General features: G+C 70.3%; 51 protein-coding genes, 4 tRNA genes and 1 pseudogene (1 of these 56 running past the window's edge). 17 read left to right on the top strand and 39 right to left on the bottom strand.

The window, feature by feature from the left end; genetic code table 11:
* Nucleotides 1-1,873 carry the 3' portion of a PIG-L family deacetylase gene (locus ACF08N_RS06505; protein ID WP_392323900.1) on the top strand. Its footprint begins 275 nt before the window's first position, so the window shows 1,873 of its 2,148 coding nt (coding positions 276-2,148); the start codon falls outside the window, past its left edge; its stop codon occupies nt 1,871-1,873.
* A 109-nt stretch (nt 1,874-1,982) separates the two neighbouring features.
* On the opposite strand, the gene ACF08N_RS06500 is transcribed toward ACF08N_RS06505, so the two are convergent.
* The 6 genes from ACF08N_RS06500 to rpsL all read right to left on the bottom strand — a co-directional run bounded on the left by ACF08N_RS06500 (nt 1,983) and on the right by rpsL (nt 7,968).
* Complete coding sequence (locus tag ACF08N_RS06500; protein WP_392323478.1) at nt 1,983-2,897, bottom strand: GlxA family transcriptional regulator; 915 nt, start codon at nt 2,895-2,897, stop codon at nt 1,983-1,985.
* Nucleotides 2,894-3,445: a cysteine hydrolase family protein gene (locus ACF08N_RS06495; protein WP_392323477.1), complete on the bottom strand. Its 552-nt coding sequence runs from the start codon at nt 3,443-3,445 to the stop codon at nt 2,894-2,896. Before ACF08N_RS06495 ends, ACF08N_RS06500 begins: the two co-directional genes overlap by 4 nt.
* Nucleotides 3,446-3,613: 168 nt before the next feature.
* The gene (gene tuf, locus ACF08N_RS06490; RefSeq protein ID WP_392323476.1) at nt 3,614-4,807 is read right to left on the bottom strand and encodes an elongation factor Tu; all 1,194 of its coding nucleotides are present in this window, start codon (nt 4,805-4,807) and stop codon (nt 3,614-3,616) included.
* A 151-nt stretch (nt 4,808-4,958) separates the two neighbouring features.
* On the bottom strand, nt 4,959-7,085 hold the full coding sequence (gene fusA, locus ACF08N_RS06485) for an elongation factor G (protein ID WP_392323475.1): 2,127 nt from the start codon (nt 7,083-7,085) through the stop codon (nt 4,959-4,961).
* Nucleotides 7,086-7,123: 38 nt separating this feature from the next.
* Nucleotides 7,124-7,594, bottom strand: a complete 471-nt coding sequence (gene rpsG, locus ACF08N_RS06480; RefSeq protein WP_100108597.1) for a 30S ribosomal protein S7 — start codon at nt 7,592-7,594, stop codon at nt 7,124-7,126.
* Nucleotides 7,595-7,596: 2 nt separating this feature from the next.
* Entirely contained in the window at nt 7,597-7,968 is a 372-nt protein-coding gene (rpsL, locus tag ACF08N_RS06475) for a 30S ribosomal protein S12 (protein WP_003948652.1), read from the bottom strand.
* 312 nt (nt 7,969-8,280) lie between these two features.
* On the opposite strand from rpsL, the gene ACF08N_RS06470 reads away from it, so the two are divergent.
* Nucleotides 8,281-9,930 (top strand): glycosyltransferase, encoded by a 1,650-nt coding sequence (locus ACF08N_RS06470; protein ID WP_392323474.1) that lies wholly within the window; start codon nt 8,281-8,283, stop codon nt 9,928-9,930.
* Between the two features lie 132 nt (nt 9,931-10,062).
* Here the strand turns inward: ACF08N_RS06470 and ACF08N_RS06465 are convergent, their stop codons facing one another.
* The 9 genes from ACF08N_RS06465 to ACF08N_RS06425 form a co-directional block, all read right to left on the bottom strand.
* Entirely contained in the window at nt 10,063-13,962 is a 3,900-nt protein-coding gene (locus ACF08N_RS06465) for a DNA-directed RNA polymerase subunit beta' (RefSeq protein WP_392323473.1), read from the bottom strand.
* Between the two features lie 124 nt (nt 13,963-14,086).
* On the bottom strand, nt 14,087-17,572 hold the full coding sequence (gene rpoB, locus ACF08N_RS06460) for a DNA-directed RNA polymerase subunit beta (RefSeq protein ID WP_392323472.1): 3,486 nt from the start codon (nt 17,570-17,572) through the stop codon (nt 14,087-14,089).
* Between the two features lie 542 nt (nt 17,573-18,114).
* A complete protein-coding gene (gene rplL, locus ACF08N_RS06455) occupies nt 18,115-18,498 on the bottom strand; it encodes a 50S ribosomal protein L7/L12 (protein ID WP_392323471.1) in 384 nt (127 codons plus the stop codon).
* Nucleotides 18,499-18,609: 111 nt separating this feature from the next.
* Nucleotides 18,610-19,140 (bottom strand): 50S ribosomal protein L10, encoded by a 531-nt coding sequence (rplJ, locus tag ACF08N_RS06450; protein WP_392323470.1) that lies wholly within the window; start codon nt 19,138-19,140, stop codon nt 18,610-18,612.
* A 460-nt stretch (nt 19,141-19,600) separates the two neighbouring features.
* Nucleotides 19,601-20,329 (bottom strand): 50S ribosomal protein L1, encoded by a 729-nt coding sequence (rplA, locus tag ACF08N_RS06445; RefSeq protein WP_392323469.1) that lies wholly within the window; start codon nt 20,327-20,329, stop codon nt 19,601-19,603.
* Between the two features lie 168 nt (nt 20,330-20,497).
* Nucleotides 20,498-20,932 (bottom strand): 50S ribosomal protein L11, encoded by a 435-nt coding sequence (gene rplK / locus ACF08N_RS06440; protein ID WP_003956479.1) that lies wholly within the window; start codon nt 20,930-20,932, stop codon nt 20,498-20,500.
* Between the two features lie 168 nt (nt 20,933-21,100).
* The gene (nusG, locus tag ACF08N_RS06435) at nt 21,101-21,988 is read right to left on the bottom strand and encodes a transcription termination/antitermination protein NusG (protein ID WP_392323468.1); all 888 of its coding nucleotides are present in this window, start codon (nt 21,986-21,988) and stop codon (nt 21,101-21,103) included.
* A 76-nt stretch (nt 21,989-22,064) separates the two neighbouring features.
* Nucleotides 22,065-22,352: a preprotein translocase subunit SecE gene (gene secE, locus ACF08N_RS06430; protein WP_177148601.1), complete on the bottom strand. Its 288-nt coding sequence runs from the start codon at nt 22,350-22,352 to the stop codon at nt 22,065-22,067.
* A 107-nt stretch (nt 22,353-22,459) separates the two neighbouring features.
* Nucleotides 22,460-22,532, bottom strand: a tRNA-Trp gene (locus ACF08N_RS06425).
* Nucleotides 22,533-22,737: 205 nt separating this feature from the next.
* Here ACF08N_RS06425 and ACF08N_RS06420 point away from each other — a divergent pair.
* Nucleotides 22,738-23,964 carry a pyridoxal phosphate-dependent aminotransferase gene (locus tag ACF08N_RS06420; protein ID WP_392323467.1) on the top strand — a complete coding sequence of 409 codons (1,227 nt, stop codon included), beginning with the start codon at nt 22,738-22,740 and terminating at the stop codon, nt 23,962-23,964.
* A 119-nt stretch (nt 23,965-24,083) separates the two neighbouring features.
* Nucleotides 24,084-25,112 carry an adenosine deaminase gene (locus tag ACF08N_RS06415; protein WP_392323466.1) on the top strand — a complete coding sequence of 343 codons (1,029 nt, stop codon included), beginning with the start codon at nt 24,084-24,086 and terminating at the stop codon, nt 25,110-25,112.
* Here ACF08N_RS06415 and ACF08N_RS06410 read toward each other — a convergent pair.
* Both ACF08N_RS06410 and ACF08N_RS06405 read right to left on the bottom strand, forming a co-directional pair.
* Entirely contained in the window at nt 25,057-25,767 is a 711-nt protein-coding gene (locus ACF08N_RS06410) for a hypothetical protein (RefSeq protein ID WP_392323465.1), read from the bottom strand. The two genes, ACF08N_RS06415 and ACF08N_RS06410, sit on opposite strands and share 56 nt — an antisense overlap.
* Before the next feature lie 42 nt (nt 25,768-25,809).
* On the bottom strand, nt 25,810-26,424 hold the full coding sequence (locus tag ACF08N_RS06405) for a TetR/AcrR family transcriptional regulator (protein WP_392323464.1): 615 nt from the start codon (nt 26,422-26,424) through the stop codon (nt 25,810-25,812).
* A gap of 88 nt (nt 26,425-26,512) precedes the next feature.
* Here ACF08N_RS06405 and ACF08N_RS06400 point away from each other — a divergent pair, with 88 nt between their 5' ends.
* Nucleotides 26,513-27,145, top strand: coding sequence for an NAD(P)-dependent oxidoreductase (locus ACF08N_RS06400; protein WP_392323463.1), 633 nt, complete (start codon nt 26,513-26,515; stop codon nt 27,143-27,145).
* A 138-nt stretch (nt 27,146-27,283) separates the two neighbouring features.
* Here ACF08N_RS06400 and ACF08N_RS06395 read toward each other — a convergent pair whose 3' ends face one another.
* The 8 genes from ACF08N_RS06395 to ACF08N_RS06360 all read right to left on the bottom strand — a co-directional run bounded on the left by ACF08N_RS06395 (nt 27,284) and on the right by ACF08N_RS06360 (nt 32,109).
* On the bottom strand, nt 27,284-28,417 hold the full coding sequence (locus ACF08N_RS06395) for a UDP-N-acetylmuramate dehydrogenase (protein WP_392323899.1): 1,134 nt from the start codon (nt 28,415-28,417) through the stop codon (nt 27,284-27,286).
* On the bottom strand, nt 28,414-29,868 hold the full coding sequence (locus tag ACF08N_RS06390; protein ID WP_392323462.1) for an MFS transporter: 1,455 nt from the start codon (nt 29,866-29,868) through the stop codon (nt 28,414-28,416). The genes ACF08N_RS06395 and ACF08N_RS06390 overlap by 4 nt, the downstream gene beginning before the upstream one ends.
* 76 nt (nt 29,869-29,944) lie before the next feature.
* Nucleotides 29,945-30,505, bottom strand: coding sequence for a TetR/AcrR family transcriptional regulator (locus ACF08N_RS06385; RefSeq protein ID WP_392323461.1), 561 nt, complete (start codon nt 30,503-30,505; stop codon nt 29,945-29,947).
* A 131-nt stretch (nt 30,506-30,636) separates the two neighbouring features.
* Nucleotides 30,637-31,065 (bottom strand): MaoC family dehydratase, encoded by a 429-nt coding sequence (locus ACF08N_RS06380; RefSeq protein WP_392323460.1) that lies wholly within the window; start codon nt 31,063-31,065, stop codon nt 30,637-30,639.
* Nucleotides 31,065-31,517, bottom strand: a complete 453-nt coding sequence (locus ACF08N_RS06375) for a MaoC family dehydratase N-terminal domain-containing protein (protein ID WP_392323459.1) — start codon at nt 31,515-31,517, stop codon at nt 31,065-31,067. Before ACF08N_RS06375 ends, ACF08N_RS06380 begins: the two co-directional genes overlap by 1 nt.
* A gap of 148 nt (nt 31,518-31,665) precedes the next feature.
* Nucleotides 31,666-31,830 (bottom strand): 50S ribosomal protein L33, encoded by a 165-nt coding sequence (gene rpmG / locus ACF08N_RS06370; RefSeq protein ID WP_003956487.1) that lies wholly within the window; start codon nt 31,828-31,830, stop codon nt 31,666-31,668.
* Between the two features lie 88 nt (nt 31,831-31,918).
* Nucleotides 31,919-31,991 (bottom strand) — tRNA-Met (locus tag ACF08N_RS06365).
* Nucleotides 31,992-32,036: 45 nt separating this feature from the next.
* Nucleotides 32,037-32,109: transfer RNA gene (locus tag ACF08N_RS06360), tRNA-Thr, on the bottom strand.
* Nucleotides 32,110-32,504: 395 nt separating this feature from the next.
* Here ACF08N_RS06360 and ACF08N_RS06355 point away from each other — a divergent pair.
* The 4 genes from ACF08N_RS06355 to ACF08N_RS06340 all read left to right on the top strand — a co-directional run bounded on the left by ACF08N_RS06355 (nt 32,505) and on the right by ACF08N_RS06340 (nt 36,372).
* A complete protein-coding gene (locus tag ACF08N_RS06355) occupies nt 32,505-33,740 on the top strand; it encodes an amidohydrolase family protein (RefSeq protein WP_392323458.1) in 1,236 nt (411 codons plus the stop codon).
* A 34-nt stretch (nt 33,741-33,774) separates the two neighbouring features.
* Nucleotides 33,775-34,431: an SDR family oxidoreductase gene (locus ACF08N_RS06350; protein WP_392323457.1), complete on the top strand. Its 657-nt coding sequence runs from the start codon at nt 33,775-33,777 to the stop codon at nt 34,429-34,431.
* 62 nt (nt 34,432-34,493) lie between these two features.
* Nucleotides 34,494-35,003, top strand: coding sequence for a GyrI-like domain-containing protein (locus ACF08N_RS06345; protein ID WP_392323456.1), 510 nt, complete (start codon nt 34,494-34,496; stop codon nt 35,001-35,003).
* Between the two features lie 46 nt (nt 35,004-35,049).
* The gene (locus ACF08N_RS06340; RefSeq protein ID WP_392323455.1) at nt 35,050-36,372 is read left to right on the top strand and encodes a DUF4419 domain-containing protein; all 1,323 of its coding nucleotides are present in this window, start codon (nt 35,050-35,052) and stop codon (nt 36,370-36,372) included.
* Nucleotides 36,373-36,511: 139 nt separating this feature from the next.
* Here ACF08N_RS06340 and ACF08N_RS06335 read toward each other — a convergent pair.
* Nucleotides 36,512-36,593, bottom strand: a tRNA-Tyr gene (locus ACF08N_RS06335).
* A gap of 224 nt (nt 36,594-36,817) precedes the next feature.
* Between ACF08N_RS06335 and ACF08N_RS06330 the strand changes: the two genes are divergently transcribed.
* From ACF08N_RS06330 to ACF08N_RS06320, 3 genes are all read left to right on the top strand, one after another.
* The gene (locus tag ACF08N_RS06330) at nt 36,818-37,306 is read left to right on the top strand and encodes a YajQ family cyclic di-GMP-binding protein (protein ID WP_392323454.1); all 489 of its coding nucleotides are present in this window, start codon (nt 36,818-36,820) and stop codon (nt 37,304-37,306) included.
* A 212-nt stretch (nt 37,307-37,518) separates the two neighbouring features.
* Entirely contained in the window at nt 37,519-38,025 is a 507-nt protein-coding gene (locus ACF08N_RS06325) for a methylated-DNA--[protein]-cysteine S-methyltransferase (RefSeq protein WP_392323453.1), read from the top strand.
* The gene (locus ACF08N_RS06320) at nt 38,022-38,687 is read left to right on the top strand and encodes an alpha-ketoglutarate-dependent dioxygenase AlkB family protein (RefSeq protein WP_392323452.1); all 666 of its coding nucleotides are present in this window, start codon (nt 38,022-38,024) and stop codon (nt 38,685-38,687) included. Before ACF08N_RS06325 ends, ACF08N_RS06320 begins: the two co-directional genes overlap by 4 nt.
* Nucleotides 38,688-38,726: 39 nt before the next feature.
* Here ACF08N_RS06320 and ACF08N_RS06315 read toward each other — a convergent pair whose 3' ends face one another.
* Nucleotides 38,727-38,996: a GlsB/YeaQ/YmgE family stress response membrane protein gene (locus tag ACF08N_RS06315; RefSeq protein WP_392323451.1), complete on the bottom strand. Its 270-nt coding sequence runs from the start codon at nt 38,994-38,996 to the stop codon at nt 38,727-38,729.
* Between the two features lie 86 nt (nt 38,997-39,082).
* Here ACF08N_RS06315 and ACF08N_RS06310 point away from each other — a divergent pair, with 86 nt between their 5' ends.
* Nucleotides 39,083-40,327, top strand: coding sequence for an APC family permease (locus ACF08N_RS06310; protein ID WP_392323450.1), 1,245 nt, complete (start codon nt 39,083-39,085; stop codon nt 40,325-40,327).
* 105 nt (nt 40,328-40,432) lie between these two features.
* Here the strand turns inward: ACF08N_RS06310 and ACF08N_RS06305 are convergent, their stop codons facing one another.
* From ACF08N_RS06305 to ACF08N_RS06250, 12 genes are all read right to left on the bottom strand, one after another.
* Nucleotides 40,433-40,825, bottom strand: coding sequence for a YccF domain-containing protein (locus ACF08N_RS06305; RefSeq protein WP_392323449.1), 393 nt, complete (start codon nt 40,823-40,825; stop codon nt 40,433-40,435).
* Complete coding sequence (gene htpX / locus ACF08N_RS06300) at nt 40,822-41,685, bottom strand: zinc metalloprotease HtpX (protein WP_392323448.1); 864 nt, start codon at nt 41,683-41,685, stop codon at nt 40,822-40,824. Before htpX ends, ACF08N_RS06305 begins: the two co-directional genes overlap by 4 nt.
* A gap of 149 nt (nt 41,686-41,834) precedes the next feature.
* Nucleotides 41,835-43,361: an NADH-quinone oxidoreductase subunit N gene (locus tag ACF08N_RS06295; protein WP_392323447.1), complete on the bottom strand. Its 1,527-nt coding sequence runs from the start codon at nt 43,359-43,361 to the stop codon at nt 41,835-41,837.
* Complete coding sequence (locus tag ACF08N_RS06290; RefSeq protein ID WP_392323898.1) at nt 43,358-44,935, bottom strand: NuoM family protein; 1,578 nt, start codon at nt 44,933-44,935, stop codon at nt 43,358-43,360. The genes ACF08N_RS06295 and ACF08N_RS06290 overlap by 4 nt, the downstream gene beginning before the upstream one ends.
* 27 nt (nt 44,936-44,962) lie before the next feature.
* Nucleotides 44,963-46,963 carry an NADH-quinone oxidoreductase subunit L gene (locus tag ACF08N_RS06285; RefSeq protein ID WP_392323446.1) on the bottom strand — a complete coding sequence of 667 codons (2,001 nt, stop codon included), beginning with the start codon at nt 46,961-46,963 and terminating at the stop codon, nt 44,963-44,965.
* Nucleotides 46,960-47,346, bottom strand: coding sequence for an NADH-quinone oxidoreductase subunit NuoK (gene nuoK, locus ACF08N_RS06280; RefSeq protein WP_392323445.1), 387 nt, complete (start codon nt 47,344-47,346; stop codon nt 46,960-46,962). Before nuoK ends, ACF08N_RS06285 begins: the two co-directional genes overlap by 4 nt.
* Nucleotides 47,346-47,981, bottom strand: a complete 636-nt coding sequence (locus ACF08N_RS06275; protein WP_392323444.1) for an NADH-quinone oxidoreductase subunit J — start codon at nt 47,979-47,981, stop codon at nt 47,346-47,348. The genes nuoK and ACF08N_RS06275 overlap by 1 nt, the downstream gene beginning before the upstream one ends.
* On the bottom strand, nt 47,978-48,640 hold the full coding sequence (locus tag ACF08N_RS06270) for a NuoI/complex I 23 kDa subunit family protein (protein WP_392323443.1): 663 nt from the start codon (nt 48,638-48,640) through the stop codon (nt 47,978-47,980). Before ACF08N_RS06270 ends, ACF08N_RS06275 begins: the two co-directional genes overlap by 4 nt.
* On the bottom strand, nt 48,640-49,608 hold the full coding sequence (locus ACF08N_RS06265) for an NADH-quinone oxidoreductase subunit H (protein ID WP_392323442.1): 969 nt from the start codon (nt 49,606-49,608) through the stop codon (nt 48,640-48,642). Before ACF08N_RS06265 ends, ACF08N_RS06270 begins: the two co-directional genes overlap by 1 nt.
* Nucleotides 49,605-50,951 (bottom strand): NADH-quinone oxidoreductase subunit C, encoded by a 1,347-nt coding sequence (locus ACF08N_RS06260; RefSeq protein ID WP_392323441.1) that lies wholly within the window; start codon nt 50,949-50,951, stop codon nt 49,605-49,607. Before ACF08N_RS06260 ends, ACF08N_RS06265 begins: the two co-directional genes overlap by 4 nt.
* Entirely contained in the window at nt 50,948-51,565 is a 618-nt protein-coding gene (locus ACF08N_RS06255; protein ID WP_392323440.1) for an NADH-quinone oxidoreductase subunit B, read from the bottom strand. The genes ACF08N_RS06260 and ACF08N_RS06255 overlap by 4 nt, the downstream gene beginning before the upstream one ends.
* Entirely contained in the window at nt 51,556-51,954 is a 399-nt protein-coding gene (locus ACF08N_RS06250; RefSeq protein WP_392323439.1) for an NADH-quinone oxidoreductase subunit A, read from the bottom strand. Before ACF08N_RS06250 ends, ACF08N_RS06255 begins: the two co-directional genes overlap by 10 nt.
* Nucleotides 51,955-52,159: 205 nt before the next feature.
* Between ACF08N_RS06250 and ACF08N_RS06245 the strand changes: the two genes are divergently transcribed.
* From ACF08N_RS06245 to ACF08N_RS06230, 4 genes and pseudogenes are all read left to right on the top strand, one after another.
* Nucleotides 52,160-53,350 (top strand): sensor histidine kinase, encoded by a 1,191-nt coding sequence (locus tag ACF08N_RS06245; RefSeq protein ID WP_392323438.1) that lies wholly within the window; start codon nt 52,160-52,162, stop codon nt 53,348-53,350.
* Between the two features lie 297 nt (nt 53,351-53,647).
* The gene (locus tag ACF08N_RS06240; RefSeq protein WP_392323897.1) at nt 53,648-54,970 is read left to right on the top strand and encodes a sensor histidine kinase; all 1,323 of its coding nucleotides are present in this window, start codon (nt 53,648-53,650) and stop codon (nt 54,968-54,970) included.
* 290 nt (nt 54,971-55,260) lie between these two features.
* Nucleotides 55,261-55,920: a response regulator gene (locus tag ACF08N_RS06235; protein ID WP_392323896.1), complete on the top strand. Its 660-nt coding sequence runs from the start codon at nt 55,261-55,263 to the stop codon at nt 55,918-55,920.
* A gap of 252 nt (nt 55,921-56,172) precedes the next feature.
* A pseudogene (locus ACF08N_RS06230) lies at nt 56,173-56,381 on the top strand (2-oxoglutarate ferredoxin oxidoreductase subunit alpha); the annotation flags it as partial.

The following is a 56,381-nucleotide window of genomic DNA, read 5'->3' as shown; positions in this document are numbered from 1 at the left end:
GGCAGCGGGGGTGCCGCTGGTCTGCGTGTACGTCACCGCGGGCGAGGCGGACGGCAGGAACCGCAAACCCGGGGACCGTGACGTCCCGTCCGACAAGAGCGCGTACTCCTCCGCCCGCCAGCAGGGGCTGCGCCAGGCGTACGCCGAGCTGCTGGGCCTCGACCGGTTCACCGACTGGCAGAAGGGCGTCGCCACCCTGCGCCGCGACCTGCGCGCCGAGATCAACACCCTGGCGAACGGCGCCCGCCGGGTGGAGCTGATCTTCCTCAATCTCGCCATGCACACGGCTCGCGGCGGCCGGCTGGGCCTGCCGAGCCTGTGGCGGGACCGGGCGCTGGGGCTCGCGACCGTCGTCGCCGACGACTCCCCCGTCCGCAAGGCCGGCTCGTACGACTACGACCAGCTGGTCGACGTCCTCGTCGGGCTGATGGAGCGCTACCGGCCGACCGTCGTGCAGACCCTCGACCCGGACCCGGACATCCAGCACAGCGACGAGGCGACCCGCAGGAAGGACAGCGAGCAGCGCGGCTACTCCGACCACGCGGACCACACCGCGGTGGCGTCGTTCAGCTGGACGGCCATGGTCCGCTGGGTGGCCGAGGCGACGCAGGACGGCGGCGAGGTGCCGGCCTTCGTGGCGACCTCCTTCCGCGGCTACTACAACCGGCACTGGCCGAAGAACCTCCCCGCCGCCGTGCTGGGCCGCAAGGCGGCGGCACTCGTCCCCTACGGCGGTCACGCGGACTGGGACTGCGGCAACGCGGCCGGCTGCGGCGACTACAACGTCGGTGGCAGACGTCCGCTCACGAACAAGAAGGGCTGGGTCCGCTCCACGCACTACCGCTACCCCGGCCCCCGCACCGCGGTCGCGGCCGGACCGGACGGGCGGCTGTCCGCCTACGGGGTGCTGGGACTGCGGGCCGTCCGCTGGCGGGAGAGGGAGCCGGGCAGCGGCCGCTGGGGCGAGCCGGACGACCTGGGCGGCGGCCCGCTCGCGCCCGCGCTCGGCCACACCGCGCTGGCGGACGGCAGGCAATTGCTGTTCGGGCTGCGGTTCGCGGCGCTCGGCGGGCACGGCGGGGACAACGCGCGGGAGGTCGTGCTGCTGGAGCAGCGCTCCGCGGGCGGCCCGTTCCTCGCCTGGCGCGGGCTCGGCAATCCGGAGTACGACGACGACCGCGGCCGGCGCATCGGTGTGCCGGTGGCCGTCACGGCGCCGGACGGCCGGGTGCACCTGTTCGTGCGCAACGCGGACAAGGGCGTCAGCTGCCGGGTCAGGCAGACCGACGGGCGCTGGAGCGGCTGGCAGGACCTCGGGGGCGGCGCGATCCAGGACGGCCTGACCACGGCGGTCGACGGCGGGGGCCGCGTCCATCTCTTCGGCGCGGGCCACGACACGGTCCATCACTGGGCGCAGGACGCGCCCGGCGGGGCCGTGGCCCACCGCCCCGAGGGCGCGCTGCCGGTCGCGGTGGACGCTCCGGCCGCGCTCACGGCCGCCGACGGGTCCCTCCAGCTGCTGTACCGGCAGGAGCGCCCCTACCAGCGGGCCACGCCGACGGACTCCCGCGGCACGGCGGCCGCCGGTCTCACGCGCGTACGTCCCGACGGCGGGCGGCTGCCGACGGTCCCCTTCGAGGGGTACGGGCCCGTCCGCGCGGCCACCGGCGCCGGCGGCGCGGTGCTGCTCGGCAAGGACCTGCGCGGGCGGATCCAGCTGCGCTTCGGGGGCGGCCTGCTGACCCGTACGACGGGCGCACCGAGCATCGACACCCCCACGCTGCACCTGGGCGCCGAGGGCGCGACGGTCGTGGGCCTGGGTGCGGACGCCCACCCATGGACGTGGTCGCCGCGCCCCGGTACCGAGGGCTGAGCGACAGCTGAGGGAGTCTCAGAAGGAGGCCCGACCGGCGCAGCATCCCGGCGTCGCAGCTGAGCACGCCTCAGAAGGTTGCTCCACCTACGCGGCATCCGAGCCCGCCTCAGAAAGACGCCCGCGCCCGCAGCCGCCGCAGCATGCGCGCGTCCTCGAAGCCCACCTCGCGCGCCGCGCCCTCCACCGTCGCGCCGTGGCCGACCAGGTGCTCGGCCCGTTCGACCCGCAGCGTCTGCTGATAGCGCAGGGGCGTGAGGCCGCCGGTGGCACGGACGAACAGCCGGGTCAGCGTGCGTTCGCTGACTCCGGCGAAGGCCGCGAGGCGGGCCAGCGGCAGGGGTTCGGCGAAGCGCGCGTCGATGAGGTCCTGGACGCGGTGGACGGTGTCGTCCAGGTGGGAGCGGTGCCGCAGCATGGCACTGGCCTGCGGCTCGTGTCCGTTGCGGCGGGCGTAGACCACCATCTCCCGTGCGACCCGCGCGGCGAACGCCGGGCCGTGCCGGCCTGCGAGCAGGTGCAGCGCCAGGTCGATACCGCTGGCGATGCCGGCCGAGGTCACCACCCGGTCGTCGGTGGTGAACAGCACGTCTTTCACGACGACCGCCCTCGGGTGGCGTGCCGCGAGCTCGTCCTGGAGGCCGTGGTGCGTGGTGCACCGGCGCCCGTCGAGCAGCCCCGCCAGCCCCAGCGCCTCCGCCCCCGCGCACACGCTGGCGACGCTGCCCCTGGCGGCGTGGTGGGCCCGCAGCCGTTCCAGCAGGGACGGGCCGGGGAGCGGGCCGCCGCGCAGCGTGGGCGCGCGCCAGCCCGGCACCACGATCAGGTCCTCCGGTCCCAGCTCCGGCCAGCGGGTCCGGGCGGCCAGCGGCAGCCCCTGGGCGCTGGGCACCTGCTCCTGCTCGGCCACGTACGCGAGCCGGTAGGGCTGGCCGAAGTCCGCCGCCGTGCCGAAGGCCTGGGCGGGCCCGGCCAGGTCGAGCAGGTGGACACCGGGGACGAGGACGAAGACGACCTGGCTCACACCCCGGATGCTCCCAGGTCCGCCTCCAGCTCGGCCACCGTGGCGATCCGGGCGAACCGGTCGCGCAGGACCGCCTCCGTCCGCTCGATGATCGCTTCGGCACTGAGGCCGCCGATCGGGTTCGTCGTGGTGGCGTCGGTGACGAAGACCATCCGGTAGCCGAGGTCGCTGCCCACGCGGGTGGTCGTCTCCACGCACTGCTCCGTACGGATGCCGCACACCCACAGCTCTCCCACCCCGGCGGCGGTCAGCAGCTGCTGGAGGTTGGTCGTGGTGAAGGCGTTGTGCGAGGTCTTGTGCAGGACCGGTTCGCCGTCGGCGGGCGGCTCCAGCTCCTTCAGCAGCCGTACGTGTCCGAGGGCCGGGTCGAACACGTCGCCGCTGCCGGGCTCGTTGTGCAGCACCCAGACGACGAGGTCACCGGCCGAACGGGCCAGGCGGACCAGCCTGTTCACCGGTTCGGCGATCTCGGGGTCGGCGATCTGCTGCCACAGCGGGCGCGCCTGGAAGGACTCCTGGACATCGATGACTATCAGCGCTCGTCTCATGGAACCCATTCTGACCAGGTACGACAGCCCCACCGCAGGCCCGATCCGGGCCGGTGGCGGAACGATCCGGTCAGCGGCCGCCGCCGCCCGCACATGACGAAGGGCCCCGCACCCTGAGGGTGCGGGGCCCTTCTTGCAGCTCAGCGAGCTACCAGGTCAGACCGGCAATCACTTCGTGATCTTGGTGACCTGGCCGGCGCCGACGGTCCGGCCACCCTCACGGATGGCGAACTTGAGGCCCTCCTCCATGGCGACCGGCTGGATCAGCTGGACGGACATGGTGGTGTTGTCGCCCGGCATGACCATCTCGGTGCCCTCGGGGAGGGTCACGACGCCGGTCACGTCCGTGGTACGGAAGTAGAACTGCGGGCGGTAGTTGTTGAAGAACGGGGTGTGACGGCCACCCTCGTCCTTCGACAGGATGTAGGCCTGGGCCTCGAACTCGGTGTGCGGCGTGACCGAACCGGGCTTGATGATGACCTGGCCGCGCTCGACGTCCTCGCGCTTGATGCCACGGAGGAGCAGACCGACGTTCTCACCGGCCTGGCCCTCGTCGAGCAGCTTGCGGAACATCTCGATGCCGGTGACCGTGGTGGTGGTCTTCTCGGTCTTGATACCGACGATGTCGACGGTCTCGTTGACCTTGAGGACACCACGCTCGATACGGCCGGTGACGACGGTGCCACGACCGGTGATCGTGAAGACGTCCTCGATCGGCATCAGGAACGGCTTGTCGACGTCACGCTCGGGCTGCGGGATGTTCTCGTCGACGGCCTTCATCAGGTCGAGGACGGTCTGGCCCCACTCCTTGTCGCCCTCAAGGGCCTTGAGCGCCGAGACCTTGACGACCGGCAGGTCGTCGCCCGGGAACTCGTACTCGGAGAGAAGCTCACGCACCTCGAGCTCGACGAGCTCCAGGATCTCCTCGTCGTCCACCATGTCGGCCTTGTTCAGGGCGACGACGATGTACGGAACGCCGACCTGGCGGGCCAGGAGCACGTGCTCCTTGGTCTGCGGCATCGGGCCGTCGGTGGCGGCGACCACGAGGATGGCGCCGTCCATCTGGGCAGCACCGGTGATCATGTTCTTGATGTAGTCCGCGTGACCGGGGCAGTCGACGTGGGCGTAGTGACGCGACTCGGTCTGGTACTCGACGTGCGCGATGGAGATGGTGATACCGCGCTGGCGCTCCTCAGGAGCCTTGTCGATCTGGTCGAAGGCCGAGGCCTCGTTCAGGTCCGGGTACGCGTCGTGCAGCACCTTGGTAATGGCGGCCGTGAGGGTCGTCTTACCGTGGTCGATGTGACCGATGGTGCCGATGTTGACGTGCGGCTTAGTCCGCTCGAACTTCGCCTTCGCCACTGGGGTCCTCCTGTGGAGTGGTTCTGTACGCCTTACTCATCGGCGCCAGGTGATCTTTGCTGGGAAGCCGGCCGCCGGGGTTACGACCCGGAAGGTCTTGGGGCGAAGCCCCGGCGGACGGTGTCAAGCCTAAAGCGTGAACCCGGGTGAGTTACTCGCCCTTGGCCTTCGCGATGATCTCCTCGGCGACGTTCCGGGGAACCTCGGCGTAGGAGTCGAACTGCATCGAGTAGCTTGCGCGACCCGAGGTCTTGCTGCGGAGGTCTCCGACGTAGCCGAACATCTCCGAGAGAGGCACCAGACCCTTGACGATCCGGGCACCCATCCGCTCCTCCATGGCCTGAATCTGACCACGGCGGGAGTTGATGTCGCCGATGACCTCACCCATGTAGTCCTCGGGCGTGGTGACCTCGACGGCCATCATCGGCTCGAGCAGCACGGGGCTGGCCTTGCGCGCGGCCTCCTTGAAGGCCTGCGAACCGGCGATCTTGAACGCGAGTTCGGAGGAGTCGACCTCGTGGTAGGCACCGTCGATGAGCGTGACGCGAACGCCCGTCATCTCGTAGCCGGCCAGGATGCCGAACTGCATGGCCTCCTGCGCGCCCGCGTCCACCGAGGGGATGTACTCCTTGGGGATGCGGCCACCGGTGACCTTGTTCACGAACTCGTACGAGGCGTCGCCGCCCTCGATGGGCTCGATCGCGATCTGCACCTTGGCGAACTGACCGGTACCACCGGTCTGCTTCTTGTGGGTGTAGTCCACGCGCTCGACGGCCTTGCGGATCGTCTCGCGGTACGCGACCTGCGGCTTGCCGACGTTGGCCTCGACCTTGAACTCACGGCGCATACGGTCGACCAGCACCTCGAGGTGCAGCTCGCCCATACCACCGATGATGGTCTGGCCGGTCTCCTCGTCCGAGTGGACCTGGAAGGAGGGGTCCTCCTCCGCGAGACGCTGGATGGCGACACCCAGCTTCTCCTGGTCACCCTTGGACTTGGGCTCGATGGCGACCTGGATGACCGGCGCCGGGAAGTCCATGGACTCCAGGATCACCGGGTTCTTGTCGTCGCACAGCGTCTCACCGGTGGTGGTCTGCTTCAGGCCCATGACGGCGACGATGTCGCCGGCGCCCACCGACTCGATCTCCTCACGCTTGTTCGCGTGCATGCGGTAGATCTTGCCGATGCGCTCCTTCTTGCCCTTCACGGAGTTCAGCACCGCGGTGCCGGAGTCCAGGCGACCGGAGTAGATCCGGACGAAGGTGAGCTTGCCGAGGTGCGGGTCGCTCGCGATCTTGAACGCGAGGGCCGACAGCGGCTCGTCGTCGGACGGCTTGCGCTTGACGACGGCCTCCGGGTCCTTCACGTCGTGGCCCTCGATGGCCTCGACGTCCAGGGGGGAGGGGAGGTAGCGCACGACCGCGTCGAGCAGGGGCTGGACGCCCTTGTTCTTGAACGCGGTGCCGCAGAACACCGGGGTGACCGTGGTGTCCTTGGAGACGCCGGACGCGATGGTGATACGACGGATCGCGGTGTACAGCTGCTCCTCGGTGGGCTCCTTGCCCTCCAGGTACAGCTCCATGATCTCTTCGTCGTTCTCGGCGACGGTCTCCAGCAGCGTGCCGCGCCACTCCTCGGCGGCCTCGGCGTGCGTGGAGGGGATGTCGACGACGTCGTACATCTCGCCCTTGGTGGCCTCGGCGGACCACACGAGAGCCTTCATACGAACGAGGTCGATGACGCCCTTGAAGTCGGCCTCGGCACCGATCGGGAGCTGCATGACGATCGGGGTCGCGCCGAGGCGGTCCTTGATCATGTCAACACAGCGGTGGAACTCGGCACCGGTGCGGTCGAGCTTGTTGACGAAGCAGATACGCGGAACGCCGTAGCGGTCCGCCTGACGCCAGACGGTCTCGGACTGCGGCTCAACACCGGCGACACCGTCGAACACCGTGACGGCACCGTCGAGGACGCGGAGCGAACGCTCCACCTCGACGGTGAAGTCGACGTGACCCGGCGTGTCGATGATGTTGATCGTGTGATCGACGTCCTCGAGCGGCCAGTGACAGGTCGTCGCGGCGGACGTAATCGTGATGCCGCGCTCCTGCTCCTGCTCCATCCAGTCCATCGTGGCGGCGCCGTCGTGGACCTCACCGATCTTGTAGCTCACACCGGTGTAGAACAGGATGCGCTCGGTGGTCGTCGTCTTGCCCGCGTCGATGTGGGCCATGATCCCGATGTTGCGGACCTTGGCCAGGTCAAGCGAAGTGGTGGCCATATGGCTCAGTCTTCTCTCGGTCTCGATGTGGGTAGCGACTACCAGCGGTAGTGCGCGAAGGCCTTGTTGGACTCGGCCATCTTGTGCGTGTCCTCACGCTTCTTGACCGAAGCGCCGAGGCCGTTGGAGGCGTCGAGCAGTTCGTTCATGAGGCGCTCGGTCATGGTCTTCTCGCGACGGGCGCGGGAGTAACCGACCAGCCAGCGCAGCGCCAGCGTGGAGGCGCGGCCGGGCTTGACCTCGACCGGCACCTGGTAGGTGGCGCCACCGACACGACGGGACTTGACCTCGAGCGCCGGCTTGACGTTCTCGAGGGCGCGCTTCAGCGTGATGACCGGGTCGTTGCCGGTCTTCTCGCGGAGGCCTTCCATGGCGCCGTAGACGATGCGCTCAGCGGTGGAACGCTTGCCGTTGAGCAGGATCTTGTTGATCAGCGAGGTCACCAGAGGAGAACCGTAAACCGGGTCGATGATGACCGGGCGCTTCGGGGCGGGGCCCTTACGAGGCATTCTTACTTCTCCTTCTTGGCGCCGTAGCGGCTGCGGGCCTGCTTGCGGTTCTTGACACCCTGGGTGTCGAGGGAACCGCGGATGATCTTGTAACGAACACCCGGCAGGTCCTTCACACGGCCACCACGCACGAGCACGATGGAGTGCTCCTGCAGGTTGTGTCCCTCACCCGGGATGTAGGCCGTGACCTCGATGCCGGAGGTCAGACGCACACGCGCGACCTTACGCAGGGCCGAGTTCGGCTTCTTCGGGGTGGTCGTGAACACACGCGTGCAGACGCCGCGGCGCTGAGGAGAACCCTCGAGTGCGGGCGTCTTGTTCTTCTCGACCTTGTCCTGCCGGCCCTTGCGGACCAGCTGCTGGATCGTAGGCACTACTTCTCCGGTTTCTGTGTGCCGTCAGTGAAGCTAACCTGGAACGTCGCCGACCCACGCGGTCGGGTGTGTCGAATGCTGCGGACCTCCGCCGCGAGCGGAAAAGGCGCAGATTGCGGTGGCCGATATCTGACTCGCCATGCGGTTGAAGACACGCACACGAGCCCAGGCACACCCCAGGCACAAGGTCTGAGCGTACCTACCGCACGGACTCCGGTCAAAACAAATGCACGCGGCCCGGACACGCCGGACGTCCCCGTTCCGCCAGTCGCCGTCGCCGCCGCGCGCCAGCACCGTTCCGCTACCGTCCTGATGGGCATCGTGGTTCTGGCGCTCGCCGCCGCATGGGCCGCCCATCACGTCGTCTCCGCGTCGCAGCTCGACAGCCACACCACCAGCAGACTCTCCGTGGTCTGGATGGCCCTGTTCCTCGTGTTCATGGCCCAGACCCTGATGTACCACCTGGAGAGGCCGCGCAGGCTGACGCCGCGGCTGGCCCGCCAGCTCGACGACCTGCACGTGGCGATCCTCATCCCCGTGTACAACGAGGATCCCGGTTACCTGAAGCTGGGCCTGGAGTCGTTCCTGCAGCAGACCCGGCTGCCGGACAGCGTGCACGTGGTCGACGACGGTTCGACGAACAGCGACTATCCCGACATCCGCGCCTGGTGGGAGCGGGCAGCCGCGGAGGCGGGCGTCGTCACCACCTGGCAGCGGGTGCCCAACGGCGGAAAGCGGCACGCCCAGGCACACGGGGTACGGGTCAGTCCCGAGGCCGACATCTACATCACAGTGGACTCCGACTCCTGCCTGGCGCCCAACGCCGTTGCCGAGGCCCTCGTGCCGTTCACCCGGCCCCGGGTGCAGTCCGTGGCCGGCATCGTGATCGCCACCAACAACCGGGCCAACCTGCTGGCACGAGTCACCGACCTCTGGTTCACCACGACCCAGCTCGTCGACCGGTCCGGCCAGTCGGCCGTCGGCGCGGTCATGGTCAACTCCGGCCCGCTCGCCGCCTACCGGGCCGCGGTCATCCGTGACAACCTCGGCTCGTACCTCAACGAGACGTTCATGGGCCGCCCCGTGATGTTCTCGGACGACTCGCTGCTGACCCTGTACGCACAGGAGCGCGGGCTGACCGTGCAGCAGCCGAGCGCCATCGTCTTCACCGCGATGCCCGAGAAGTGGAGCCACTTCAACCGCATGTATCTGCGGTGGATGCGCGGCTCGACCATCCGCTCGGTATGGCGGATGCGCTACCTGTCCATGGCACGGCCGGCGTTCTGGCTCCATCTGCTGCGCTGGTTCCAGATGTTCCTGGTACAGATGGTGACCCTCTGGATCCTGCTGGTCGAGCCGATCGCCTTCCGCAATCTGCCGCCGCTGTCCATGCTCTGGATCCCGTTCCTGATCGGCTGGGCGCAGGGCCTGCGCTACCTGGGCATCATCCGCTCCGACGAGCGCATCAGGTCCCGGGCCCTGACGTGGCTGATGATGCCGCTCGCCATCCTGATGGCCTGGACGGTGCTCCGCTGGCTGCGCTGGTACGGCATCCTCACCTGTGCCCGGACGGGATGGGGCACCCGCCAGAACGGCGCCGAGGTGTCCCTCGGGCCGGCGACGACCTCTCCGGCCCCCCGTACGCCCGACCCCGTGCCGGAAGACCCGTGGCCCGAGCTGCCGACGCGGGCCCGGCCGGCGACGGCGCACGCGGGCGTGGCCTCCGATCCGTACGCCGGCACGGCGCAGCCGTACGACGGCTACGCGCCCACGCCGTATCCGGGCCCCGGCGTCCCCGTCCAGCGCGGACACCCGCACCAGGACGCGTACGTCTGGCAGAGCGCCCAGCCGCAGCACGACCAGTACGCCGACCCGCAGGACCCGCACGCCGTGGACACCCACGGGCCCGGCGGGCACCCGCAGGGCAGATACCCCGACTACCACGAGCCCAGGGCCTGGTAGCCGGAAACCGGAAGGGCGGTCACCCCCGTGAGGGGTGACCGCCCTTTCGCGTCCCCGCCGCAGCGGGAACGGACACGCCGGAGGGCGGCCACCCGCCAGGGTGACCGCCCTCCGGTCGTTCAAGCGACTCGCTTACTGGTTGTACGGACCGTAGTCGTAGTCCTCCAGCGGAACGGCCTGGCCGGAGCCCGTGCCGAACGGCGAGTAGTCGATGTCGTCGTAGCCGACGGCCGAGTACATCGCGGCCTTGGCCTCCTCGGTCGGCTCGACCCGGATGTTGCGGTAGCGGGACAGGCCCGTACCGGCCGGGATGAGCTTACCGATGATGACGTTCTCCTTGAGGCCGATCAGGGAGTCCGACTTGGCGTTGATCGCCGCGTCGGTCAGGACCCTGGTCGTCTCCTGGAAGGACGCCGCCGACAGCCACGACTCGGTCGCCAGCGAGGCCTTGGTGATACCCATCAGCTGCGGACGGCCGGAGGCGGGGTGACCGCCCTCGGTGACCACACGACGGTTCTCGGTCTCGAACTTCGAGCGCTCGACCAGCTCGCCCGGCAGCAGCTCCGCGTCGCCGGACTCGATGATCGTCACCCGGCGCAGCATCTGCCGGATGATGATCTCGATGTGCTTGTCGTGGATCGACACACCCTGCGAGTTGTACACCTTCTGGACCTCGCCGACCAGGTGGACCTGGACCGCGCGCTGGCCGAGGATGCGCAGCACGTCGTGCGGGTTGGTGGCACCCACGGTGAGCTTCTGGCCCACCTCGACGTGGTCGCCCTCACCGACCAGCAGACGGGCACGCTTCGAGATCGGGTACGCCGTCTCGTCGCTGCCGTCGTCCGGGGTGACGACGAGCTTCTTGGTCTTCTCGGTCTCCTCGATACGGACGCGGCCGGCCGCCTCCGAGATCGGGGCGACACCCTTGGGCGTACGAGCCTCGAAGAGCTCGACGACACGGGGCAGACCCTGGGTGATGTCGTCACCGGCCACACCACCGGTGTGGAAGGTACGCATCGTCAGCTGGGTACCGGGCTCACCGATGGACTGGGCGGCGATGATGCCGACCGCCTCACCGATGTCGACCAGCTTGCCGGTGGCCAGCGAACGGCCGTAGCAGTACGCACAGGTACCGACCGCGGACTCACAGGTCAGGACCGAGCGGGTCTTGACCTCCTCCACACCGGCCGCGACGAGCGCGTCGATGAGCACGTCACCGAGGTCGACGTTGGCAGGCGCGATGACCTTGCCGTCGACGACGACGTCCTCGGCGAGCATGCGCGCGTATACGGAGGTCTCGACGTCCTCCGCCTTGCGCAGCACGCCGTCGGCGCCCTTCTCGGCGATCCGCAGCTTGAGGCCGCGGTCGGTGCCGCAGTCCTCCTCGCGGATGATGACGTCCTGCGAGACGTCCACCAGACGACGGGTCAGGTAACCCGAGTCGGCGGTACGCAGGGCGGTGTCCGCCAGACCCTTACGGGCACCGTGCGTGGAGATGAAGTACTCCAGCACGGACAGGCCCTCACGGAAGGACGCCTTGATCGGACGCGGGATGGTCTCGTTCTTGGCGTTGGACACCAGACCACGCATACCGGCGATCTGACGCATCTGCATCATGTTTCCACGAGCACCCGAGTTGACCATCATGAAGATGGGGTTGGTCTTCGGGAAGTTCGCGTTCATCGCCTCGGCGACCTCGTTGGTCGCCTTGGTCCAGATCGCGATGAGCTCCTGGGTGCGCTCGTCCTTGGTGATCAGACCGCGCTCGTACTGCTTCTGGACCTTCTCGTCCTGCTCCTCGTAGCCCTTGACGATCGCCTTCTTCGCCTCGGGAACGACGACGTCGGAGATGGCCACGGTGACACCGGAACGGGTCGCCCAGTAGAAGCCGGCCGCCTTCAGGTTGTCGAGCGTCGCCGCCACGATGACCTTGGGGTAGCGCTCGGCGAGGTCGTTGACGATCTCGGAGAGCTGCTTCTTGCCCACCGAGTAGTCGACGAACGGGTAGTCCTCGGGCAGCAGCTCGTTGAAGAGCGCACGGCCGAGCGTGGTCTTCAGACGGAAGCTGTCACCCTGCTGCCACTCCGGCTCACCCTCCTCCGCGACCGGCGGAGTCCAGCCACGCGGCGGGATGGTGCCGACCGGGAAGCGGATGTCGACCTTCGCCTGGAGCGAGAGCTCCCGGGCGTCGAAGGCCATGATCGCCTCGGCGGTGGAGTTGAACGCACGGCCCTCGCCGCGCACCTCGCGCTCCTCCTCGTCCGTGGTGAGGAAGAAGAGGCCCAGCACCATGTCCTGGGTCGGCATGGTGACCGGACGGCCGTCGGCCGGCTTGAGGATGTTGTTCGAGGACAGCATCAGGATGCGGGCCTCGGCCTGCGCCTCCGCGGAGAGCGGCAGGTGGACGGCCATCTGGTCACCGTCGAAGTCCGCGTTGAACGCGGTGCAGACGAGCGGGTGGATCTGGATGGCCTTGCCCTCGACCAGCTGCGGCTCGAAGGCCTGGATGCCGAGGCGGTGCAGCGTGGGCGCACGGTTGAGCAGCACCGGGTGCTCGGCGATGACCTCTTCGAGGACGTCGTACACGACGGTGCGGCCGCGCTCGACCATGCGCTTGGCCGACTTGATGTTCTGCGCGTGGTTCAGGTCGACCAGGCGCTTCATCACGAACGGCTTGAAGAGCTCCAGCGCCATGGCCTTGGGCAGACCGCACTGGTGCAGCTTCAGCTGCGGGCCGACGACGATGACGGAACGCGCCGAGTAGTCGACACGCTTACCGAGCAGGTTCTGACGGAAACGACCCTGCTTGCCCTTGAGCATGTCGCTCAGGGACTTCAGCGGGCGGTTGCCGGGACCGGTGACCGGGCGACCACGACGACCGTTGTCGAAGAGGGCGTCCACGGCCTCCTGGAGCATGCGCTTCTCGTTGTTCACGATGATCTCGGGAGCACCGAGGTCGAGAAGCCGCTTCAGGCGGTTGTTGCGGTTGATCACGCGGCGGTACAGGTCGTTCAGGTCGGAGGTCGCGAAGCGGCCACCGTCCAGCTGCACCATCGGACGCAGGTCCGGCGGGATGACCGGCACGCAGTCGAGCACCATGCCCTTGGGGCTGTTGGACGTCTGCAGGAACGCGGAGACGACCTTGAGGCGCTTGAGCGCACGGGTCTTCTTCTGGCCCTTGCCGGTACGGATGATCTCGCGGAGACGCTCGGCCTCCTCCTCGAGGTCGAAGGACTCCAGGCGCTTCTGCAGCGCCGCGGCACCCATCGAGCCGTCGAAGTACGTGCCGAAGCGGTCACGCAGCTCGCGGTAGAGCAGCTCGTCGCCCTCGAGGTCCTGGACCTTGAGGTTCTTGAAGCGGTTCCACACCTCGTCGAGACGGTCGATCTCGCGCTGGGCACGGTCGCGCAGCTGCTTCATCTCGCGCTCGGCGCCCTCGCGCACCTTGCGGCGCACGTCGGCCTTGGCGCCCTCGGCCTCGAGCTCGGCCAGGTCGGTCTCGAGCTTCTTGGCGCGGGCCTCGAGGTCGGCGTCGCGGCGGTTCTCGATCTGCTGACGCTCGACGGAGACGTGGGCCTCCAGCGACGGCAGGTCGCGCGTGCGGCGCTCCTCGTCCACGAACGTGATCATGTACGCGGCGAAGTAGATGACCTTCTCGAGGTCCTTCGGCGCCAGGTCCAGCAGGTAGCCCAGACGCGACGGGACGCCCTTGAAGTACCAGATGTGGGTGACGGGAGCGGCCAGCTCGATGTGGCCCATCCGCTCACGGCGCACCTTGGCGCGCGTGACCTCGACGCCACAACGCTCACAGATGATGCCCTTGAAGCGGACACGCTTGTACTTGCCGCAGTAGCACTCCCAGTCCCGGGTCGGACCGAAGATCTTCTCGCAGAAGAGTCCGTCCTTCTCGGGCTTCAGGGTGCGGTAGTTGATGGTCTCCGGCTTCTTGACCTCGCCGTGGGACCAGGTCCGGATGTCGTCCGCGGTGGCGAGGCCGATCCGCAGCTCGTCGAAGAAGTTGACGTCGAGCACTTTTTCGTCAATCCCTCTTTCGGGGTTGTGCCCTCCGCGTCAGCGGAAAACGGGCTCTGTATCAGTGGTCTGTACGGTCCCGGGGACGGCCGGGGCTCCCTCGCGAGAGCCCCGGCCGGGCCCGTCAGACCTCTTCGACGCTGCTCGGCTCGCGCCGGGACAGGTCGATACCGAGCTCCTCCGCAGCGCGGAAGACGTCCTCGTCCGTGTCGCGCATCTCGATGGACATGCCGTCCGAGGACAGCACCTCCACGTTGAGGCACAGCGACTGCATTTCCTTGATGAGCACCTTGAAGGACTCGGGAATGCCGGGCTCGGGGATGTTCTCGCCCTTGACGATGGCCTCGTAGACCTTCACGCGGCCGGTCACGTCGTCGGACTTGATCGTCAGCAGCTCCTGGAGCGCGTAAGCGGCGCCGTACGCCTCCAGCGCCCACACCTCCATCTCACCGAATCGCTGGCCACCGAACTGGGCCTTACCACCCAGCGGCTGCTGGGTGATCATCGAGTACGGACCGGTCGACCGGGCGTGGAGCTTGTCGTCGACCAGGTGGTGGAGCTTGAGGATGTACATGTACCCGACGGAGATCGGGTCCGGGAACGGCTCGCCGGAGCGGCCGTCGAACAGGCGCGCCTTACCGGTCGGGAGCACCATGCGCTCGCCGTCCCGGTTCGGGATGGTGTGCTGCAGCAGGCCGGCCAGCTCGTCCTCGCGGGCACCGTCGAAGACCGGGGTCGCGACGTTGGTGCCGGGCGCGACGTCGTCGGCGCCGATGGCCTGCAGACGCTGGGCCCACTCCTCGCTCAGGCCGGAGACGTCCCAGCCGCGGCTGGCGAGCCAGCCGAGGTGGATCTCCAGGACCTGTCCCGGGTTCATTCGGGACGGGACACCCAGCGGGTTGAGGATGATGTCGACCGGGGTGCCGTCCTCCAGGAACGGCATGTCCTCGATCGGCAGGATCTTCGAGATGACGCCCTTGTTGCCGTGACGGCCGGCGAGCTTGTCACCGTCGGTGATCTTGCGCTTCTGGGCGACGTAGACGCGGACCAGCTGGTTCACGCCCGGGGGAAGCTCGTCGCCCTCCTCGCGGTCGAAGACGCGTACGCCGATGACCTTGCCGGTCTCGCCGTGCGGCACCTTCAGCGAGGTGTCACGGACCTCACGGGCCTTCTCGCCGAAGATCGCGCGGAGCAGGCGCTCCTCCGGGGTCAGCTCGGTCTCACCCTTGGGCGTGACCTTGCCGACCAGGATGTCGCCGGCGACGACCTCGGCACCGATACGGATGATGCCGCGCTCGTCGAGGTCGGCGAGGACCTCCTCGGAGACGTTCGGGATGTCCCGGGTGATCTCCTCGGGGCCGAGCTTGGTGTCACGGGCGTCGACCTCGTGCTCCTCGATGTGGATCGAGGAGAGGACGTCGTCCTGCACGAGGCGCTGCGACAGGATGATCGCGTCCTCGTAGTTGTGACCCTCCCACGGCATGAACGCCACGAGCAGGTTCTTGCCGAGCGCCATCTCGCCGTTCTCCGTGGCGGGACCGTCGGCGAGGACCTGGCCCTCGATGACGCGGTCGCCCTCGGAGACGACGACCTTCTGGTTGACCGAGGTGCCCTGGTTGGAGCGGGAGAACTTCGCGATGCGGTACGTGGTGTACGTGCCGTCGTCGTTCGCCACGGTGACGTAGTCGGCCGAGACCTCCTGGATGACACCGTCCTTCTCGGCCTTGATGACGTCGCCGGCGTCGGTGGCACAGCGGTACTCCATGCCGGTGCCGACGAGCGGGGCCTCCGCCTTGATGAGCGGAACGGCCTGGCGCATCATGTTCGCGCCCATGAGGGCACGGTTGGCGTCGTCGTGCTCGAGGAACGGAATCATGGCGGTCGCGACCGACACCATCTGGCGCGGCGAGACGTCCATGTAGTCGACCTCGGCCGGCGGGACGTAGTCGACCTCGCCGCCACGACGGCGGACCAGAATGCGGGACTCGGTGAAGCGCAGGTCCTCGGAGAGGGTCGCGTTCGCCTGCGCGATGACGAAGCGGTCCTCCTCGTCGGCGGTCAGGTAGTCGACCTCGTCGGTGACCTGGCCGTCGACGACCTTGCGGTACGGCGTCTCGACGAAGCCGAACGCGTTGACGCGGCCGTAGGAGGCGAGCGAGCCGATCAGACCGATGTTCGGGCCTTCAGGGGTCTCGATCGGGCACATGCGGCCGTAGTGCGAGGGGTGGACGTCACGGACCTCGAAGCCGGCCCGCTCACGGGAGAGACCACCCGGGCCAAGAGCCGACAGACGGCGCTTGTGGGTGAGACCCGACAGCGGGTTGTTCTGGTCCATGAACTGCGACAGCTGGCTGGTGCCGAAGAACTCCTTGATGGAGGCGACGACCGGCCGGATGTTGATCAGGGTCTGCGGCGTGATCGCCTCGACGTCCTGGGTCGTCATGCGCTCGCGCACGACGCGCTCCATACGAGCCAGACCCGTACGGACCTGGTTCTGGATGAGCTCGCCGACGTTGCGCAGACGACGGTTGCCGAAGTGGTCGATGTCGTCGGTCTCGACGACGATCTGCGTGCCGTTCTCGCCGACCGTCTCGGTCTCGCCGGCGTGCAGCTTGACCAGGTACTTGATGGTGGCGATGACGTCGTCGGTGGTGAGGACACCGGCGTCCAGCGGCTCGTCGGCGCCGAGCTTCTTGTTCACCTTGTAGCGGCCGACCTTGGCGAGGTCGTAGCGCTTGGGGTTGAAGTAGAGGTTCTCGAGCAGCGTCTGAGCGGCCTCACGCGTCGGCGGCTCGCCCGGGCGGAGCTTGCGGTAGATGTCGAGCAGCGCGTCGTCCTGGCCCTGGGTGTGGTCCTTCTCCAGGGTGGCGCGCATGGACTCGTACTCGCCGAACTCCTCGAGGATCTGCTCGGTGGTCCACCCGAGCGCCTTGAGCAGGACGGTGACGGACTGCTTGCGCTTGCGGTCGATGCGGACACCGACCATGTCGCGCTTGTCGATCTCCATCTCCAGCCAGGCACCCCGGGACGGGATGATCTTGGCCGTGAAGATGTCCTTGTCGGACGTCTTGTCGATGGAGGAGTCGAAGTAGACACCCGGCGAGCGCACGAGCTGCGACACGACGACACGCTCGGTGCCGTTGATGACGAAGGTGCCCTTGTTGGTCATGAGCGGGAAGTCGCCCATGAAGACCGTCTGGGACTTGATCTCGCCGGTCTCGTTGTTGGTGAACTCGGCGGTGACGAAGAGCGGGGCCGCGTACGTGAAGTCGCGCTCCTTGCACTCGTCGATCGAGTTCTTCGGAGGCTCGAAGCGGTGGTCGCGGAAGGTCAGCGACATCGACCCGGAGAAGTCCTCGATCGGGGAGATCTCCTCGAAGATCTCCTCCAGACCGGACTTGGTGGGGACGTCCTGTCCGCTTTCGAGAGCCGCCTCGACACGAGCCTTCCACGCGGCATTGCCGAGCAGCCAGTCAAAGCTCTCGGTCTGCAGCGCGAGGAGGTTCGGAACCTCGAGGGGCTCCTTGATCTTTGCAAAGGAGATGCGCAGCGGGGCAGTGCTTGCGCCGTTGTTCGTATTCGCGGTCGAGGCGTTGCGCGAGGCGGCCAAGAGGGGGTCCTTCCGAGGGCTCGGACTCACTACGCGCGTACCGGTCCCATGCTGTGCACGGAGAGAGAAAGCCTGGTGAAGGCCGGTCTCAATCGATGCTCAGGTATGGGCATGCCTCTGGTGACGGGCAGGAGGCAGCTAACAGGCAGCGCAAAGGGTCAGTGTAGCCACTTGGCACACTGATGTCCAGTGCGGGTTTTCGAGACCCTCGTTTTTCTCATCTCCGCGAACCCCATGCGCCGTGAGGCGCACATCGATACTGCCCGTTCGGTCGTCGATCCATGCCTCGGATACGGATCGTTGTGACGACGCGTCCTGAGAATTGCGCGCTGCGTGCGGTTCGTCAAGGGCCCCTGCCCCTGAGCTGCCGCTCCGGGATCCTCACATGCCGCCGTGAGGGGCGCACGGCGAAGATCACCATACTCGCCGGGACGCCAAGAGCAAGACAGCCGTCCCGCGTATGCCGAAGGGCGACCACCCGATTGGGTGATCGCCCTTCAGTGTGCGTGCGTTACACGCGAAGAGTCAGACGACTCGCAAGGTCACTTGACCTCGACGGAGGCGCCGGCGCCCTTGAGGGCCTCGGCGGCCTTCTCCGCGGCGTCCTTGGCGACCTTCTCGAGGACCGGCTTCGGGGTGCCGTCGACGAGGTCCTTGGCCTCCTTCAGACCCAGCGAGGTCAGCTCACGCACGACCTTGATGACCTGGATCTTCTTCTCGCCGGCGCCGGTGAGGATGACGTCGAACTCGTCCTTCTCCTCAGCGGCCTCGACCGGGGCGCCGGGGGCGGCAGCGCCGGCAACGGCGACCGGGGCGGCGGCGGTGACGTCGAACTTCTCCTCGAAGGCCTTCACGAACTCGGAGAGCTCGATGAGGGTCATCTCCTCGAACTGCGCAAGCAGGTCGTCCTGGGACAGCTTCGCCATGATGGCGTCCTTCCACTAATTCGGCTGGTGCCGGATGTACATGTGAGGCGGGCGTACGTTCGGCCCGCTGCGACCAGCGCCTGGGCGGCGCCGATCATTGCGCGAGCCGAATTACTCGGCACCGCCCTGCTCGGCCTGCTTGGCACGAAGCGCCTCCGCGGTGCGGATGAACTTCGAGGGAAGCGCCTGGAAGAGCGCGGCAGTCTGGGACTGCTTGCCCTTCATGGCGCCCGCCAGCTTGGCGAGCAGAACCTCGCGGGACTCGAGGTCCGCAAGCTTCTTGATCTCATCGGCGGACAGCGCCTTGCCATCAAGGACACCGCCCTTGATGATCAGGTTCGGGTTGTCCTTGGCGAAGTCACGAAGACCCTTCGCCGACTCCACCGGGTCACCGGTGATGAAGGCAACCGCCGTCGGACCAGTGAACTGGTCGTCGAGCGAGTTGATCCCGGCCTCGTTGGCCGCAATCTTGGTCAGCGTGTTCTTCACCACGGCGTACTGGGCGTTCTCACCGAGCGAACGGCGCAGCTGCTTGAGCTGGGCCACGGTGAGACCCCGGTACTCGGTCAGCACGGCGGCGTTCGAGCTGCGGAACTGCTCCGCGAGCTCGGCTACCGCGGCAGCCTTGTCGGGCCTTGCCATAGAGCGTCGGCCTCCTTCCGGGTGATGAGGACCGCTCAGAAGGGGCTGAACAAAACGAAACGCCCCGGCGCAGGCGCACGGGGCGTAGCTCGACCGGACGGAATCCGCCTCGGGAGCTTTCCACAGTCACCTGCGCAGGACGTCCGCTGCTGAGCGGATCCTTCGGCCACCGGACCCTCGGAAGGAGAGCACGGCAACGACCAGCGGTCTTTGGCTTCTGTGGAAGAGTACGGGAACGGCTCCCGGTCAGGCAAATCGGGTCATCGTCGGCCACGAGGCGACAGAGGCCTCCTGGGCGCCCGCGGCGTCCCCGAGGCCCGTCCAGGGCCCCAGAGGGGCGTACAAGCCCCTCTGCGCCGGTGTGGCGGGACCCGTCGCCCACGAAAGAGCCGGCCCCCGCCGCTCCGAGGAGCGACGGGGGCCGGCTCTGCGTTCGCGTGACCCACGACTGCCGTCAGATTCAGACGGCGGCCGGGTCCTCCTCGACGAGGAGGTTGCGGGTGCGGTTGGCGTCCAGCGGGATGCCGGGGCCCATCGTGGTGGTCAGGGTCGCCTTCTTGATGTAGCGGCCCTTCGCGGCGGACGGCTTCAGACGGAGGATCTCCTCCAGAGCCGCGGCGTAGTTCTCGACCAGCTTCGTCTCGTCGAAGGAGACCTTGCCGATGATGAAGTGCAGGTTCGAGTGCTTGTCGACGCGGAACTCGATCTTGCCGCCCTTGATCTCGTTGACGGCCTTGGCGACGTCCATCGTCACGGTGCCGGTCTTCGGGTTCGGCATCAGACCACGCGGACCGAGCACGCGGCCGAGGCGGCCGACCTTGCCCATGAGGTCCGGGGTGGCGACGACGGCGTCGAACTCGTTCAGGCGCTGGCCCTTGGAGATGTCGTCGATGAGCTCGTCGGAGCCGACGATGTCGGCGCCCGCGGCACGCGCGGCCTCGGCACGGTCACCGGTCGCGAAGACCAGGACCCGGGCGGTCTTACCGGTGCCGTGCGGAAGGTTCACGGTGCCACGGACCATCTGGTCGGCCTTGCGCGGGTCAACGCCCAGACGGAAGGCGACCTCGACAGTGCCGTCGAACTTGGTGGCGGCGGTGTCCTTGGCGAGACGGACGGCCTCGAGGGGGGCGTAGTTCCGCTCCCGGTCGACCTTGGCGTCCGCAGCGCGGAGAGTCTTGCTGCGCTTCACTTCTGCTCCTGATGTGTTGAGCGTGGAGTCGTGGTCCGGGCCAGCGCTTGGCCCTGCCACTGAAGGTCTGACGGGGACTGTCAGCCCCCGCTTCTTCGCTCGGGCTTCCTGCTCGCTCGCTCCGCGGACGGCCTCGTTTCTCGGCCGGCCACTGTGCGAGCTCGTGCGTCAGCCCTCGACCGTGATGCCCATGGAACGGGCGGTGCCGGCGATGATCTTCTCGGCGGCGTCCAGGTCGTTGGCGTTCAGGTCGGGCATCTTGGTGGTCGCGATGTCACGGACCTGGTCGCGCGTGAGCTTGGCGACCTTGGTCTTGTGCGGCTCGCCGGAGCCCTTGTCCACACCCGCGGCCTTGAGGATCAGCTTGGCGGCCGGCGGAGTCTTGGTGACGAAGGTGAAGGAACGGTCCTCGTAGACCGTGATCTCCACCGGCACGACCATGCCACGCTGCGACTCGGTCGCGGCGTTGTAGGCCTTGCAGAACTCCATGATGTTGACGCCGTGCTGACCCAGGGCGGGGCCGACCGGCGGAGCCGGGTTGGCCGCACCGGCCTGGATCTGGAGCTTGATAAGCCCCGTGACCTTCTTCTTCTTGGGAGGCATTGCTCTCTCCGGGTCCTAGTGAGAGTTTTCAGCACTCCAACCGATCATCCGGATGGAGGCATACCGCACAACGATAACGGGTATCCATGCGCGGCCAAAAACCGAGCAGGTCAGACAACCTGCGAGAGGCGGTCTGACCTGTTCGGAAGCGCTGCGTCCAGAAAAGTGTCAGTTCTTCTGGATCTGGTCGAAGCTCAGCTCGACCGGGGTCTCGCGGCCGAAGATCTCGACAAGGCCCTTGACCTTCTTCGAGTCGGCGTTGATCTCGTTGATGGTGGCCTGCAGCGTCGCGAACGGGCCGTCGGTGACGGTGACCGAGTCGCCGACCTCGAAGTCCAGCACCTGGACCTCGACCTTGCGGGCGGGAGCCGGCTTGCCCTCGGCCTCGGCGGCCTCGCGGGCGGCCTTCTCCTCGGCCTCCGGGGCGAGCATCTTGACGATCTCGTCCAGGGTCAGCGGGTACGGGTCGTAGGCGTTGCCCACGAAGCCGGTGACACCGGGCGTGTTGCGCACGACGCCCCAGGACTCGTTCGTCAGATCCATGCGGACGAGCACGTAGCCGGGCAGCTTGTTCTGCCGGACGTTCTTGCGCTCGCCGTTCTTGATCTGGACGATCTCTTCCTCGGGGACCTCGGCCTGGTAGATGAAGTCCTCGACGTTCAGCGAGACGGCGCGCTGCTCCAGGTTGGCCTTCACGCGCTTCTCGTAGCCCGCGTAGGTGTGGATCACGTACCACTCGCCGGGCAGACCGCGGAGCTCGTCGCGCAGAGCGGCGATCGGGTCGGCGGGAGCCTCCGGCTCGGCCTCGGCCACGGCCTCTTCGGCGGACTCGGCGTCTTCGGCGCCCTCGGTCGCGACCTCGTCCGCAGCCTCGGCGTCGGTCACGTCCTCCACGTGCAGCGCGGCGTCCTCGGCCGGCTCGCCGGCGATGTCGTCGGCAGCGTCGGCCTGGTCCGGGTCCACACCGTCTGCCGCCTCGACGATGTCGAGCTCGTCCTCGACGGACTCGAAGCTCTCGCCGGACGTGGCGGAGTCGTTCAGGTTCGGGTCAGACACGGTGGCTGCTTCTTCCTGGATACAGATGGGGTGGAACAATGCGAAAGGGGCGCCGAGCACGGCGCCCTCCGCAGGATCAGCCGAAGACGTACTTGACTGCTTCCTGGAAGCCCAAGTCAATCACGGTCACGAGGCCGATCATGATGACGACGAAGACGATCACCACGGTGGTGTAGGTCGTCAGCTGGTTGCGCGTGGGCCAGACGACCTTGCGCAGCTCAGCGATGATCTGGCGATAGAAAAGCCCGAGACGGCCCAGCGGGCCCTTCTTGCCGCGCTTTCCGCCCTTGCGGGACTTCTTCTTCGACTCCGGCGACTCGTCCTCGGCATCAGGCATGTCGATGGAGCCCACGGCGTCCGTCACGATCTCTCACCTGATTCCGGGTCGTGGCCGTGCCGCGCCCGGTGGAGCCGCACGGCGGTGCATAGAAGTACGTACATGCGCACACAGCCTGGCGAAGGTGTGTGTAGCAGGGCCGGAGGGACTTGAACCCCCAACCGCTGGTTTTGGAGACCAGTGCTCTACCAATTGAGCTACGACCCTTTGTGGTTCCCCCAACCTACCGCATCCGGCCGGGTGCACTAAGTGCCCGGTGCGGATGTGGCTGGTGAAGGCCAACGACCAGTGAGTGTACGTGTTCCCAGGCCCGGCGTCGAACACGATGCCCTCGGGTCCGGTTCTGACCGCTGTTGTCCGCTCCTCGAAACCTGTGTGCCGGCTCGGATTGCCGTCTGGGAGCATGGGCGGCATGAGCGCTGCAACCCCTCCCACCGAGCGCCGGGTCTCCGCCCGCATCGGCGCGATCTCCGAGTCCGCGACCCTCGCCGTCGACGCCAAGGCCAAGGCCCTCAAGGCCGCCGGACGTCCGGTGATCGGCTTCGGCGCGGGTGAGCCCGACTTCCCGACCCCCGACTACGTCGTCGAGGCCGCCGTCGAGGCCTGCCGCAACCCGAAGTACCACCGCTACACGCCCGCCGGCGGGCTCCCCGAGCTCAAGGCCGCCATCGCCGCGAAGACGCTGCGCGACTCCGGCTACGAGGTCGACCCCTCCCAGATCCTGGTGACCAACGGCGGCAAGCAGGCGATCTACGAGGCGTTCGCGGCGATCCTCGACCCGGGTGACGAGGTCATCGTCCCGGCGCCGTACTGGACGACCTACCCCGAGTCGATCCGCCTCGCGGGCGGTGTCCCGGTCGAGGTCGTCGCCGACGAGACCACCGGCTACCGCGTCTCGGTCGAGCAGCTGGAGGCGGCGCGGACCGAGAAGACCAAGGTGGTCCTCTTCGTGTCCCCGTCCAACCCGACCGGCGCGGTCTACACGGAGGCCGAGACCGAGGCGATCGGCCGCTGGGCCGCCGAGCACGGTCTGTGGGTGCTGACGGACGAGATCTACGAGCACCTCGTGTACGGCGACGCGTCCGCCGTCTCCCTCCCGGCCGTGCTGCCCGAGCTGCGCGACAAGTGCATCGTGGTCAACGGTGTCGCCAAGACGTATGCGATGACCGGCTGGCGGGTCGGGTGGATCATCGGCCCCAAGGACGTCGTCAAGGCCGCGACCAACCTCCAGTCGCACGCCACGTCGAACGTCTCCAACGTCGCGCAGGTCGCGGCGATCGCCGCGGTCTCCGGCAACCTGGACGCGGTCGCCGAGATGCGCACCGCCTTCGACCGCCGCCGCCAGACGATCGTGCGGATGCTCAACGAGATCAACGGCGTGGTGTGCCCGGAGCCGGAGGGCGCGTTCTACGCGTACCCGTCGGTGAAGGGGCTGCTGGGCAAGGAGATCCGCGGCAAGCGTCCGCAGACCTCGGTCGAGCTCGCCGCCCTGATCCTGGACGAGGTCGAGGTCGCGGTCGTCCCGGGCGAGGCCTTCGGCACCCCCGGCTACCTGCGTCTGTCCTACGCGCTGGGCGACGAGGACCTGGTCGAGGGCGTGTCCCGGATCCAGAAGCTGCTGGCCGAGGCCCGCGACTGACGGTTCCCCGTGCGTGACGGGCTCCCGGCTCCGGCCGGGGGCCCGTTTCTGTGTTCGGGCAAGAACCCGATCGGGGAAAAGGGCTGCCCGGGACGTGTTCCGTACGGCAGGATCCCCGAATGGAGCACGTACGAGACGTCAGCCTGCTGCCCAAGGCCCACCTGCACCTGCACTTCACCGGTTCGATGCGGCCCGCCACCCTTCTCGAACTCGCCGACAAGTACGGCGTGCACCTGCCCGAGGCGCTCACCGGCGGCGAGCCTCCGAAACTGCGGGCCACGGACGAGCGGGGCTGGTTCCGCTTCCAGCGGCTGTACGACATGGCCCGCTCGTGCCTGCGCGAACCGGAGGACATCCAGCGGCTGGTGCGCGAGGCGGCCGAGGAGGACATCAGGGACGGCTCGGGCTGGCTGGAGATCCAGGTCGACCCGACTTCGTACGCGCCCCGGCTGGGCGGTCTGATCCCGGCGCTGGAGATCATCCTCGACGCGGTGGACAGCGCGTCGAGGGAGACCGGCCTCGGGATGCGGGTCCTGGTCGCGGCGAACCGGATGAAGCACCCGCTGGACGCCCGTACCCTCGCGCGGCTCGCCGTGCGCTACGCGGACCGGGGCATCGTCGGCTTCGGTCTCTCCAACGACGAGCGCCGGGGCCTGGCACGCGACTTCGACCGCGCCTTCGCCATCGCCCGCGAGGGCGGCCTGCTGGCGGCCCCGCACGGCGGCGAGCTGACCGGCCCGGCGTCCGTACGGGACTGCCTCGACGACCTGCACGCCGCCCGTATCGGGCACGGCGTGCGCGCGGCGGAGGACCCGCGGCTGCTGCGCAAACTGGCCGAGCGCCAGGTGACCTGCGAGGTGTGCCCGGCCTCGAATGTGGCGCTGGGTGTGTACGAGAAGCCGCAGGACGTGCCGCTGCGGACGCTGTACGAGGCCGGGGTCCCGATGGCGCTGGGCGCGGACGACCCGCTGCTGTTCGGCTCACGGCTGGCGGCCCAGTACGAGCTGGCCCGCCGCCATCACGGCTTCACGGACGAGGAGCTCGCGGAGCTGGCCCGCCAGTCGGTGCGCGGCTCGGCGGCGCCGCCGGAGGTCAAGGAGAAGCTGCTGGCCGGCGTCGACGACTGGCTGGGCGGTCCGGGGGCCTGAAGTGGCGGAAGGGCGGGTACGCCTGGAAGCCGACGTCGATCTCGGTGTGCCGCCAGACCCGCTCCGGTTCGAGGTGGTGGGTGAGCGAGCCCATCAGGCTGTCGTGCCCCTCGCCGACCCGCTTCTCGTACGGCCCGAAGCCCGCGGCGCACGACAGGACGGTGGAGGCGTCCGCGAACACGTCACGGCTGCCGAAGAGGAACAGCGTGCCCGCGTGGACGGCCGGGCGCAGCCGGTCGCGGACGTCCCGGTACTCGCTGCGCCGGCGCCAGTCGGCCGCGTGGGCGGCGGTGCGCGCCTCGTCGGTGCGGACGGTGAGCGGGGTCCCGGTCCCCATCCTGCGGCGCAGTTCCGGCCATCCCGAGACCCGCAGCCCGAGTGAGTGGTGGACCAGCACGAGGTCGACGGGCTCCCCCGGGGCGAACGCCCGGGGCACGCTCTGCCGCAGCGGCAGGTGCACGATCGTGTGCCGGGAGAAGGCGGCGAAGGAGAAGAGGGCGGCCAGCCGGGACAGGCCGTCGTGGTCGCCGAGGAGGTAGCCCCAGTCGTGGCGCGGATTGTTGAGGGTGGTGTGGCGCAGCGGCTGCCGCAGCTGGACGATCCGGTACGCGTACGGACCCGTGCGAGGCCTGAACTCGCGTGCTCTCAGCCGCATACGGGTCCACGGGCGGTGATGGTCATCGGCCCAGCGTGGCGCTCAGCGGGGACCGTCCGCAACGGAGATTCCGCGCAGCAGCGTGCGCGCGAGCCCTGCGGCGAACTCGTCCAGCGGCTGTGGGGGCCTGCGGTCGGGCGTCATCTCGTACGCGAACGCGCGCTGGGCGCAGGCGCCGAGGAGGAGTGACGCCGCCGCGTACGTGTCCGCGTCGGGGCTGATGCGGCCCGCCTGCTGCTCGGTGCGCAGATAGGCGGCGAGGCCCTCGATCGGCTTGTGCGGGCCGGTCCGCATCTGGCGCATGGCCTCTTCGTGGCGGCGCTTGAGCTGGGGCTCGGCGTACAGCGAGGCGGCCATGGGGAAGGTCTGCTCGTAGAAGAGGGCGGCGTGGCGGGCGATGTCGGCCAGGTTCTCCTCGACGCTCGCCCCGCCGGGGTCCACGGCCAGGGTGCTCAGCAGGGCGCCCAGCTTCGGCAGGCGTTCGCCCAGCACGGTCACGAACAGCTCCTCCTTGCTGGAGAAGTGTTTGTAGAGCGCCGCCTCGGAGCAGCCGGCGGCCTTCGCGATCTCCTTGGTGGTCGTGCGCGCCAGGCCGAGGGACAGCATCAGCTCACGCGCGGCGTCAACGATGCGGACGCGGGTCGGCTTCTGCTCCATGCCTGCTCCTGGCGGCTTGACGAGTGGGTGAGTACACACTCACCCTAGTGGTGAGTGAACACTTACCCACCCGAGGAGGGTGCGCGCAATGAGGCTCACAGTTTTCGGTGCGACCGGGGGAGTCGGCCAGGAGATCGTCCGGCAGGCCCTGGCCGCGGGGCATCGGGTCACGGCCGTGGTGCGCGACCCCGCCCGCCTCACCGTGTCCGGTGACGGTCTCGACGTCTTCACGGCCGACCTCCGGGACCCCGGCGCACTGCGCCCGGCCGTCGCCGGGCGGGACGCGGTCCTGTCCGGGCTCGGTGCCCGCAGGAAGTCCGACGCCGGGATCGCCGCCCGGCTGACCCGGTCGGTGCTGGCGGCGATGGAGGCCGAGCGCACGCGGCGGCTCCTGGTGGTCAGCGCGGCCCCGCTGGGCAGGGCGACGGAGCCGGAGCCGCTGCTGGACCGCGCCATGATGTCCGTGGTCGGTTCCGTCCTGAAGGACATCTACGCGGACCTGCGGGTCATGGAGGCCGAGCTGGCGCGCAGCGCCACGGACTGGACGGCCGTGCGTCCGCCCCGGCTGCTCGACAAGCCGCTGACCGGCCGCTACCGCACGGCCGTCGGGGGCAATCCGCGCAGTGCCCGGACGATCGGCCGGGCGGACGTGGCCCACGCGATGCTCGCCATGACGGACGACCCGGCGACGGTCGGACAGGGCGTCGGCGTCGCGTACTGACGAGCCGGGCGGGACCGGCGCTGATCGGGCCGCGTCGGCCAGACGGCGGGCCTGTTCCGCGACGACGGCTGGAGTTCGCGTCGGTGACCGTACGCCGCCACGTGCCGAGGGCCCGGGCCCGGAGGCTCGGGGCCGACCCTAGAGGCTGACGCCGACCGTCACCGGCTCGTTGACCAGCGTCACGCCGAAGGCGTCCCGCACCCCGGCCACCACTTCGCGGGCCAGCGCCAGCAGGTCCTCGGTGGTGGCCTCGCCCCGGTTGGTGAGCGCGAGAGCGTGCTTGGTGGAGATCCGGGCCGGTCCGGAGCCGTAGCCCTTGGTGAAGCCCGCGCGGTCGATCAGCCAGGCGGCGGAGGTCTTGGTGCGGCCGTCACCCGCGGGGTAGGCGGGCGCGGCGACGTCGTCGCCGAGCCGGTCGCGTACGCGGCCGAGGAACGTCTCGTACTCGGCCGCGGTGAGGATCGGGTTGGTGAAGAACGACCCCGCCGACCAGGTGTCGTGGTCCTCGGGGTCCAGGACCATGCCCTTGCCGGCGCGCAGCCGCAGCACGGTCTCCCGTGCGTCGGCGGCCGGGACCCGTTCGCCCACCCCGACGCCGAGGGCCTTGGCGGTCTCCGCGTACTTCACGGGGGCGGACAGGCCGCCCGCGTCCTCGAGGGCGAACCGCACGCGCAGCACGACGTAGCGCTCGGGGTGCTGCTTGAAGCGGCTGTGCCGGTAGGAGAAGGCGCACTCCTCGTTGGACAGCGTCACGGTCTCGCCCGTCGTGCGGTCGTACGCGACGACCTCGGTGATGGTGCCCGAGACCTCCTGGCCGTACGCGCCGACGTTCTGGATCGGGGTGGCGCCCGCCGAGCCGGGGATCCCGGCGAGGCATTCGATGCCGGCAAGGCCGGCTTCGACCGTGCGGGCCACCGCGTCGGTCCAGACCTCGCCCGCGGCGAGCTCCAGCCGCGTCCCGTCGAGCGCGAAGCCGCGGGTGGCGATGCGCAGGGCGGTGCCGTCGAAGCCCTTGTCACCGATGACCAGGTTGCTCCCGCCGCCGATGATCAGCAGCGGAGTCCCGGCGTCGTCCGCCTCGCGGACGACGGAGACCACCTCGTCGTCGGTGGTGGCCACCACGAGACGCGTCGCGGGGCCGCCGAGGCGGAAGGTGGTCAGGGGGGCGAGGGGGGCGTCGTGAAGTTCCTGCACGGGGACAAGGGTACGGTCCGTGGCCGCGCCGCTCGGGCGGGGCCACGGACCGGGGCCGTACGGGCGGACCGCGGTCAGACGGCGATCGGCTCGGGCTCGGCGTCCGCGGTGCTGCGCACCGGGGCGTCGCTCCCGGGCCCGTCGGGCGTGGTCCGGCCCCCCGGGATCATGAGCGCGACGAGGGCGGCCACGGCCACCACGCCCGCGCCGATCCACAGGGCGGGCACGGTGCCGTCGGTGAACGCCCGGGCCGACTCGTACCCTCCCTGGGCCGCGAAGACCGCGCCGAGCACCGCGATGCCGAGGGCGCCGCCGACCTCGCGCAGGGCGTTGTTCGCACCGGAGGCGATGCCGTGTTCGGCGGGCCGGACGCTGGACATCACGACGCTGGCGGCGGGCGCGAAGTACATGGCCATGCCGATGCCGCCGAGGATCAGCGCGGGCAGCTGTGCCGCGTACGACACCCCGGGCTCGATGACCAGGGCGAACAGTCCGAGGCCGATCGCCTGGAGCGCCAGGCCGGCGGCGACGACCGGGCGGCCGCCCATCCGGTCGGAGAGGTAGCCGGCTACGGGTGCGACGAGCAGCGGCATCCCGGTCCACGGCAGCATCCGCAGCCCGGCCTCGGTGGGCGAGTAGCCCGCGACGCCCTGCAGGAACTGGCTGAGCAGGAAGATCGAGCCGAACATGCCGAGGAACATCAGCAGGCTCGCGATGTTGATGCCGAAGAAGGCGCGGTTGCGGAAGAGCCGCATCGGCAGCATCGGCTTCGCGGCGACGTGGCCGTGCCACACGAAGGAGACCAGCAGCACGGTGCCGGCTGTCAGGGCGAACAGGACGCGGGTACTGGTCCACCCGTGCGCGTTTCCGTTGACGAGGCCGTAGACGATGCCGAAGAGGCCGCCGCTGACGAGCAGGGTGCCGGGGACGTCCAGGCGGGCGTCAGGGGCGTACGACTCGGCGAGACGCAGGCGGGCGAGGGGCAGCAGGGCGAGGCCGATCGGCACGTTCAGCCAGAAGATCCACTGCCAGGACATGTGCTCGGTCAGGCTTCCGCCGATGAGGGGTCCACTGGCGACGGCGAGGCCGGTGACGGCGCTGAAGATCCCCAGTGCCGCGCCCCTGCGTGCGGCGGGGACGGCGGCGGTGAGCAGCGTCAGCGTGAGCGGCATCATGATCGCGGCCCCGACGCCCTGCACCGCGCGGGCGGCGACGAGGGCGTCGATCCCCGAGGCGAGGGCGGCCGCGGCGGAGGCTCCGGTGAAGATCGTCAGGCCCACGACGAAGAGCCTGCGCCGGCCGAAGCGGTCGCCGAGGGCAGCTCCCAGCATCAGCAGGACGGCGAAGGTGAGCGTGTACGCGTTCACCGTCCATTCCAGGTCTTCGAGCGCGCCGCCGAGGTCCTCCCGGATGGAGGGGAGGGCGGTGGTGACGACGAGATTGTCGAGGGCCGCCATGAAGCCGGCGACGCTGGTGATCACGAGGGCCCAGGCGGCACTGCCGCGGGGCACCTGCTGCTTCTGGTTCACTGCTCCCCCAGAGGGTTAGTTATTGATTACTAACTTGTGCGGCCAGAGAAGAGCACTGATCGCGCTCGGTGCCGGGTCAGTATCCGGCGGGGCGTGCGGCGAGGTAGAAACCGGACCAGACGCGGTGGTCGGCGGGGAAACCGATGGACACCAGGACGTTGACCAGCATCCCGTAGGCCAGGAACGTGGTCGTCTCGCCCACGTCCGCACCGAGGTGGAGGTGGACCGCGTCCCACAGCTCCAGCCACCCGGCCCGCACCTGCTCGCCGAACGCGTGGTCGCCCGCGGCCTCGGCCGCCGCCACCGCGACGTACGTCTGCATCTGCATCAGCAGCTTGTCGGGGTCCTCCGCGATCAGGCGCTGATATGCGGCCGCCATCGCGGCCAGGGCCTCCTCCCCCGCGAGCCCTTCGGCGGCCTCGTCGAAGACCCGGCGGGTGTCGGCCAGGCACCGCGCGGAGGCGGCGAGGAAGATGGCCTGCTTGTTCGGGAAGAGACGGAACAGATACGGCTGGGACACACCGACCCGCTTGGCGATGACCTCGGTCGACGTCCCCTGGTAGCCGGCGCGCGCGAACTCGGTGATCGCCGCCCGCACGACGCTCTCGCGCCGCTCCTCCGCACTCATCCTGACCATGTAGCTAAGTTAGTGACCAATTACTAATTACGTCAACCGCTGGAGCGCACGTAAGGGGCGCCCGTACCAACGAGCGCCCCTTACCTAGGGAGCACGTCCGAGGCCGGCGCCCCTCACACTCCGCGTACCGCTCAGGCGAGCTGGACCACCGCGCGGGACATGCCCAGCACCTTCTGCCCGCCGCTCGTGGCCGTGAGGTCCACCCGCACCCGCTTGTCGTCCAGGAGCGCGCCGACCTTGGCGGTGACCTCGATGACCGCGCCCTTGTCGTCGTTCGGCACGACGACCGGCTTGGTGAAGCGCACGCCGTACTCGACCACCGCGCCCGGGTCGCCCAGCCAGTCCGTCACCACACGGGCCGCCTCGGCCATCGTGAACATCCCGTGCGCTATCACGTCCGGCAGACCGACCTCGACGGCGAACTTCTCGTTCCAGTGGATCGGGTTGAAGTCGCCGGAGGCGCCCGCGTACTGCACCAGCGTGGCGCGCGTCACGGGAAAACTCTGCGCCGGCAGCTCGGTGCCGACCTCGACGTCCGCGTATGCGATCTTCGCTGCCATCACGCCTCCTCGGCGGCCCGCGCCACCAGCTTGGTCCAGGCGGTCACCACGTGCTCGCCGGCCTCGTCGTGCACCTCACCACGGATGTCGAGCACATCATTGCCCGCGAGGGACTTGATCGACTCGATGGTCGAGGTGACCGTCAGGCGGTCCCCCGCCCGCACCGGGCGCCGGTACGCGAACTTCTGGTCGCCGTGGACCACGCGACTGTAGTCCAGCCCCAGCTGCGGATCCTGTACCACCTCGCCCGCCGCCTTGAACGTGATGGCGAACACAAAGGTCGGCGGAGCGATCACATCGGGGTGCCCGAGCGCCGCGGCCGCATCCCGGTCGGTGTACGCGGGGTTCGCGTCGCCCACCGCCTCGGCGAACTCGCGGATCTTCTCCCGGCCCACCTCATAGGGTGCGGTGGGCGGATAGGTCCGCCCGACGAAGGACTGGTCGAGCGCCATGGACTGGCTCCCTCCTGATTGAGCCCCCCAAGGGGGACTGATCCCAGAGTGTGCGGACCGGCCCCGAAGCGGGACCTGTCCCGGAGTGACGGCGACAAACGACACGAGGCCGCCCCCAGCTGGGGGCGGCCTCGTGCACGAGCCTGATTCAGCGCGTTTCGCGGTGCGCCGTGTGCGAGTTGCAGCGCGGGCAGTGCTTCTTCATCTCAAGACGGTCCGGGTTGTTGCGCCGGTTCTTCTTGGTGATGTAGTTCCGCTCCTTGCACTCCACGCAGGCCAGCGTGATCTTCGGGCGGACGTCGGTGGCAGCCACGTGAGTGCTCCTTGACGGACGGATGGACGGATGAACGCAGAAAAGAGTAGCCGATCGAAGGACCGACCCCACAATCGGCTACTGTGTGTAGCGGTGACCGGACTTGAACCGGTGACACAGCGATTATGAGCCGCTTGCTCTACCGACTGAGCTACACCGCTTTGACACGGAGTCCCCTCACCCGGAGGTGAGGGCTACCGCACCAGAGCCCCAATACGGAATCGAACCGTAGACCTTCTCCTTACCATGGAGACGCTCTGCCGACTGAGCTATTGGGGCGAGCGATGAAGACATTACACGGTCGCCCGCCGATCGCCCAAATCCGTTTCCCGGGCCCCCGGGCGGCCCCCCACCGGGCGGTGCCCCCGGCCTGCACTCCTGCCCCACGCCTCCCCCTGCGTCGCCCATGTCGCCCGCCCGTCACCCCGCGGCCGCGCCCCCGTTGTCGGGCTTTCTCCTCGGACGCCCCGGGCGTCCCGTACGCCACGTTCGACACGTGCGACCCCACCGGTACGACTATTGCGCTCTTCCTCGAAGGCCATGACGAGCCGCCCTAGGCTCGACTCACGCTGCGTGATCCTCTCCGGTTCCTCCGGCCCTCCGGACCCTCCTGACTGACAGCCGGTTTCCGCCGGTCCCCAAGCCCCGAGCCCGACCGCCCCCACAGGAGCGCGATGCCCGACAGCCAGCCGCAGCCCCCCGACGGCGCGACCGCCGACTCCACAGCGCTGCTGCTCTGCGGCGCCCGGCTCACGGACGGCCGCACCGTCGACGTACGGCTCGGCGGCGGCCGCATCGAGGCGGTCGGCACGGCCGGCAGCCTGCCCCCGCACGCCGCACGGCTCGACCTGACGGGCTTCCTGCTGCTGCCCGCCCCCGCCGAGCCGCACACCCACGGCGACACGGCGCTCAGCGCGGAGACCCCCGGCCCCGTCTCGTACGACACCGGGGACATCCAGCGGCGCGCCACCGAGGCGGCGCTGCTGCAGCTGGGGCACGGGGCGACCGCGCTGCGCTCCCACGTGCGCATCGGGGACGTGCAGGGGCTCGGCGCGCTGGAGGCGGTGCTCCAGGCCCGGCTTGCGCTGCGCGGCCTCGCCGATCTGACCGCCGTCGCCGTGCCGCGGCTGCTGACGGGTGTCGCGGGCGCCGAGGGGCTGGCGCTCCTGCGGGACGCGATGAAGATGGGCGCGGGTGTGGTCGGCGGCTGCCCGGACGCCGATCCCGACCCCACCGGGTACGCGGAGACGGTCCTGGACATCGCCGCCGAGCACGGCTGCCCGGTCGATCTGCACACCCACGGTGACGACCCGGCCCGCCTCGCCCGGCTGGCCGCCATGGCCGGCGGGCTGCGTCCGGGGGTGACGATCGGACCCTGCGCCGGACTCGCCCGGCTGCCGCGCGACATCGCCGGCCGCGCCGCCGACCAGCTGGCGGCCGCCGGCGTCACCGTGGTCTCGCTGCCCCAGGGCGGCTGCGCGGGCGTCGAACAGCGGGGCAACGCGCCTGTGCGGCTGCTGCGGGCCGCCGGTGTGACGGTCGCCGCGGGCAGTGGCGCCCTGCGCGACGTCGTCGCCAACCCGGTGGGCCGGGGAGACCCGCTGGAGGCCGCCTACCTGCTGGCCTCGCAGGCGGGGATGGCGCCATCGGACGCGTACGACCGCGTGGCCGGCACCGCGCGCAGGGTGATGGGCCTGCCGGAGGTGCGGGTCGAGGCGGGCTTCCCCGCGGAGCTGCTCGCCGTGCGCGGCGACCGGATCTCGGGCGTGCTGTCCCTGGCCTACAGCCGTATCGTCATCCACCGCGGGCGCGTGGTGGCCCGCACCAGCGCGGTACGCGAGTACTGCGACTCCGCGGCGGCCGTCGCGCTCGAACTGCCGCGCCAGGGGCGGCCGGACGGCTGTCCCTGAGCGCAGGCCGCGTTTCGGACGTACGGTCGTAGGCATGCGCATTGTCATCGCTGGTGGACACGGTCAGATCGCGCGCAGGCTGGAGCGGCTGCTCTCGGCGGGCGGGCACGAGGTCGCGGGCATCATCCGCAAGCGGGAACAGGGCGACGACCTGCGGGAAGCGGGAGCCGAACCGGTGCTGATGGATCTGGAGTCGGCTTCCGTCGAGGAGGTCGCGGCGGTGCTGCAGGGCGCGGACGCGGCCGTCTTCGCGGCCGGCGCGGGCCCCGGCAGCGGTGCCGAGCGCAAGGGCACCGTGGACCGCGGCGCGGCCATGCTCTTCGCCGACGCGGCGGAACGGGCGCACGTACGGCGGCACATCGTCGTCTCGACGATGGGCGCGGACGCACGGCACGAGGGCGACGAGGTGTTCGACGTGTACCTGCGGGCGAAGGGCGAGGCGGACGACTACGTACGCGGCAAGTCCGGCCTCGACTGGACGATCCTGCGGCCCGGCACGCTCACGAACGACGCCGGCAAGGGCCTGGTGCGGCTGGAGGCGTCGACCGGGCGCGGTTCGATCCCGCGCGACGACGTGGCGGCGGTGCTCGCCGAGATGACGGAGACACCGGCGACGGCGGGGCTGACGCTGGAACTCGTCTCCGGCTCGGTGCCGGTGACGGTGGCCGTCAAGGACATCGCAGGCAACTGACGCGCCTCCGGTTCCCGCCAATCCGCCGATGAACTCCCTTCGCCCACGAGGTCCTTGAGGTCATGAGCCGGCAGAAACCCGAGATCAGCCCCGCGATCGTCGAACGCGGCGAGCAGCTCTACGCCTACATCCGCGGTTCCGTACGGATGGACGACTTCGCCGTCATCGCCGACCGCCTGCCCGAACTGATCGGCTGGCTGGACGCCCGCGGGGCCGACTTCGCGGGCGCGCCGTTCTTCCGCTTCAACACGGTTGCCATGGACGCGGAGTCGGTGGTCGAGGCGGGCATCCCGGTCGCGTCGATGCCGGAACCGGAGGGCGACATCGGCATGGCCCTGCTGCCCGCGGGCCGCTACGCGACGGTCCACCACCACGGCCACCCCGCCCAGTTGCCCGACGTGGTGACGGCCCTGCGCGCGTGGGCGGCGCGGGAGGGCCTGTCCTGGGACATGACCGAGGTCGACGGCGTGGAGCACTGGGCGTGCCGCGTGGAGTCGTACCTGACCGATCCGCGGGTGGAGCCGGACCCGTCGAATTGGGAGATCGAACTGGCCTTCCGCCTCGCGGACTGAGGCCTTCTCCTAGGATCAGGGCCGATCATGATCCGGGGGGATGCGGATGGCTTTCGAGATGGACCTGCCGCTCGAAGAGGACGCCGACGCCGCTCGGCTCGCCTCCGAGCTCACCGAGCTCGGGAACGAGCGCTTCCTGCGGGCGGTGCTCCGTGACCAGGCACGCTTCCACCATCGCAGCACCGGCCGTCTCCTCGGCTGGTCCAGCGCCGCGCCGGAGATCACCGAGCCGGCCTCCAGCCTCCTGCTGCGTGCCGTCCACCTGTCCTTCACGGCCCACATGCCCCTGAGCCTCTCGCCCGACCTGTTCTGGTACGCCGTCGTGCACGAGGTGGCCGTCCACGTCCGCCTGAACGCCGACACCTACGCAGGGCTGTTCACCGACACCCCGGGCCACCGGCAGACCATCACCGTCCGCGACGACTTCGCCCCACTGGACTGGGAACGTTCCATCAACCTGGTCCAACGTCCCCTGCGCGCCCGCATCGGCGACGACGTGGCCGACCTTTTCCAGCCCGCCTTCTCGACCACCACGTCCGCCGACGCCACGGCCGCGCTGGTGGCGCTGATGGACGCGGTCAGTCCGTACTACCGCTTCCGGTGGGAGTCGCTCTGCGGCATCCCCCGCATCCGGCTGGAGGGCACCGACCGGGACTGGCGGCTGCTGGCGGCCCGGGTGCGGGAGCTCGCGGAATGGTTCGACGGCCTGCGGCCGTGGTTCACCGCCCTGCACCCGGTGCTGGACGCGATCGGCGCGACGGCGTCGGGGTGGGGTGTCGACCCCGAATTCTGGCGCTCGCTCTACAAGTGGGAGTCGGCCTCCGGCGGCGACCGCGTCACCGGCTGGATCACCGCGTTCTTCGCGCACCGGTACACCGACGACGGGCCATGCCCCCGGAAGTCGTTCGGCCCGGGCACGACCGAGGAGGCGGACTTCCCGTCCCACGTCTCCCGAGTCCCGTTCCGCTGGGAGACCCCGGCCGGCACGGTCGAGATGGCCTTCCTCGGCGGCGTGCTCGGAATCGAGCGCGACGGCGAATGGATCCGGCCCCGGCTCGGCCACGCCGTGGTCGAGCTGCTCCCCGCCGCCGAGCACCGCGACGAGGGCCTGCCGCAGCCCTGGGCCCTGCCGGACGTCCAGCGCCTCACGGGCTGCCCGCAGGCCCGACTGCTGACCGCCCTCGGCACCGTCACCCTGCACGGCGAGCCCCTCAAGACGGCATGCGCGATCGCCCTGGACGAGGGCATCTGCGCGGTCCAGGCGGATGACGGCGACTGGCACCTGGGCGACCTGGTCTCCGACGCCGGGGACATCCAGTGCTGGGGCAGCTACGGCCCTGACCTGGGCGAGGCGCTGCGGGCGCTGTAGGGCGGGAGAACGGGGCCGCGTGAGAGGGCGCGGCCCTGCCGACGGCTCCGACGGCTCCGACGGCTCCGACGGCTCCGACGGCTCCGACGACGATGGCCCCTGATTCGCGTTTCCGCAGATCAGGGGCCATCTCTTCGCGTGGCGGCGCCAGGATTCGAACCTGGGTAGGCTAAGCCGACGGATTTACAGTCCGCTCCCATTGGCCACTCGGGCACACCGCCATGGGATGTCGCCGGGAGGCTCCGCTGTGGGCGGTGCTCCGTGGCAACGACGTAAACGATACCTGATGTGCAGGGGTGCTTCGCCACCGGATTGATCAGGGCTCGGCAGGTGCCGATGGTCCAGGGTGTCCGGCCCTGATCGGCCGGACACCCCATAGGCTTGGCGGAGCGGTCCGGGCCGTTCCGGACACGCTCCACGCACTCGATACAAGGAGCCACAGGACATGGCCGACTCCAGTTTCGACATCGTCTCGAAGGTCGAGCGGCAGGAGGTCGACAACGCCCTCAACCAGGCCGCCAAGGAGATCTCGCAGCGCTACGACTTCAAGAACGTCGGCGCCTCGATCGCCTGGTCCGGCGAGAAGATCCTGATGCAGGCGAACTCCGAGGACCGCGTCGCCGCGATCCTGGACGTCTTCCAGACGAAGCTGGTCAAGCGGGGTATCTCGCTGAAGGCGCTGGACGCGGGCGAGCCGCAGCTCTCCGGTAAGGAGTACAAGATCTTCGCGTCGATCCAGGAGGGCATCTCCCAGGAGAACGCCAAGAAGGTCGCGAAGATCATCCGCGACGAGGGTCCGAAGGGCGTCAAGGCGCAGGTCCAGGGCGACGAGCTGCGCGTCAGCTCCAAGAGCCGGGACGACCTGCAGGCCGTGCAGGCGCTGCTCAAGGGGCAGGACTTCGACTTCGCGCTGCAGTTCGTGAACTACCGGTGAGGTAGCACGCCCGTACAGGGCGACGGGGGCGGAGCGGCTCGGAGCCGTTCCGCCCCCGCCCTGTGGGTGGGGGTTCCGAGGGGCCACGTCCGATTTCCGCCAGCGCCGGGCAGCCTCAGGGACGCAGACTCGTAGACGAGCGGGCGCGGATGCCCCGAGGGGCGTCCGCGACGGCACCCCGCACCGACATCCCGCAAGGAGGAACGCGAGTCATGACCACCCTGTACGACGTCGTCGACAGCCCGTTGGGCGAACTGCTGCTGGTCGGTGAGGTCTCGGCCACGGCGAAGGGCGGCACCGCGCTCGCGTCGCTCTCGCTGCCCGGGCAGAAGGGCGGAGCTGTCGTCCAGGACGGCTGGCGCCGCGACCCGGCGGCCTTCGAGGAGATCGGCCGCCAGCTGTCCGCGTACTTCGCGGGCCGGCTGACCCGCTTCGAGATCGAGTACACCGACAGCGGGACCGCGTTCCAGCGGCGGGTCTGGCGTGCGCTGGAAAACGTCCCGTATGGGCGGACAACGACCTACAAGGAGATCGCCGAGCAGGTCGGCACCTCGGCGGTCGGTGTGCGCGCCGTGGGGACTGCGATCGGGCGCAATCCGCTGCTCGTCGTGCGGCCGTGCCATCGCGTGATCGGCACGGACGGCGCCCTGCGGGGGTACGCCGGCGGCCTGGAGTCCAAGGAGCGGCTCCTCGGGCTGGAGGGCGCGCTCGCGCCGTGAACGACACGCTCTTCCCGAGGCAGCGGGCCGTCGTCGCGCCCGGCGCGGTCCATGTGCCCGGCTGGCTGCCGCCGGCCCGGCAGCGGGAACTCGTCGAGGCGTGCCGGTCCTGGGCCCGCGGCCCGGTGCCGCTGCGGCACACCGTGCTCCCCGGCGGAGGCGTGATGTCGGTGCGGACGGTGTGCGTGGGCTGGCACTGGCAGCCGTACCACTACTCCCGCACGGCGGACGACGTGAACGGCGAACGGGTCGCCGACTTCCCGCAGTGGCTGGTCGACCTGGGCCGTGAAGCGCTGGCCGAGGCGTACGGGAGCGACCGGACGTACGGCGACGCCGCGGCGTACACCCCGGACACCGCGTTGATCAACTTCTACGACGGCGCGGCGCGGATGGGCATGCACCAGGACAAGGAGGAGCGCTCCGGAGCTCCGGTGGTGTCGCTGAGCATCGGCGACACCTGCCTCTTCCGCTTCGGGAACACCGAGAACCGGGGGCGGCCCTACACGGATGTGCGGTTGCTGTCCGGGGACCTGTTCGTCTTCGGCGGCCCGTCCCGTTTCGCGTACCACGGCGTGCCACGGGTGTACGCGGGCACCGCGGATCCGGCGGCCGGGATGACCGCCGGGCGGCTCAACATCACCCTGCGGGAGACGGGTCTGTAACCGCACGGCGCGCACCCGCCCGCCAGGGACGCGGGGTGGTCAGCGGGAGCGGGAGTGGCCGAACAGGAGCCGGTAGACGATCAGCAGCACGAGCGATCCGCCGATGGCCGCGACCCAGGTCGGGCCGTCGTAGAACTCGTTGGCTATCGGCCGGTCCAGATAGCGGGCCGACAGCCACCCGCCGGTGAACGCGCCCGCGACGCCGATCAACGTGGTGCCGATCAGCCCGCCGGGGTCGCGGCCGGGCAGCAGGATCTTGGCTATGGCCCCGGCGAGCAGCCCGAGGACGATCCAACTGATGACGCTCATGCCGTGAACCTGCCTTTCGAACGGTGTCGTGTCCGAGGACGATCGCGAGGTGGGGCGCGGTTGCGCGGATCAGTAGGGTGCGACGCATGACACGGGAGTTGAGGCGCTCGCTCGGACTGTTCGACGCGGTGGTGATCGGTCTGGGATCGATGATCGGCGCGGGCATCTTCGCCGCCCTGGCCCCCGCCGCGCGCGCGGCCGGCACGGGCCTGCTGATCGGTCTGGCGCTGGCTGCCGTGGTCGCCTACTGCAACGCCATGTCGTCGGCGCGGCTCGCCGCGCTGTACCCGGCGTCGGGTGGGACCTATGTGTACGGGCGCGAACGGCTGGGTGATTTCTGGGGCTACTTGGCGGGGTGGGCGTTCGTCGTCGGCAAGACCGCCTCGTGCGCCGCGATGGCGCTGACCGTCGGGGTGTACGCGTGGCCCGATCAGGCGCATGCCGTGGCCGTCGCCGCGGTGGTGGCGCTGACTGCCGTGAACTACGCGGGCGTTCAGAAGTCGGCGCTGCTCACCAGGGTGATCGTGGCGGTGGTGCTGGCTGTGCTCGTCGCGGTGGTCGTCTCCTCTCTCGGGTCCCGTACGGCGGATGCGGGGCAGCTGGAACTGGGCGGCGACGTCTCGGCCGGCGGAGTGGTGCAGGCCGCCGGCCTGTTGTTCTTCGCGTTCGCCGGGTACGCCCGGATCGCGACGCTCGGCGAGGAGGTGCGCAATCCGGCCCGTACGATCCCTCGGGCCGTGCCGCTGGCCCTCGGTATCGCGCTCGTCGTCTACGTGTGTGTGGCTGTCGCCGTCCTTTCCGTCCTGGGCGCCGGTGAACTGGGCAGGGCGACGGCTCCGCTGGCCGACGCCGTGGAGGCTGCGGGGGCCGGCGGGCTCGGGCCCGTCGTGCGGGTGGGCGCCGTCGTGGCGGCGCTCGGGTCGTTGCTCGCTCTGATTCTCGGCGTCTCGCGCACGACGCTGGCGATGGCCCGGGACGGCCATCTGCCGGGAGCACTGGCCGCCGTGCATCCGCGGTTCCAGGTGCCGCACCGCGCGGAGCTGGCCGTGGGGGCCGTCGTCGCGGTGGTGGCGGCGACGGCGGACCTGCGCGGGGCGATCGGCTTCTCGTCGTTCGGAGTGCTGGTGTACTACGCCCTTGCCAACGTCTCGGCATGGACGCTGAGTTCCCGGCCGGCGCAGATCACCGCTGCCTGCGGTCTGATGGGGTGCGTGGTCCTGGCGCTGTCCCTGCCCGCGGTGTCGGCCATCGCGGGACTGGGCGTCCTGGCCGTCGGAGCCGTGCTGTACGCGCTGCGCCGGCCCGGGCGGAACGGGTCTGCCGACCGCTGACCCCGTACGCCGTCGGCGACCACGATCCAGTGCGGTGGGAACGGCCGCACGCGACTGTCCGGGAGTTGACCTGCGGCTCGGTCGGGACGGCTGCCGCTGGCGGCCTCAGCGGCTCGCGAACGGGCGGTCCGTCGGGACGATTTCCCGGCCGAGCGGCATCAGCGACACGGGGATCAGCTTGAAGTTCGCGACACCGAACGGGATGCCGATGATCGTCAGGCACAGCGCGATGCCCGTGACGATGTGGCCGAGCGCGAGCCACCATCCGGCCAGGATCACCCACAGGACATTGCCGATGAGCGACGGCGCCCCCGAGTCGCGGCGGTCGACGGTCGTGTAGCCGAAGGGCCAGAGGGCGTAGACGCCGATACGGAACGACGCGAGGCCGAACGGGATGCCGATGACCGTGATGCACAGAAGGACGCCCGCGAGCAGATAGCCGAGGAAGAGCCAGAGGCCGCTCAGGATCAGCCATATGACGTTCAGGATTGTCTTCACGGGCGATGACCTGCCATCTGCTCGAGCCTGGCGATTCGTTCCGCCATGGGCGGGTGGGTGGAGAACATCTTGGAGAAACCGCGGCCCGGACCGAAGGGGTTGGCGATCATCATGTGGCTCGCCGTCTCCAGCCGGGGCTCCGGCGGCAGCGGCAGCTGCTTGGTGCCTGCGTCCAGCTTGCGCAGGGCGCTCGCCAGCGCCAGCGGGTCGCCGGTGAGCTGGGCGCCCGACGCGTCCGCCTCGTACTCCCGCGAGCGGCTGACCGCGAGCTGGATCACCGCGGCCGCCAGCGGCCCCAGGAGCATGATCAGCAGCATGCCGACGATGCCGGGACCGTCGTCGTCGTCCGAGCGGCCGACGGGGATGAGCCATGCGAAGTTGACCAGGAACATCACGACCGAGGCCAGGGCTCCGGCGACGGACGAGATGAGGATGTCGCGGTTGTAGACGTGGCTGAGCTCGTGGCCGATGACGCCGCGCAGCTCGCGCTCGTCGAGGATCCGCATGATCCCTTCGGTGCAGCACACCGCCGCGTTGCGCGGGTTGCGGCCGGTGGCGAAGGCGTTGGGCGCCTGGGTCGGGGAGATGTAGAGGCGGGGCATGGGCTGGCGGGCGGCGGTGGAGAGCTCGCGGACCATCCGGTACAGCGCGGGTGCCTCGAACTCGCTGACCGGGCGGGCGCGCATGGCGCGCAGCGCCAGCTTGTCGCTGTTCCAGTAGGCGTAGGCGTTCGTACCGAGGGCGACGACGAGCGCGACGAGCAGCCCCGTCCGGCCGAAGAAGCTGCCGATGACGAGGATGAGTGCGGACAGTCCCCCGAGGAGTACGGCGGTCTTCAGCCCGTTGTGCCGGCGGTGCACGGTACGCCCTCCAAGCGGTGCGGCAGGGGAACCCTTTGCGTGGTGGTGCTCCACTCTCCAGTGGACCCTTCTGTACTGGTCAACGCCAGGCGAAGGACGCTGGTTCCCCTGTGCTCAGGCCCCCGGGCGTGGGCCGTTCGGGTGGCCCGTCAGAACAGCGTGGTCGCGGCGAAGCGCAGCACCAGCTGGGGGTAGCCGGACAGGACGGCACCGGCGGCCGCGGTGAGCGCGATGGCCACGGTGACGGGCGCGGGCGTGCGCCGGCGCACCGGCGCGGCCTCGGCGCCGCTCACGGCTCCTTCGGGAGCGCGGAAGAGGAGCGCCGTCCACTGGAGGTAGTAGTAGAGCGCGATCACGACATTGACGCCCATGACGACGGCCAGCCAGCCCAGACCCGCGTCGACGGCCGACGAGAAGACGGTCACCTTGGCGAACAGGCCGATGATGCCGGGCGGCAGTCCGGCGAGGCAGAGCAGGAAGAAGCCCATGGCGAGGGCGGCCGCCGGGCGGGTCGCGTACAGGCCCCGGTAGTCCGCGATCCGGTTCCGCGGGTGGTTCCGTGCGACGAGCGCCGCGACCGCGAAGGCCCCCAGGTTCACGACGGCGTACATCAGGGCGTAGGCGACGGTGGCGCCGATCTGGTCGTCGCTGGAGTACGCGGCGGCCGCGATCGGCACCAGGAGGTAGCCGGCCTGTCCGACGGAGGACCAGGCCAGCAGCCGTACCGCGCTCCACGCGCGCGTGGCCGACTGGCGCAGGGCCGCCACGTTGCCGGCGGTCATGGTCAGGGCGGCGAGGACGGCGAGCGCGGGGCCCCAGATGTCGGCGTATGCGGGGAAGGCGATGACCGTCACCAGGATGAGACCGGTGAATCCGACGGCCTTGCCGACGACCGAGAGGTAGCCGGCGACCGGGAGCGGCGCGCCCACATAGGTGTCGGGGACCCAGAAGTGGAAGGGAACGGCGGCGGTCTTGAACGCGAAGCCGACGAGCGTCAAGGCGACGCCCGCCTTGGCGAGCGTGTCCAGCTGGCCGGGAACGCTCTCCAGGCCCTCGGCGACCTGGGTCAGGTGCAGCGTGCCGGTCGCGGCGTAGACGAAGCTCACGCCGAGCAGCGTGACCGCCGTCGCGGTCACGGAGGACAGGAAGAACTTCAGGGCGGCTTCGCTGGAGAGCCGGTCCCCGCGCCTGAGGCCCACGAGGGCGAAGGCGGGCAGCGACGCGACTTCGAGCGCGACGACCAGGGTGGCCAGGTCACGGGAGGCGGGCAGCAGCGCCGCGCCCGCGGCCGAGGAGAGCAGCAGGAACCAGAACTCTCCGGCGGGCAGTTCCCTGCGGGTGTCCGTGAGCGAGAGCACCGCCGTCAGCAGCGCGCCGCCGAGGACCAGGAACTGGATGGCCAGCGTGAAGTGGTCGGCGGTGTAGCTGCACGCGTCCGTGCCGTTGGTCAGGCAGAACGTCGAGCGGGTGCCGTCGCGCAGCGGTACGAGGGTCGCCATCGCGGCGACCAGGCCGGCGATGGCGAGGGCGCCGAGCAGCGGCTTGCGCCGCTCCTCGACGAAGAGGTCCGCGACCAGGACGATCAGGCCGACGACGGCCGCGATGGTCGGCGGCGCGATCGCGAGCCAGTCGACGGACTGGACCAGGCTGGTGACGCTGTCGGCTGCCACGGTCACGACTTGCCTCCTGCGAGGAGCTTCTGCACTGCCGGGTCGGTGAGGCCGAGGAGGACCGCGGGCCACAGTCCGGCGACGACGGTGAGGGCCACGAGCGGCGTCCAGGCGGCGAACTCGTAGCCGCGGACGTCGGTGAGCGGGGCGAACCGCGGCCCGTCCTCACCGCTCACGCCGCCCTGTTCCGGCGCTCCCATGCACACGCGGCGCACGACGACCAGCAGGTACGCCGCGGTCAGCAGGGTGCCGAAGGCGGCGATCGCCATGAAGGTGAGGAACGCGGGGCGGCTGAGCCCGTCGGCAGGGTCGAAGGCGCCGAACAGAGCGAGCATCTCTCCCCAGAACCCGGCCAGGCCCGGCAGTCCGAGGGAGGCGACGGCCGCGAAGGCGAGCAGACCGCCGAGGCGGGGAGCACGCCCGTACAGCGCGGCGCCGGTGGCTCCGGCGAGGGTGTCGAGATCCGCGGTGCCGTATCGGTCCTTCACCGCGCCGGCCAGGAAGAACAGCAGGCCGGTGATGAGGCCGTGGGCGATGTTGGCGAAGAGCGCGCCGTTGATGCCGGTGGGCGTCATGGTCGCGATGCCGAGGAGGACGAAGCCCATGTGGCCCACGGACGAGTAGGCGATCAGCCGTTTCAGGTCGCCGCCCGCTCCGCGGCGTGCCAGGGCCAGACAGGCGAGCGATCCGTAGATGATCCCGGCGACGGCGAACGCCGCGAGGTAGGGGGCGAACGTCTGCATGCCGTCGGGCGCGATCGGCAGGACGATACGGACGAATCCGTACGTACCCATCTTGAGCAGGACGCCGGCGAGCAGCACCGAGCCGATGGTGGGGGCGGCGGTGTGGGCGTCGGGCAGCCAGCTGTGCAGGGGCCACATCGGCGTCTTGACCGCGAGCCCGATCCCGATCGCCAGAACGGCGATGACCTGCACGGATGTGCTGAGGTCCCGGCCGTTGTCAGTGGCGAGTGCCACCATGTCGAATGTGCCGGCCTTCAGCCCGATCAGCAGGAGGCCGAGCAGCATGACGACCGAGCCGAGCAATGTGTAGAGGATGAACTTCCAGGCGGCGGGCTGCCGTCCCTCACCGCCCCAGCGGGCGATGAGGAAGTACATCGGGATGAGCACCATCTCGAAGGCCAGGAAGAACAGCACGAGGTCGAGGACGGCGAAGGTCGCGAGCATGCCGGATTCGAGGACGAGCAGCAGAGCGACGAATGCCTTCGGCGACGGCCCGGCAGGCATCTTGAAGTAGCCATGGAGCGCGCAGAGGAAGGTCAGCAACGCCGTCAGTACGAGAAGGGGGAGCGAAATGCCGTCGACACCGAGGTGGATCCGCACGTCGAGTGCCGGGATCCAGCTGATGTCCGTCGTGGCCTGCATGGCCGACGGACGGTCGTGGTCGAAGCCGAGCGCCAGGACCACTGCCGCGACCAGGACGGCGCCGGTGACGGTCACGCCGTGCCGCAGGACGGCCTGGTCCGGGCCGGATCCGCGCAGTCCGGGCGGGGCGGGCAGCAGCGCCGCGGCGGCGCCCAGGAGCGGGCCGACGGCGATGAACGCGAGAAGGAACTGCATCACGGACTCGCTGATATCGATCACGGCTCACGATCCCGCGTTGACGTTGGACAGGACGACGGCGGCGACGGCCAGGACGACGGAGCCCGCGAGCAGCGCGCCGAGGTAGGTCTGCACGTTGCCGGTCTGCGCGCGGCGCACGGCGGTGCCGAGCAGGCGTGCTCCGGTGCCCGATCCGCGGACGTAGGTGTCGACGACCTCGCGGTCCAGGAAGCGGACGAGCTGCGCGGCGCCGCGCACCGGGCGGACGAACAGGGCTGAGTAGACGGCGTCGACGTGGAATCCCGAGGCGGCGTGCCGGTGCAGCGGGCCGAGCAGCAGCCGGGCGGGGTCGGACGGGTCGGGGGCGGCCGCGATCGATCCGTAGGCGGGGGTATGGGCCGCGATCGCCTCGGCCTCGGAGACGGCCGGTTCGGCGCCGGGGTGTGCGGCCACGGCACCGAGGGGCGGACGTGCTGCGGCCGCCGTGGTGTGCCGCCACGCCCCGTAGGTGACCAGTCCGCCGACCAGGGCGACGCCGGTGCCGAGGACGGCGGTGGTGACGGTGGGAGTGAGGGCGCGGCCGTCGAACCAGCCGGGCAGCTGGTCGACGGTCAGGCCGAAGGCGAGTGACGGCACGGCGAGGACCCACAGCACGGTGGTCATGGCGACCGGCTCCCTGCCGTGGTCGGGTGCCTCGGCACCGCGGCCGCGGAAGGCGAGCAGCCACAGCCGCATCGCGTACGCGGCGGTGAGGACCGCGGTCAGCAGCGCGGCGACCAGTACGGTCCAACCGGCGCCGGTGGGGGCGACGGCGGATTCGCCGAGCGCGGTGTGCTCGGCGGCGACCAGGACGGCTTCCTTGGAGAAGAAGCCGGCGAAGGGAGGGATCGCGGCGAGCGCGAGCAGCGCGACGGTCATCGTCCAGTAGGCGTCGGGCACGCGCTTGGACAAGCCGCTCATCCGGGACATGGCGGCGAGCGAGTTGGTGCCGGCGGCGTGGATGATCACGCCGGCGGCGAGGAAGAGCAGCGCCTTGAACGCACCGTGGGACAGGAGGTGGAAGACGGCGGCACCCCGGTCACCGACGGCCAGCGCGCCCGACATGTAGCCGAGCTGGCCGATGGTCGAGTAGGCGAGGACACGCTTGATGTCGTCCTGGGCGAGCGCGGCGAGCCCCGAGCCGACCATCGTGATCGCCGCCATGGCGGCGAGGACGGTCATGGCCGCGGCGGACGCGGCGAAGACGGGAAGGAGCCGGGCCACGAAGTAGACACCGGCCGCGACCATCGTCGCGGCGTGGATGAGCGCGGAGACGGGTGTGGGGCCCGCCATCGCGTCGGGAAGCCAGGTGTGCAGCGGGAACTGCGCCGACTTGCCGGCCACGCCCGCGAGGAGCAGGAGCGCCACCAGCGTGGGGTGGTCGATGGTGCCGGCGGCGACGGCGCCGAGGACGCCGCTGATCCGGAAGGTGCCCGCGTCGGCGGCGAGCGCGAACAGACCGATCAGAAAGGGGACATCACCGAGCTTGGTGACCAGGAACGCCTTGAGGGAGGCGGCGCGCGCCTCGGGCGTCTCCCAGTAGTGGCCGACGAGGAAGTACGAGCAGATGCCCATGATCTCCCAGCCCACCAGCAGCACCATCAGGTCGCCGGAGTAGACGACGAGCAGCATCGCGGACGTGAACAGGGAGACGAGCGCCGCGTACGAGGGGTAGCGCGCGTCGTTGCGGAGGTAGGCCGTCGAGTAGATCTGCACGCAGGACGCGACGATTCCGACGAGGACGGCGACGAGTGCCGCGAAGCCGTCGATGTGCAGGGCCAGCTCGATGGGGACCGAGCCGGTGGGCGTGAGCTCGGTCGACGCGGTGATGGTCCGCCCGCCGTCCTGGCGGGCGGCGACGACGGCGGCGAGAGCCGTGGCCGCGAGCGTGGGCAGCACGGCCAGGGGGCGGGCGAAACCGGGGGCGTTGCGGCCGAGGAGGAGTCCGGCCGCGGCACCGAGGAACGGAAGAAGGGGGACGAGAACGGCGAGGGTCGTCGTGGTCACGCGGTGGCCTCGGCCTTCTCCTCGCGGGCTGCGGGTGTGTCGCTGTCGTCGGGTCCGTCGCCGTCACCGGGGCCGGTCGGCTCGGCCGTGTCCCGGAGGCGGTCGACGTCGGAGCTGCCGCGGTTGCGGTAGACCATCAGCACGATCGCCAGACCGATCCCGATCTCCGCGGCGGCGATGGCGATGGTGAACAGGGTGAGCGCCTGGCCGGCGTGAAGGGCGTCGCGCAGCCACACGTCGAAGGCGACCAGGTTGAGGTTGACCGCGTTGAGCATCAGCTCGACGGACATCAGGACGAGGATCGCGTTGCGGCGTGCGAGGACGCCGTACAGCCCGACGCAGAACAGGAGGACGGCGAGCACGGCGGGATAGGCGAGATGCATCAGCTCTTCCCCTCTCGGGCCGTACGGTCGGCCCCGCCACCGAGGTCCGTCAGGCCGGCCCGGTCCGTCGGCGCCGGACCGGTCGTCGCGGGCGGCTCCGAGTCCCTGCGGGACAGGACGATCGCGCCGACGAGGGCGGCGAGCAGGAGGACGGAGAGCGCCTCGAACGGCAGCACCCAGTGTCGGAAGAGGATCTCGCCGGACACCCTGGTGGACCCCTGGAGGGGTCCGTCGAGGTCGATCCAGGTGGTGCGGAACGCGTCCACGACGACCCACACCAGGGCCGCCGCGGCGGCGAGGGCCACCGGGAGAGCAACCCAGCGGTTGCCGGAATCGGCGTCCGGGGAGCGGCCGATGGGGGCCTTGGTGAGCATCAGCCCGAAGAGAAGGAGGACGACCACGGACCCGACGTAGATCAGGACCTGCACCCACGCGATGAACTCGGCGGTGAGCAGGAGGTACTCGACGGCGAGGCCGCCGAGCGTCACGACCAGCCACAGGGCGGCATGCACCAGCTGCCGGGTCGTGACGGTGACGAGGGCCGCGCCGAGCGTGGCGAGGCCGACGAGCAGGAAGGCGATCTCGACACCGGTCGGCGACAGGAAGCCCTGGGGTGCGGCTGCGGCGAGCGTCATGCGGGCCCTCCCTGTCCCGGCTCGTCGCCGGGCTCGGCTCCGGCACTGGTTCCGGGCCCCGCTCCGGGCCCCGCTCCCGGCTCGGTGTCGGCCGGCGCCTGGTGCTCGGCCTGGGCCTGGGCCGCTGCGGCCTCCTCGGCGGCCGCGAGCTTCTCGGCGGCCTTGCGGGCAGCCGCGATCTCCTTCGGCTCCTCCGCGCCCGGGTCGAGCGCGGGCGGCTCGGGAACGGTCCACATCCACTCACGGAGCTTGTCGCGCTCGTGGGTGAGTTCGTGGATGTCGGTCTCGGCGTACTCGAACTCGGGCGACCAGAACAGCGCGTCGAAAGGACACACCTCGATGCAGATACCGCAGTACATGCAGAGCGAGAAGTCGATGGCGAACCGGTCGAGGACGTTCCGGCTGCGCTCACGGCCACCGGGGGCGGCCGCCGGGACGGTCTCCTTGTGGGAGTCGATGTAGATGCACCAGTCCGGGCACTCGCGCGCGCAGAGCATGCAGACCGTGCAGTTCTCCTCGAACAGGCCGATCACTCCGCGGCTGCGCGGCGGGAGTTCGGGCAGGACGTCCGGGTACTGCGCGGTGACGTGCTTCTTCGTCATCGTCCGCAGGGTGACGGCAAGGCCCTTGGCGAGGCCGCTGCCGGGGATCGGGGGCATTACTGGATCACCACCTTGACGATGCCGGTGAGGGCGATCTGGGCGAGGGCGAGGGGGACGAGGGTCGTCCAGGCGAGCTTCTGCAGCTGGTCCTCGCGCAGCCGCGGATAGGTCACGCGCAGCCAGATGACGAGGAAGGCGAGGAGCGCCGTCTTGAGGAGGGTCCACAGCCAGCCGAGCCCGTCGGCACCGAACGGACCGTGCCAGCCGCCGAGGAAGAGGACGGTGGTCAGCCCGCACAGGACGACGATGCCCGCGTACTCGGCGAGCAGGAACAACGCGAAACGGAGGCCCGTGTACTCGGTGTACGCGCCGAAGATGATCTCGGAGTCAGCGACCGGCATGTCGAAGGGAGGACGCTGCAGTTCGGCGAGACCGGCGACGAAGAAGACGACGGCGCCCACGATCTGCCAGGGCAGCCACCACCACTCGAAGGCGTTCAGGATGCCAGGCAGCGAGACCGTGCCGGCGGCCATGGCGACGGACGCGGCGGTGAGCAGCATCGGCAGTTCGTACGCGAGCAGCTGAGCGGCGGTGCGCAACCCGCCGAGAAGGGAGAACTTGTTGGCCGATGCCCAGCCCGCCATGAGCGAACCGAGCACGCCGACGCCCATGACAGCGAGCACGAAGAAGATGCCTGCGTCGACGACCTGGCCGACCGCGCTCTCGCTCGGGCCGATCGGGATCGCGACCAGGACGAGGAGGTAGGGCAGGAGGGCGACGGCGGGCGCGAGTTGGAAGATGCGGCGATCGGCCTCGGCCGGGACCACGTCCTCCTTCTGCGCGAACTTCACGCCGTCGGCGACGAGCTGGGCCCAGCCGTGGAAGCCACCGGCGTACATCGGGCCGAGGCGTCCCTGCATATGGGCCATGACCTTGTGCTCGGTCTGCCCGATGATCAGCGGGAGGACCATGAACACGGCGAAGACGACGATGAGCCGGAGGGCGACGTCGAGAGCGTCGTTCACGCGGGGTCGCCTCCAGCAGGTCGGTTCGGCTCGTCGGACTCGGGTGCGGGCTCGCGCTCGGGCTCGGGCCTAGCTGCGGGCTCGCGCTCAGGCCCGGTGGCGGTGTCGGGCCCGGGGGCGGGCTCAGGCCCGGCGGCGGGCTCGGGCTCAGGTGCGGGCTCGGCTTCAGGCTCGGTTGGGGTCGCGGCGGCGGGGGCTTCCCCGGGCGGTTGCGCGGGTGGCTGCGCATCTTCGGGCGCCGCGGTGGGCGCCTCGCCCGGCGGCTCGGCCCCCTCCGGCGCCGCGGAGGGCGCGCTCGCCGGGGGTTGCTCGTCGTCGAAAGCGGGGCGGGCGTGGTGCCAGGGGGCGTCGGAGCTGCGGGTGCGCGGGGCGGCCGGGGTCTCCGTCGCTTCCGTAGCCGCCGCGGCTGCCTGGGACGCCGAGCCCTCGGCAGCGCTACGCGTACGCCGAGCCGGACGCGCCTCATCCGCCTCCGGAGCCGACGCCGCCGCCTGCGACGCCGAACCCTCGGCAGCGCTACGGGAACGCCGAGCCGGACGCGCCTCATCCGCCTCCGGAACCGACGCCGCCGCCTGCGACGCTGAACCCTCGGCAGCGCTACGCGTACGCCGAGCCGGACGCGCCTCATCCGCCTCCGGAGCCGACGCCGCCGCCTGCGACGCCGAACCCTCGCTCGCCGTGCGCGTGCGGCGGGGCGGGCGGTCGGGCGTCGCGCCGGGGGCTGCGGCCGCGCGCGGGGTGCGGGCGGGGCGGGCAGGGGCGGGCGGGAGCTGGCCCTTCAGCGGGCCCCACTCGTTCGGGTCGGGGACGCCCGGCGGCAGCATCTGGCGTCGCTTGGGGCCGCCGTGCTCGGACTCACCCGGCTCCTTGGCGCCCGGCCACGCCTTGGCCACCCGGGCGGCCAGGACGAAGTCCTTGCGCAGCGGGTGGCCTTCGAAGCCCTCGGGAAGGAGCAGCGGATCGAGATGCGGATGCCCGGTGAACTCGACGCCGAACATCTCGTGCGTCTCGCGCTCGTGCCAGCTCGCGCCCGCGTAGACGTCGACGGCGGTCGGGAGCGAGGGGGCGCTGTGCGGGACGGTGGTGCGGACGAGCAGCCGGCGGACCGCGCGGCCCTCCAGCGAGACGACGTGCGCGCACACGCGGAAGCCGATGCCCGGTTCGTCGACCGCGCTCAACCAGTCGAAGTACGTGCAGCCGAGCTTGTCGCGGGCGGTTTCCAGCGCCGCGATCCAGGTCCCGGAGGGGACGTCGACAGTGAGGAGGTCGTAGCTGCGCTCGGCGGTGGCCTCTTCGCCGAAGATCTCGGTGACGGAGTCGGGGAGGGTGTCGTACCGGTTCACCGCTCGCCCCCCGTTCCGGCGGCCGGGGCCTCGCCCGCGGGGGCGGGCGGGCTGACCAGGCCGCTCCGCAGCGCCGCGGTGGACGGGCGGGCTCCCCCGCCATGCCCGTAGCGCTCGCCGAGCGACTCGCGCGCGATCTTCTCCTGCAGTTTGAGGATGCCCTGGAGCAGCGCTTCCGGACGCGGCGGGCAGCCGGGCACGTAGACGTCGACGGGCAGGATCTGGTCGACGCCCTTGGTGACGGAGTACGAGTCCCAGTAGGGGCCGCCGCAGTTGGAGCAGGCGCCGAAGGAGATGACGTACTTGGGCTCGGGCATCTGCTCGTACAGGCGCTTCACGGCGGGGGCCATCTTGTCCGTCACCGTGCCGGAGACGATCATCAGGTCGGCCTGGCGCGGGCCCGGCGCGAAGGGGATCACGCCGAGGCGGATGAAGTCGTGCCGGGCCATGGAGGCCGCGATGAACTCGATGGCGCAGCAGGCGAGCCCGAAGTTGAAGACCCACAGGCTGTAGCGGCGGCCCCAGTTGAGGACGACCTTCATCGGCTCAGGGGCCAGGCGCGACAGTGCGCCGAGCCTCCGGGGCTCGGGAAGGTCCACGGGAGTCACGCCCATGTCAGGACGCCCTTCTTGTACGCGTAGAGCAGTCCCACGGCCAGGAAGCCGAGGAAGATGAACATTTCGACGAGCGTCGTCGCGCCGTATCCCCCGGCGGCGAAGACGGTCGCCCACGGGAAGAGGAAGATCGAGTCGACGGCGAAGATCACGTACAGGAAGGCGTAGACGTAGTACCGGACCTGCGTGTGGGCCCAGCCCTCGCCGACGGGGTCGACACCGCACTCGTAGGTGAGCATTTTCTCCGGTGTCGGCACCACCGGCCGCAGCAGCCGCCCGGCGCCGAAGGCCACGGCGACGAACAGCACGCCGATCAGCCCGAGCAGTCCGACGACCGAGTAGCTCTGGAAGTAGTCCGCCGCGGTGACGACCACGGTCGTTTCCGGCACGTCCGCCCTCGCTCCCTGACCTTGTTGACCTCGTCGGCGCCCTGTTCGACGTCGTACGACGTCGTCGGTCCTCTACGCACCGGAGTCTAGGCCCTGCTAAAGGGAGCGTAAGCAGTCGCGTCAGGGATGAGGTGGGGTTGTCCCCACCTCATCCCACCCAGGAACCCCATGGCGCCCCGCGTCCCCGCCCGGCAGGCTGGCCCTCATGACCGCGAGCAACACCGCCAACACCGCCCCGGACAACGGAGGACCGCCGCCCGTGCGCTTCGCCTTCGACCGCCGCACCTGGAAAGAGGTCGCGCACCTGCTGGGCAATTTCCCGGTGTCGCTGCTCGCCTTCGTCTACGTCGCGGTCGCCGTGGTCGTCGGCGTGGGCCTGTCCGTCACCGTGGTCGGGCTGCCCCTGCTGGCCCTCGGGCTCGCGGGCGCGCGCGAGATCGGGAAGGCGGAGCGGGCGAGGGCCCGCGCGCTGCTCGGCGTGGAGGTCGACGAGCCCAGCCCGCTCGGCCCGCCCCGGGGCGGCGGCCTGCTCCCCTGGGTCTGGTCGCGGCTGAAGGACCCGGTGGCCTGGCGGACGGTGCTGTACTCCTTCGTCCGGCTGCCCTGGGGTGTGCTGACCTTCGTCGTCACGCTGGTGGGGCTGATCGTGCTGTGGCCGGTGCTACCGTTCCTGGCGCGTGCCATGGCGGGCGCGGACCGCGCGATGGTGCGCGGCCTGCTGTCGCCGTCGGACGAACTGGAGCGGCGCATCGCGGAGCTGGAGTCCGACCGGGGCGTCGTGGTGGACACGGCCGCCGCCGATCTGCGCCGTATCGAACGGGATCTGCACGACGGCGCCCAGGCGCGGCTCGTCGCGCTCGCCATGGGGCTCGGCCTCGCCAAGGAGAAGCTCCTGGAGGATCCCGACGCCGCGGCGGCGATGGTCGACGAGGCGCACGGCGAGGTGAAGCTCGCCCTCCAGGAACTGCGCGACCTGGCCCGCGGCATCCACCCCGCCGTGCTGACCGACCGCGGCCTGGACGCCGCGCTGTCGGCTGTCGCGTCCCGCTGCACGGCCCCGGTGACGGTGACGGTGGATCTGGCGGAACGGCCGGCGGAGGCGATCGAGGGGATCGCGTACTTCACGGTCTCGGAGCTCCTGCAGAACGTCAGCAAGCACGCGCAGGCGACCCGCGTCTCGGTGGACGTGTGGCGGGCGGACGAGCGGCTGCTCATCCAGGTCGTGGACGACGGCAGGGGCGGGGCCCGGCTGGACGGCGGCACCGGGATGGCCGGGCTGGCGGAACGGCTGGACGCGGTGGACGGCCTGTTCGCGCTGGACTCGCCGGCGGGCGGCCCGACCACGGTCACGGCCGAGCTGCCCTGGCGCGCGCGGGCTGGCCGCGGCGGCCGCTGAGCACCGCGGAGCCGCAGACCGCCGGCCTCTGTCGGCCGCCGGGCGTCGTTACTCCATCGGCCCCGGCGCTCCGCAGCCCGTCGGTGCTCCCTCGGCTCTCGGCGCTCTGCGGGGCCCCGCGGTGCGCCCCACGGCTCCCAGCGGCAAGCGGGGCTCGTGCTCGTACGGGCCGCCGACCCGCCTCGTCATGGTGGGGAAAACCCCCCGCGCGAACGGCTACCGCCCTCATGGTGTGCGGTGCTCCCCGCCAGCAGGCTTGGGGACATGACAGCCCGCATCGCAGAACGGACGACGTCGATGGCCATGGACCACGGATACGGCGCGGCGCCCCGGGCCCGCGCGCACTTTCTGCCTCCCGTACTGCGCGCGCCGCTGGAGGGCAGGACGTGGCGGGAGTTCGGGTGGATTCTGCTCAGCCTGCCCATCAGCGTCTTCCTCTTCGCCTTCGCCGTCTCCCTGACCGCCGCCGGCGCGGGACTGCTCGTCACCTTCATCAGTGTGCCGCTGCTCGCGGGTTCGTTCGCCGCGCTGCGCGGGTTCGGCGCGGTGGAGCGCGTCCGCGCCAGGGCCCTGCTGGACGTGGACGTCGCCGCGCCTGAGCCCGTACGCGTCAGGAAGAGCGGCGCCGCCGGCTGGATCGGGGGCATCCTCAAGAGCGGGGCCTCCTGGCGGCACCTGCTGTACGCGGTCCTGCACTTCCCATGGGCCGTCTTCTGCTTCTGCCTCACGGTGCCGCTGTGGACGACGGGCTGGGCGCTGCTGCTCTACCCGCTGTGGCAGTGGGTCTTCCCGGTGTACGCGGGTGTCGACGGACTGCAGCTCTACGGCGACGGAACGCACAACGTCTACCTCGACTCCCCCTTCGAGATCGCCGTCACGTGCGTCGCCGGCCTGCTGCTCACCCTGGCCACGCCCTGGGTCGTGCGCGGGCTGACCGGCGTCGACCGGCTGATGGTCGCCGGGCTGCTCGGCCCGTCCCGGCTGGCCAGCCGCGTCGTCGAACTGGAGTCGGACCGGGGCGTGGTGGTCGACACGGCCGCCGCCGATCTGCGCCGTATCGAACGCGATCTCCACGACGGCGCCCAGGCCAGGCTCGTCGCGCTCGCCATGGACCTCGGGCTCGCCAAGGAGAAGCTGACCGAGGACCCGCAGGCGGCGGCCCGCATGGTCGACGAGGCGCACGGCGAGGTGAAGGTGGCGCTCCAGGAGCTGCGCGACCTGGCCCGCGGCATCCACCCCGCCGTGCTGACCGACCGCGGCCTGGACGCCGCGCTGTCGGCGGTCGCCTCGCGCTGCGCGGTACCGGTGGCGGTCGAGGTGGACCTGGACCGCCGGCCGGCGTCCGCGATCGAGGGGATCGCGTACTTCACGGTCTCGGAACTGCTGCAGAACATCAGCAAGCACGCGCGGGCGACCCGGGCCTCGGTCGACGTCTGGCGCTCCCAGGACCGGCTGATGCTCCAGGTCACGGACGACGGCAGGGGCGGCGCGGACCCGGCGGCGGGCAGCGGTCTGGCCGGGCTCGCGGAGCGGCTGGGCGCGGTGGACGGCATCCTCGCCGTCGACTCGCCGGCCGGCGGCCCGACGACGGTGACCGCGGAGCTCCCCTGGCGCGGCTGACCCTCGCCCCCGACGGAATCCGACCGGTCCCGCCCCGCCCCGCGCCTCACCCCCGGCGGCCCTCCAACCAGGGGGACCGCCCCCGCCTCAACCTCCCCGCCCCCCGCTGCGTCCCCCCGGGCGGCGGCCGGGACGGGGGGCGCCGCGTGCCTGGGCACGGCGGCCGCGCATCACGCGGCGGCACGGCAATACCAGCGGCTGGACCCGATCTCGGGACGAAGCTGGAATGCTGGGCAGCGCAGGCGCTGAGGATCACCGAACGAGGGGGACGCAAGGCCGTGGAGGACAGGGTGCGGGTGGTCATCGCCGAGGATTCGGTACTGCTCCGGGAGGGTCTGACCCGGTTGCTGACCGACCGCGGGCACGACGTCGTGGCGGGCGTCGGCGACGCGCAGGCGCTGATCAAGACCGTTGCCGAGCTGGCCGGTCAGGACGCGCTCCCGGACGTGGTGGTCGCCGACGTCCGGATGCCGCCCACCCATACGGACGAGGGCGTACGGGCCGCGGTGCAGCTGCGCCGCGAGCACCCCGAAGTCGGGGTGCTGGTCCTGTCCCAGTACGTGGAGGAGCAGTACGCGACCGAGCTGCTCGCGGGCAGCAGCCGCGGGGTGGGCTATCTGCTGAAGGACCGGGTAGCCGAGGTACGTGAGTTCGTGGACGCCGTGGTGCGCGTGGCCCGTGGAGGCACCGCGCTGGACCCGGAGGTCGTGGCGCAGCTGCTCGGCCGGAGCCGCAAGCAGGACGTCCTCGCCGGGCTCACCCCCCGGGAGCGCGAGGTTCTGGGCCTGATGGCCGAGGGCCGGACGAACTCGGCGATCGCCAAGCAGCTCGTCGTGAGCGACGGCGCGGTGGAGAAGCACGTGAGCAACATCTTCCTCAAACTCGGCCTCTCCCCCAGCGAGGGGGACCACCGGCGTGTGCTGGCCGTGCTGACGTACCTGAATTCGTGAACCTTCGCCCGCCGCCTCGGGCGGCATGGGCGACACCCCGGGAACCAGGACCGGGGAATGACGAGGGGACGAGGGACGGAAGGGGATCCTGGGGCGGGTGAAGCATGACAAAGCAGGGCGACACGACGTCTCATGGGGACGTCCGACATATGAGCGGTCCAGGGAAGGCCACCCTTACCGTCGTAGGGTTGCCATTGGGACGGTCGGCAGACCGGCCGACCCGAGGAGCCGCCTCGAGGGAGGTCCAGTTCAGTGACCAGCCAGGTCAGTAGCCAGGCCGATCAGGCAGACGAGGCCAACGGTGGCCATGAGGCCGTCGTCGGCGAGCAGCGCAGGCCCGCAGGTGACAAGGAAATCCGCCGACTGGACCGGGTGATCATCCGTTTCGCGGGTGACTCCGGTGACGGCATGCAGCTGACGGGTGACAGGTTCACCTCGGAGACGGCGTCGTTCGGCAACGA

Origin of the sequence: Streptomyces sp. NPDC015127 (assembly GCF_043080095.1) — a bacterium.
GTDB lineage: Bacteria > Actinomycetota > Actinomycetes > Streptomycetales > Streptomycetaceae > Streptomyces.
This window is presented reverse-complemented; position numbering and strand designations above follow the sequence as displayed.

What these genes read in the sequence shown, in the direction of transcription:
- ACF08N_RS06275 (WP_392323444.1), bottom strand. Translation starts at nt 47,981, where the DNA reads ATGACGCTCGCCGCAGCCGCACCCCAGGGCTTCCTGTCGCCGACCGGT.
- fusA (WP_392323475.1), bottom strand. Translation starts at nt 7,085, where the DNA reads ATGGCCACCACTTCGCTTGACCTGGCCAAGGTCCGCAACATCGGGATC.
- ACF08N_RS06315 (WP_392323451.1), bottom strand. Translation starts at nt 38,996, where the DNA reads ATGAGCGTCATCAGTTGGATCGTCCTCGGGCTGCTCGCCGGGGCCATA.
- ACF08N_RS06405 (WP_392323464.1), bottom strand. Translation starts at nt 26,424, where the DNA reads ATGGAGCAGAAGCCGACCCGCGTCCGCATCGTTGACGCCGCGCGTGAG.
- ACF08N_RS06245 (WP_392323438.1), top strand. Translation starts at nt 52,160, where the DNA reads ATGACCGCGAGCAACACCGCCAACACCGCCCCGGACAACGGAGGACCG.
- ACF08N_RS06380 (WP_392323460.1), bottom strand. Translation starts at nt 31,065, where the DNA reads ATGGCAGCGAAGATCGCATACGCGGACGTCGAGGTCGGCACCGAGCTG.
- ACF08N_RS06355 (WP_392323458.1), top strand. Translation starts at nt 32,505, where the DNA reads ATGCCCGACAGCCAGCCGCAGCCCCCCGACGGCGCGACCGCCGACTCC.
- ACF08N_RS06255 (WP_392323440.1), bottom strand. Translation starts at nt 51,565, where the DNA reads ATGGGCGTGACTCCCGTGGACCTTCCCGAGCCCCGGAGGCTCGGCGCA.
- ACF08N_RS06290 (WP_392323898.1), bottom strand. Translation starts at nt 44,935, where the DNA reads ATGCAGTTCCTTCTCGCGTTCATCGCCGTCGGCCCGCTCCTGGGCGCC.
- ACF08N_RS06270 (WP_392323443.1), bottom strand. Translation starts at nt 48,640, where the DNA reads ATGCCCCCGATCCCCGGCAGCGGCCTCGCCAAGGGCCTTGCCGTCACC.
- nuoK (WP_392323445.1), bottom strand. Translation starts at nt 47,346, where the DNA reads ATGCATCTCGCCTATCCCGCCGTGCTCGCCGTCCTCCTGTTCTGCGTC.
- rpsG (WP_100108597.1), bottom strand. Translation starts at nt 7,594, where the DNA reads ATGCCTCGTAAGGGCCCCGCCCCGAAGCGCCCGGTCATCATCGACCCG.
- ACF08N_RS06310 (WP_392323450.1), top strand. Translation starts at nt 39,083, where the DNA reads ATGACACGGGAGTTGAGGCGCTCGCTCGGACTGTTCGACGCGGTGGTG.
- ACF08N_RS06325 (WP_392323453.1), top strand. Translation starts at nt 37,519, where the DNA reads ATGACCACCCTGTACGACGTCGTCGACAGCCCGTTGGGCGAACTGCTG.
- ACF08N_RS06240 (WP_392323897.1), top strand. Translation starts at nt 53,648, where the DNA reads ATGGCCATGGACCACGGATACGGCGCGGCGCCCCGGGCCCGCGCGCAC.
- ACF08N_RS06330 (WP_392323454.1), top strand. Translation starts at nt 36,818, where the DNA reads ATGGCCGACTCCAGTTTCGACATCGTCTCGAAGGTCGAGCGGCAGGAG.
- ACF08N_RS06470 (WP_392323474.1), top strand. Translation starts at nt 8,281, where the DNA reads ATGGGCATCGTGGTTCTGGCGCTCGCCGCCGCATGGGCCGCCCATCAC.
- rplJ (WP_392323470.1), bottom strand. Translation starts at nt 19,140, where the DNA reads ATGGCAAGGCCCGACAAGGCTGCCGCGGTAGCCGAGCTCGCGGAGCAG.
- ACF08N_RS06420 (WP_392323467.1), top strand. Translation starts at nt 22,738, where the DNA reads ATGAGCGCTGCAACCCCTCCCACCGAGCGCCGGGTCTCCGCCCGCATC.
- ACF08N_RS06495 (WP_392323477.1), bottom strand. Translation starts at nt 3,445, where the DNA reads ATGAGACGAGCGCTGATAGTCATCGATGTCCAGGAGTCCTTCCAGGCG.
- ACF08N_RS06345 (WP_392323456.1), top strand. Translation starts at nt 34,494, where the DNA reads ATGAGCCGGCAGAAACCCGAGATCAGCCCCGCGATCGTCGAACGCGGC.
- ACF08N_RS06350 (WP_392323457.1), top strand. Translation starts at nt 33,775, where the DNA reads ATGCGCATTGTCATCGCTGGTGGACACGGTCAGATCGCGCGCAGGCTG.
- ACF08N_RS06410 (WP_392323465.1), bottom strand. Translation starts at nt 25,767, where the DNA reads ATGCGGCTGAGAGCACGCGAGTTCAGGCCTCGCACGGGTCCGTACGCG.
- ACF08N_RS06415 (WP_392323466.1), top strand. Translation starts at nt 24,084, where the DNA reads ATGGAGCACGTACGAGACGTCAGCCTGCTGCCCAAGGCCCACCTGCAC.
- ACF08N_RS06400 (WP_392323463.1), top strand. Translation starts at nt 26,513, where the DNA reads ATGAGGCTCACAGTTTTCGGTGCGACCGGGGGAGTCGGCCAGGAGATC.
- ACF08N_RS06385 (WP_392323461.1), bottom strand. Translation starts at nt 30,505, where the DNA reads ATGGTCAGGATGAGTGCGGAGGAGCGGCGCGAGAGCGTCGTGCGGGCG.
- ACF08N_RS06340 (WP_392323455.1), top strand. Translation starts at nt 35,050, where the DNA reads ATGGCTTTCGAGATGGACCTGCCGCTCGAAGAGGACGCCGACGCCGCT.
- rplK (WP_003956479.1), bottom strand. Translation starts at nt 20,932, where the DNA reads ATGCCTCCCAAGAAGAAGAAGGTCACGGGGCTTATCAAGCTCCAGATC.
- rplL (WP_392323471.1), bottom strand. Translation starts at nt 18,498, where the DNA reads ATGGCGAAGCTGTCCCAGGACGACCTGCTTGCGCAGTTCGAGGAGATG.
- ACF08N_RS06375 (WP_392323459.1), bottom strand. Translation starts at nt 31,517, where the DNA reads ATGGCGCTCGACCAGTCCTTCGTCGGGCGGACCTATCCGCCCACCGCA.